Source organism: Massilia aerilata, assembly GCF_042656905.1.
Classification (GTDB): Bacteria; Pseudomonadota; Gammaproteobacteria; order Burkholderiales; family Burkholderiaceae_D; genus Telluria; species Telluria aerilata.
Genome location: NZ_JBHSMZ010000016.1, coordinates 225,398 through 282,274 on the forward strand (window position 1 = coordinate 225,398; position 56,877 = coordinate 282,274).

The following is a 56,877-nucleotide window of genomic DNA, read 5'->3' on the forward strand; positions in this document are numbered from 1 at the left end:
AGTGCGCAGCCGGATTACAGCGCGGCGCCGCAGTTCGCCATCGTGCCTCGCCAACTGCCTGCGCCGGAAAAATAAGGCGCCCGCTCAGCTGATTGCGAGCGGATCGGCGGCCGGGGCCGGCGCCGCGGCTGGAGTTGGAGCTGACACGGGCGGCAGGATGGCGGCGCGGATCTCGGCCGCCGGCGGCTTCTGGCGCGACTGGAACCGGACCGTCCTGTAGCCGCCCTGCGCCAGGCGCCCGTCGCGAACCTGGTCCTTGACTTTGGCATGGGTCCGGTCGTCCAGCTCGACCACGGCCACGACTTCGCAGCGCTTGTTGCAGACCACGTAGTCGATGCGCTGCTGCGCGATGCGCTGGCGGTCGCCGAACGCCTGCTTGCGGTCGGTGTTGGCGGATTCGATCAAAGCCGACATCGCAACCTGGGGGAAGATGTAATGCTCGGGCAGGGCCGCGACCAGCCTGCCGAAAAACTCCAGCTCGTTCTCCGTCATGATGGGGCGCGGCTTGTAGGCCGCCTCCGGCCGGCGCTTCCTTGCCTGGCCAAGCACCAGCCGCATGAGCAGCAGGAGCACCAGCAGCACCGGCAGGACGAAGATTGCGATGTTCATGGCCGATCTCTTTGCTATCCGTTCGAAAGATCAGCAGGATAGCAAGCAAGAGGCCCTGAAAATCCTCGCATTGTCACCGCGCCGGCCGGCGCCTTCAAGCTCCCAGCAGATCGAGCAGCGTCAGCGCCACCACCTTGGTCGCCTTGCGCAAGTCCTCCAGCGCCAGCTTCTCGTCCGCCTTCTTGGCATTCGATTCGGGCACGGTGCGCGGGCCGGCGCCGTACAGCACGGCCGGAATACCGCGCTCGCCGTACAGGCGCGCGTCCGCATACAGCGGCGTGCCCCTGGCTTGCGGCGCTTCCCCCATGACGGCCTGGCCGTTGCGCTGCAGGCTCTCGACCAGCCGCTGGCCGCCCGGCAGCGGACGCAGCGCGTGCGAGAGCAGCAGGCGGCGGATCTCCAGGCGGATGCCGGGGCAGTCCTTCACCGCATCCTCGATCAGCGCGCGCACCTGGGCCTCGACCGCCACCGGGTCCTCTTCCGGAATCATGCGGCGGTCCATCTTCATCACCACCTTGCCCGGCACGACGTTGGTGTTGGTGCCGCCGTCGATGCGGCCGACCAGCATGGTGGGGGAATCGATGCCGGGAACTTGCGACTTGATCTTCCTAAGCTCGGGCAACTGGCCGTAGATGGCGTTCAGGATGCGCGTCGCGGCCTGCAGCGCATCGATGGCGGTCTCCGGCATCGCGCCGTGGCCGGCCTTGCCGTGCACCGTGATCTCCAGCTGCAGGCAGGCGTTGTGGGCGGTGACGATGTCGTAGGCGAAGCCGGCGGCGATCACGAAGTCGGGCCTGGTCAGCTCCCGCTCCAGCAGGTAGCCCGGTCCGAGCAGGCCGCCGAATTCCTCGTCGTAGGTGAAGTGCAGCTCCAGTGCGCCCTTCAAGGGTGCGCCCAGCGCTTCGAGTGCGCGGGTGGCGAAGATGAAGGTGGCGAAGTCGCTCTTCGACACCGCCGCCGCGCGGCCGTAGATGAAGCCATCCTCGATCACGCCGCCGTAGGGAGGCTTGCTCCAGCCCTCGCCCGGCGGCACCACGTCGCCGTGGGCGTTCAGGGCCACGGTCGGGCCGCCCGCGGCATAGGGCCGGCGCACGATCAGGTTGGTGATGCTCTGCATGCCGTAGTCGCGCACCCGGTCTTCGGGAACGGCGTGCTTCTCGGCCTGCCAGCCCCAGGCCGCCACCTTGTCGGCCACCGCCTCCGCGTGCGGCGCGTTGTTGCCGGGCGGGGTGTCGGTCGGGATGCGAATCATCTCCTGCAGGAAGGCCACCTCTTCATCGAAGTGGGCGTCGATCCACTGCAGCAGTTTTTCTTGTGCCTGTTCCATTCAATTCATTCCTGCTCAGTTAATTCATCCGTGCGCCGGACTCGAACCAGGCCGCAAGCTGCGCGCGTTCGGCGTCCGTCATGTTGGTCATGTTCGCCAGCGGCATAGCCTTCAGCTGCACCGCCTGCTGGTAGATGCGCTGGGCGTTCTGCGCGATCCCGTGCGGATCGTCCAGCGTCACGCCGGCCGGCGCGGTGGCGAAGCCCGGCTGCGTCGGATGCGCCGCATGGCAGGATACGCAGCGTTGCTGGATGATGCCCTGGACTTGCGCAAACCGGGCGCCCGCGTTGGCGCCTGCCGCCGCGGCCGATGCAGCCGGCGGATTCGGCGCAATCGCAATCGCCACCGCCAGCAGCAGCACCACGCCCACTACCGGGTACTGCCATTCGACGCGGCCCTTGTGGCGCAGGTTGAAGAAATGGCGGATGAAGACGCCGGCCAGCATGATCCCGGCCAGCACCGCCCAGGCATGCTCGTGGCGGTAGGTCATCGCGAAGTGGTTGCTGATCATGATGAACAGCACCGGCAGCGTGAAGTAGTTGTTATGGACGCTGCGCTGCTTGCCGCGGATGCCGTAGATCGGGTCGGGCTTGTCGCCGGCGATCATCGCATTCACCATCTTGCGCTGGCCAGGGATGATCACCATCGCCACGTTGGCGACCATGATGGTGCCGATCATCGCGCCGACGTGGATGTAGGCCGCGCGCCCGCTCAGCCAATGCGTGAGCACCCAGGTGGCGCCGACCAGCAGCGCGAAGACGACGGCGCCGAAGGCCAGGTCGTGCTTGCCCAGCTTCGAGCGGCACAGCAGATCGTAGACCACCCAGCCGACGACCAGGCTGCCGATGCCGATGCCGACCGCCTGCCAGCTCGACAGGTCGGCCACGCCGCGGTCGACCATCATGGCCTGGGCGTTGAAGTAATAAACGATGGTGAGCAGCGCGAAGCCCGACAGCCAGGTCGAATAGGCTTCCCACTTGAACCAGTGCAGGTCGGCCGGCAGCTCGGCGGGCGCGACCAGGTATTTTTGCGGGTTGTAGAAGCCGCCGCCGTGCACCGCCCACAGCTCGCCGGCCACGCCCTTCTTCGCCAGTTCGCCGCCGGGCGCCGGCGGGCGCAGCGAGTTGTCGAGCCAGACGAAATAGAAGGAAGCGCCGATCCAGGCGATGCCGGTAATGATGTGCAGCCAGCGAACCAGCAGGTTCATCCACTCGAGGCCATACGGAAGCAGGTAGTCCATTTACATCCCTTTGCACGCGCGATTACCACAAGATAAACCGGTTTCCATTTATTCAACATGAAAAATACCGTATATTCGACATAAGCACACGCATATACGAATCTTCCAATGAGCAGCCTGCCCCAGCACCTCGACCTGCACCTGATCCGCATCCTCTACCTGCTGCTGGTGGAGAAGAACGTGTCGCGCGTGGCTCTCAAACTGAACCAGCCGCAGCCCTCGATCTCGGCCTCGCTGCGTAAACTCCGCGAGCTGACCGGCGATCCGCTGCTGGTGCGCGGCGCGCGCGGCATGGTGCCGACCCAGCACGGCGAGAGCCTGCTGAAGCCGGCCAAGCGCATTCTCGACGAGACCGAGAGCCTGTTCATCAAGAAGTCGCCCTTCGTGCCGGAGGAGGCGGAACGCACCTTCCACATCGCCGCACCCGACTACCTGGACACCCAGTTCCTGCCCAGCGTGGTGGCCTCGATCCGCCGCGGCGCGCCGAACAGCAAGGTGTCCATCCACCACCTGGGGGCGGGCACGGACTACCTGCGCATGCTGTCCGACGGCGAGATCGACCTGGTGATCGCCAACTGGGACGAGCCGCCGGCCCACCTGCACATCTCCAAGCTGTTCGAGGACCCGATCATCTGCACCATGCGCGCCGACAGCGCCTACGCCAAACGTACCGCCGGCGATGCGATGACGCTCGAGGACTATCTCAGCCTGCCGCACGTGGCGCCCTCGCCCATGCTGCCGGGCTACCACGGCGTCATCGATTCCTTCCTGGAGCGCGAAGGCCTGCAGCGCAAGGTGGCGGTCGAGTCGCCCTACTTCGGCCTGATCCCCTACATGCTGACCCAGACCGACCTGGTGCTGACCACCGGCCGCCAGTTCATCCGCTTCTACGAACGCACGCTGCCGCTGAAGAATTTCACGGTGCCGATCAAGTTCCCGCCGATGCGCTTCTACCAGCTGTGGCACCAGCGGGTGCATCAGTCGACTGAGCACAAGTGGTTGCGGGATCAGGTCACGGCCGCCGCGAAGGCATTGGTCAAGCCGTAATCGAACATATATCCATGATCAGGGTTAGCATATGAGCGCGACACTTGCAGGATTTATCATCCCATCATGACGACACTCGACCACCTGAACAGCTGCGACACCGCCACCTTCGTCGACACCCTGCGCGGCATCTACGAGCACTCGCCCTGGATCCCCGAACGCGCCGCCGCCCGGCGCCCCTTCGCGACCCTGGCCGCCCTCAAGCTGGCGCTGCAGCACGCCGTCACGCAAGCCGCCGAGGACGAGCAGCTGTCCCTGCTGCGCGCCCACCCCGAGCTGGCAGGCAAGGCGGCGATCGCGGGCGAGCTGACGCTCGAGTCGACCGGCGAGCAGGCCGCCTCCGGCCTGGACCGCTGCAGCGCCGAGGAGTTCGCGAGCCTGCACCGCCTGAACGCCGCCTACAACGACAGGTTCGGCTTCCCCTTCATCCTCGCCGTGAAAGGCCCGACCGGCAAGGGGCTGACGCGCCAGGCCATCATCGCCACCTTCGAACGCCGCCTCAAGCACCGGCGCCAGGACGAGCTGCAGGAAGCGCTGCGCCAGGTGCACCGCATCGCCGAGATCCGCCTCAACGCGCTGCTGGGCGTGGAACTCGCCTTCGGTCCGGCCATCATGGCATGGGCCGAAGAGATCGGCGCCATCTCCGACGACGAGCAGGGCCTGACCTGCGCCTACATGACGCCCGCCCACCGGCAGACCGCGGCAAAGCTGGCGGACTGGATGCGCCAGGCCGGGATGGACGTGCACGTCGACGCCGCCGGCAACGTGGCGGGCCGCTACGCCGCCATCGATCCGGCTGCGAAAACGCTGATCACCGGCTCGCACTACGACACCGTGCGCAACGGCGGCAAGTACGACGGCCGCCTCGGCATCCTGCTGCCGATCGCGATCGTGCGTGAACTGCACCGGCGCGGCGAACGCCTGCCCTATCACCTCGAAGTCATCGGCTTCGCGGAAGAGGAAGGCGTGCGCTTCCGTTCCACCTTCCTCGGCAGCCACGCGGTCACCGGACATTTCGACCTGTCCCTGCTGGAGCGCCAGGATGCCGGCGGCGTCACCATGCGCGAAGCCCTGCTGCAGGCCGGCCACGACCCGCAGCAGATCCCGGCCATCGCGCGCGACCCGGCCGGCCTGCTCGGCTACGTCGAAGTCCACATCGAACAGGGACCGGTGCTGCTGGAGAAGGGCTTGCCGCTGGGCGTGGTCACGGCCATCGCCGGCAGCTCGCGCTACCTGGTCGAGCTGGAAGGTTTGGCCAGCCACGCCGGCACCACGCCGATGACCATGCGGCGCGATGCCGCGGCGGCGGCGGCCGAGATCGTGCTGCTGGTCGAGCAGCGCTGCTCGGGGCAAGCCGCGCTGGTCGGCACCGTCGGCCAGCTGCAGGTGCCGGACGGCTCGGTCAACGTGGTGCCGGGCCGCTGCCGCCTGTCGCTCGACATCCGCTCGGCTTTTGACGACGGGCGCATCGCGGCCGTGCGGGATGTCATGGACGGCATCGCCGCCATCTGCGCGCGGCGCGGCATCGAATTCACCGTCGAGCAGCTGGTCGAAGCCGAGGCCGCGCCCTGCGCGCCGCGCCTGATGGACCGGCTGGGCGAGGCGGTGCAGCGCGCCGGCCTGCCGCGCTTCGACCTGCTGTCGGGCGCCGGCCACGATGCGATGGCGATGGCGGCCGTCACCGAGGTCGCGATGCTGTTCACGCGCTGCGGCAACGGCGGTATCAGCCATAATCCGCTGGAGACCATGACGGCGGACGATGCCGACATCGCGGCGCGGGTGCTGCTCGACTTTTTACGCCGCTACCGCTGAACCGTTTGAACCTTTTGGCGGCTTGGGGGTATTCACCGTCAACAGAGGAGACCGAATGCGCGACAGGCAGACGGATGGGGAGGCGGAGCTGCTCGGCCGTGTCGCGGCCGCGGACCGTCGCGCCTTCGAATGCCTGTACCGCGCCTACTTTCCGCGCCTGACGCGCTTCCTGCACCGCATGACGCGCAGCGTCCCGCTGATCGAGGAGCTCGTCAACGATACGATGCTGGTCGTGTGGCAGAAGGCGGGCAGCTACGACGGCAGCTGCAAGGTCTCGACCTGGGTGTTCGCGATCGCCTACCGCAAGGCCTGCAAGGCCTTGCACGGGCTGGATGAGCCGCTGGAATCCATCGAGGAAGCCCGTGAAGGCGATGCGAGCTGGCAGCCGGATTGGCAATTCGAGCAACTGAGCCTCGGCCATGCGGTCGACGCCGCGCTCGCCGCGCTGCCGCTGGAACAACGCGCCGCCTTCCAGCTGAGCTTCTATCACGACATGGCGTATGCGGAGATCGCGGATATCATGGAATGCCCCGTCAACACGGTCAAGACGCGCCTGTTCCACGCGCGCCGGCGCCTGGCCGTGCTGCTGGGGCGGCAACTGGAGGGCAGGACATGACCGAAATCGAAGCGCAGGACGCCCTGCCGTGGCTGATCAACGGCACCCTGGACAGCGAGGACGCCGAGCGCCTGCGCGCCCACCTGGGCAGCTGCGCCCGCTGCCGCGAGGAGTTCGAGCTGCTGCTGGCCGTGCGTGTCGCCGGCCCCGGTTCTGCGCCCGCCTGCGACGTCGAACGCGCCTTCGCGCGCATGCTGCCGCGCCTGGAACCGGCCGCGGGCCCGCTTGCGCCCGCGGCGCCGGCCGGCCTGCTGGAACGCTGGCGCGCGCGCCTCGCCGCCAACGACCGCAGCTGGCTGCGCCATGCGGTCGCGCTGCAGGCCGGCCTGATCGCCGTGCTGGCCCTGCTGCTGGTCCGCCCGGACCGCCTGCAGGACAGCGCCTACCGCGGCCTCGGCGCCGCCGCCCCGGTATCGAGCGGCATCGTGGTCGTGTTCCGCCCGGAGACGCCGGAACGCGAGCTGCGCCGCATCGTGCGCGACAGCGGCGGCCACCTGGCCGGCGGGCCGACCGCCGGCGACGCCTGGCTGGTCGATGGCGCCGACACGAAGGCCGTGCTGGCCAGGCTGCGCGCGGAGCCGGCCGTGGTGCTGGCCGAAGCGCTGGCCGCGGAGCAGCAGCCTTGAAACCGCTGTTCGCCGTCCTGCTGGCGTGCTGCCTGGGCTGCTGCGCCCTGCCCGGTGGCGCCCGGGCCGCCGAAGCCACCGAAGCCATCGCGGCCGGCGCGCAGGCGGCCGGCGCCTCGCGCCAGCTGCTGGTGATGCTGCGCCTGCCGCCGCCGCACTACCGGCCGGACAGCAGCTACGGTGGCGGCTATGCGGACGACGGCACCCGCGCCGCGCGGCGGCGCCAGGCCACCGAGCTGGCGGCCGCCTATGGACTCAAGCTGGTGGACGACTGGCCGATGCCGGCCATCGGCATCGACTGCTTCGTGATGGAAGACCCGGGCAGCGCGCCGCTGGCGCGCGTGCTCGACGCGCTCGGGGGCGATCCGCGCGTGGCCTGGGCGCAAGCGGTCAACGATTACCGCGGCCTGGACGGCGCCGGGGGGCGCGGCGGCGATCCGCTGCTGCCCCTGCAGCCGGCGGCGCACGCCTGGCGCCTGGCCGAGCTGCACCGCGCCAGCACCGGGCGCAAGGTGATGGTGGCGGTGATCGACAGCGGCGTCGACGCCACTCACCCTGACCTGGCCGGGCAGGTGGCGCTGCGCCAGAACTTCGTCGATACGGTCGCTGATGCCGCCGAAAGCCATGGCACCGCGGTGGCCGGCATCATCGCCGCGCGCGCCGGCAACGGCCTGGGCATCGCCGGGGTCGCCCCGCAGGCACGGCTGATGGCCTTGCGCGCCTGCTGGGAGATCGCGCGCCAGGAGACACGCTGCAACAGCTTCACCCTGGGCAAGGCCCTGCACTTCGCCGTCATCAACGATGCGCGGGTGATCAACCTCAGCCTGGGCGGGCCGCCGGACCGGCTGCTGCAGGCCCTGATCGAGACCGCCCTGGCGCGCGGCATCGCCGTGGTCGGCGCGGTCGATCCGGAGCGCGCCGACGGCGGTTTTCCGGCCGCGTATCCCGGCGTGATCGCGGTGACGGCAAGCGGCGACCGGCGCTTCCTGCCCGCAGGCGCCCTGCAGGCGCCCGGCGCCGACATTCCCGCCACCCTGCCGGGCGCGCGCTGGGGCATGGTGTCCGGCTCCTCGTACGCCGCGGCCCAGGTTGTCGGCCTGGCCGCGCTGCTGGTCGAGCTGCGCCCGGCGCCGCCCTCGCCATGGCGGCGCGCCTTCGTGACGGCGGCGCGCACCAGCCTGGTCGCACAGGCTGGCGGCGCGCGGCAGGAGCAAGCTGGTAGCATAGACGCATGCGCGACCATTGCGCGCGCCGCCGGAGCATGCGTCTGCTTATGTCCCTCGACCGCCGCAACGACAGCCGAACTTCTCCATTAAGCACCCGCGGCGTGCGCGCCGCCGCCTGTCTGTCGCTGGCTTGCGCCGCATGGCCGGCCGCCGCCCAGACCAGCGGCAACCTGGGCCTGGTGTCCGAGTACGCGGTGCGCGGCATTTCACTGGGCGCCCATCCGGCGCTGCAACTGCGGGTCGACCACGATGCGCCCGGCGGCTGGTATTTGGGCGGCTTCGTGTCGCCGGCCACCCTCGGCGACGGCAGCCAGACCGAGTTGATCGCGTACGGCGGCCGCGCCGGGCGGCTGCCTTCGGGTCTCAGCTGGGACGCCGGCATCAGCCGCGCCAGCTTCTCGCGCGACCACGAGTACGACTACGACGAAGTCCACGCCGGCCTGGCGCTGGACCGCGCCAGCGCGCGCCTGTTCCTCTCTCCCGCCTACTACGGCGCGGCCCCCAGCGCCTACCTCGACCTGAATGCCTTCCACCCGCTCGGCGAGCGCCTCAGGCTGACCTTCCACGCGGGCCTGATGCACCGCTTCGGCAGCGATCCGGATACCCACGCCGACCTGCGCGTGGGGCTGGCCGCCACGCTGGGCGATCTCACCCTGCAACTGGGCTGGCAGACGCTCCTGCGCCAGGCGGGCAGCGGGGCGCCGCGCGCACGCGCGCTCACAGGCAGCGCCGGTATCCGCTTCTGAGTTATTGAACCTTGCAGGGCCGGGACGGCATTAACGAGATGCCCTTCCACCTGACAGGAGTCATCATGAGCACCCAATTCAAAGCGGCCGCCTGCCTCAAGGCCGGCCTGTTCGGCGCCGCCCTGGCCGCCGCCCTCGCCGCCTGCGGTGGCGGCGGCAACGACAACATGCCGGCGGCAATGACGCCGCCCGCGGTCACGCCCACCATCGCCAGCGCCTTCGCCACCCGCAGCCTGGTGGCGGACAGCGGCGCCGGCGCCGAGCACACGGATCCCAAGCTGGTCAACGCCTGGGGCATCGCCTTCAACCCGGCCGGCTTCGTCTGGGTGGCGAACAATGGCAGCGCCACCTCGACCCTGTACGACGGCAACGGCGTGCCGCAGACCCTGGTGGTCGCGATCCCGCCGGGCAGCGCCGGCACATCGAATCCGACCGGGATCGTCTTCAACAGCGGCGCCACCTTCCAGGTCAGCCAGAACGGCGTCAGCGGCGGCAGCGCCTTCATCTTCGCCAGCGAGAACGGCACGCTGTCCGGCTGGTCGCCGGCGGTCAACCGCACCAATGCCATCGTCGCCGTCGATACCGGCGCCAGCGGCGCGGTCTACAAGGGCCTCGCCACCGCCAGCTACCTGGGCGCGAGCTATCTTTACGCGGCCGATTTCCGCAACGGCCGCGTCGACGTCTACGACAGCACCTGGAAGCCGGTCACGCTCCCCGGCGGCAGCTTCAGCGATCCCAGCCTGCCGACCGGCTATGCGCCTTTCGGCATCCAGGCCATCGGCGGGCGCATCTACGTCGCCTATGCGCAGCGCGCGGCAGGCGGCAGCGAGGAGACCAAGGGCGCGGGCCTGGGCATCGTCGACGTGTTCGATGCCGGCGGCGCCCTGGTGAAGCGCTTGATCGGCAATGGCGGCGCCCTGAACGCGCCCTGGGGCCTGGCGATGGCGCCGGCCAACTTCGGCGGCGCCAGCAACATGCTGCTGGTGGCGAACTTCGGCGACGGCAAGATCAATGCCTTCAATGCCGACACCGGCGCCTTCGCCGGCGCCCTGTCGCGCAGCGGCGGCGCGCCCATCGTCATCGACGGCCTGTGGGGCATCGCCTTCGGCCCCGGCGTGAACAGCCAGCCCACCAATACCCTGTTCTACACCGCCGGCCCCGGCGACGAAGCGCACGGCGCCTACGGCCGCATCGACCTGCAATAGCCCATTTTGGCGCACGCGCGCACCGCGGCGGTGCGCGCGCACCCGGGCGGGGCGTTTGCCCCCGCCTGCGCGGCGGCAGTGCATCCCGGCGTCCCTCTTTCACCAAATTGGAACGCTTATTGCTATCAAGAAGTGCTCTGGCAAGCGAACTGCACTTTTTTGGAAACCATGCATGGATGCCTATAAAACCGGGGCCGACGCGCTCTTCATCCTGCTCGGCGGGATCATGATCCTGGCGATGCACGCCGGCTTCGCCTTCCTCGAACTGGGCACGGTGCGCCGCAAGAACCAGGTGAACGCGCTGGTGAAGATCCTGATCGACTTCGCCGTCTCGACCATCGCCTACTTCTTCATCGGCTACGGCATCGCCTATGGCGTGCACTTCTTCGGCAGCACGGACACGCTGACGGCCAAGAATGGCTACGCGCTCGTGAAGTTCTTCTTCCTGCTGACCTTCGCGGCGGCGATCCCGGCCATCATCTCGGGCGGCATCGCCGAGCGCGCCAAATTCCATCCGCAGATGGCCGCCACCTTCGTGCTGGTCGGCTTCATCTACCCCTTCTTCGAGGGGATCGTCTGGAACAAGCGCTTCGGCTTCCAGCACTGGCTGCAGGGCAGCTTCGGCGCGCCCTTCCACGACTTCGCCGGCTCGGTGGTGGTGCATGCGGTGGGCGGCTGGGCCGCGCTGCCGGCGGTGCTGCTGCTGGGCGCGCGGCGCGGGCGCTATGCGAAGGACGGCCGCATCGCCGCCCACCCGCCCTCGAACATCCCGTTCCTGGCGCTGGGCGCCTGGATCCTGACCGTGGGCTGGTTCGGCTTCAACGTCATGAGCGCGCAGACCCTGGACAAGATGAACGGCCTGGTCGCCGTGAACTCGCTGATGGCGCTGACCGGCGGCACCCTCGCCGCTTTCGTCATGGGCCGCAACGATCCCGGCTTCGTCTACAACGGCCCGCTGGCCGGCCTGGTGGCGGTGTGCGCCGGCTCGGACCTGATGCATCCGCTCGGCGCGCTGGTCACCGGCGCGGTGGCCGGCGCCATCTTCGTGTCGCTGTTCACGCTGGCGCAGAACCGCTGGCGCATCGACGACGTGCTGGGCGTGTGGCCGCTGCACGGCCTGTGCGGGGCCTGGGGCGGCATCGCGGCGGGGATATTCGGCAGCCGTGCGCTGGGCGGCCTGGGCGGCGTGTCGCTGGTGTCGCAGCTGTTCGGCACCGTGCTCGGCATCCTGGTGTCGGGGCTGGGCAGCTGGATCGTGTACGGTGTGCTGAAGAAGACGGTGGGCCTGCGCCTCGACGCCGAGCAGGAATTCGACGGCGCCGACCTGTCCATCCACCGCATCGGCGCCACGCCGGAACGCGAGACCAACTTCCTGTAGCCGGCCGCCGCCTCAGTACAGGAACTCGGCGCCGAACATGGTCAGCACCGCGAGCGCCATCACGCCGGTGCACAGCCAGCCGAGCGCGCGCAGGCGGCCCCTGATTTTCAGGGCGCCCATGATCCGGGTGCTGGACGCCACCGCCATCATGATCACCATGACCGGCACCGCGATCACGCCGTTCAGCACCGCGCTCCAGTACAGCGCCTTGATCGGATCGATGGGGACGAAGTTGATGCCGACGCCGGCCAGGGTGGCGACGATGATGATGGCGTAGAACTTGCGCGCCGCCGAGAATGTGCTATCCAGGCTGCTCTTCCAGTGGAAGGTGCCGGCCATCGCATAGGCCGCCGAGCCGGCCAGCACCGGAATCGCCAGCAGCCCGGTGCCGACGATGCCCGCCGCGAACAGGACGAAGGCCAGTTCGCCGGCCACCGGCTTCAGCGCCGACGCCGCCTGCGCCGAGGACTGCAGGTCGACCGCGCCATGCGCATGCAGGGTCGTCGCCGTGGTCAGCATGATGAAGAAAGCGACCAGGTTCGAGACCGCCATGCCGACCAGGGTGTCGAAGCGGATCCGCCGGAACTGGGACTTGACCTGTTCCGGCGCGCGCCGCAGCGGCTGGGCGTCGGCGTCCGCGCGCAACTCCTCGACTTCCTGGGCGGCCTGCCAGAAGAACAGGTAGGGACTGATGGTGGTGCCGAACACGGCGACGATCGTGGTCAGGTATTCCTTGTGCCAGGCCGGCTGCGGCCAGACCGTCGAGCGCAGCACCTCGGCCCAGGGCACGCGCACCACGAACACGGTGGCGACATAGGCCAGCAGCACCAGGGTCAGCCACTTCAGCAGGTTGACATAGCGCTGGTAGGGGATGAACACCTGCAGCAGCACCGACAGCAGGCCGAAACCGACCGCATACCACTGCGCCTTGCCGGGGGCGACCAGCACCATGGCGTCGCCCATGGCCGCGATGTCGGCCGCGATGTTGATGACGTTCGCGACCAGCAGCAGGCCGACGATCAGCCAGACCAGCCGGCGCGGCGCGAAGCGCTGCAGGTTGGTGGCCAGCCCGCGTCCCGTGACCCGGCCGATGTGGGCGCTGATCATCTGGATCGCTACCATCAGCGGGTAGGTGAGCAGCAGGGTCCACAGCAGGTTGAAGCCGAAGCGGGCGCCGGCCTGCGAATAGGTCGCGATGCCGCTCGGATCGTCGTCGGCCGCCCCGGTGATCAGCCCCGGCCCCAGCTTCGACAGCCAGGCCGAGGCTTCCGGCGATGGCTTGTCGCCGGATACGTCAAGGGCAGGTTCGGCGTCTCGGGAGTTCATGCGTGCACTGTGCCGGACGGCGCCGCGGCCGTCCGTACGTACGCGCACGCAACACGACCATTGCGCGCCTGGCGCTCTAGCCGCCGAGTGCCGCCAGCAGCTTGCTGCCGATCGGCGATCCCCAGCCGGTGCAGGCGTCCCAGCCCGGCGCCGCCGCATAGGCGCCGTTGTTCCCGGCGTCGATGTCGTGGAAGGCGCCCTTGCCCGCCACCGGCCCGTAGAGCAGCGGATTGAGCCAGCCGACCGGCGTTTGCAGGCGCTGGTTGAAGCGCGCCACCAGGCCGGCCCACAGTGGCGAGACCGCGCTGGTGCCGCCCACCACGAAGTTCAGGAAGTCCACGCGCACGCGATAGCCGGTGGACGGTGAGGCATTCCCGGCGACGTCCGGCACGCCGCGGCCGATGCGCCTGCCCTGGTTGGCGGAGCGCGGCACGTTCGCGCCATCCTGGTAAGCCGGCAGGTCGAACACGTCGCTGACGCCGCCGCCGGTGGCGCTGGTCCGGACGTCATCGTTCCACACCGTTTCGCTGGCGATGCCGCCGCCGCTCGCAAGCAGGCGGGTGCCGCCGCAGGCCAGCACATAGGGGCTGGAAGCCGGGAAGTCGGCGTGCGCCAGGCCGTCCGGCGTACCGTTCTGCGGATTCTGGTCGCTCGAGCCGGCGTCGCCCGAGGCGCAGCACACCGTGACGCCCAGCGCGACCGCGGCCTGGAAGGCCTGATCCATGGCCTGCAGGCCCTGCTCCGTCCAGTCCTTTTCCGGGGCGCCCCAGCTGATCGAAATCACCGAGGGCTTGTTGACGCTGTCGTGCACTGCGGCGCCGATGGCGTCGACGAAGCCCTGCTCGCTGTTCGGCGCAAAGTAGACGGCAATCGACGCGCCCGGCGCCACCGCCCCGGCGATCTCGATGTCGAGCATCACCTCGGCATCCGCGCTCCACGGCAGCGAAGGGCTGTTGCGGCCGCCGTCCACCGAGACCGCCGTCACCTTCGGCGCCGGCAGGTTCAGGCTGCGGAAATAAGTGTTCAGGTCCGTGCTCCGGTAGCCGCCGCCCAGCTCGATGATGGCGATGCACTGGCCGCTGCCGTCCAGCCCCTGCGGGAAGTCGTAGAGTGCAGCGATGTCGGGCGGGGTGAAGGCTGCCGCCGCGGCGCGCTCCTCGGCGGCCTGCATCACCGGCGTCGAGAAGCGGTAGTAGGGCCGGGCGATGGGCGTGTCCTCGATGCCGAACACGCCTTCGACGATATCGCCGAGTTCCGGCGGCAGGTGGATGGGCGCGGTGCGGCGCCGCGAGATGCCGGCCGCATGCTCGACCCGCTCGATGCCGGTCTGGAAGGCCGCGCTCACCTGGGCCGCGGTGCCCGACAGGACGATGCTGCGCGCGGCCGGGCGGCGCTCGACCACCGCCAGGCCGGCCTTGCGCGCGAAGGCCTCGACGGCGTCCATGTCCTCGGCGCTGGCGCCATGCCGGGCCGCGTATTGTTCGCGCGTCAGGTACTGGCGGCGCGCCAGCTCGGCCTGCACCGCATGCAGCGGCGGGGCCGCGCGCGGCCGCAGCACCACGGTGATCTGGAATCGTTCGTCGGCCGGCACTGGGCCGATCGACTGCGCATCGGCCATGGGGGCCGGCACGCTGCCTGGGAGTTTGACCATGTAGACCTCGCTGAAGTGGCACTGAAGGATGGAACAGCATCGATCAGTGTGCGCGCCCGCTTCGAGGCCGTATTTGATTAACGGCAATGAGGACCGGTCATCAGGCCGGTTCGGCAACGCGCGCCAAGGGCAGGTCCGCCAGCACCTTTCTGATCGCATCGATGCCGACCGGCTTGGCCAGGTGCATGTCGAAGCCGGCGCGACGAGTGGCCTCGCGGTCGTTCAGGGCTCCCCAGCCGGTCACGGCGACCAGGACGGCGCCGCGCATGCTTTCATCCTGGCGGAATGCCTGGGCCACCTCGCAGCCGCCGATGTCGGGCAAGCCCAGGTCCAGGAACACGAGCTCGGGCCGGAACACGGCTGCGCGCTCGATCGCCGAGGCCCCCGTGTGCACGAGTTCGACCTCGTGGCCGCAGCTCGTCACCAGCATCGCGAAGGCGCTTGCAAGGTCCGGGTTGTCCTCGACCACCAGTATGCGGCGGCGGACGGCGGACGGGTCCCGGTCCTGCGCGGCCGGCCGGACCGGCGGCGGCGGCGTCCGGGCCGGCTGCGGCGCCGCACATAGCGGCAGGCGGATCGTGAAGGTGGTCCCCTGGCCCGGCCCCGCACTACTGGCCGCGAGCGAGCCGCCATGCAGGGTCACCAGCCGGCGCGCCAGGCACAGGCCGATGCCGATCCCGCCGCGCCGCATGGCGCGCCCGGATTCGGCCTGAGTGAAGACTTCGAACAGGGTCGGCAAGGTGGCCGGGTCGATGCCGATGCCATTGTCGGCGATGCGGATCACGGCCAGCCTGCCTTCTGCGCTGGCGCTCACGCGAATGCGGCCGCCGGGCGGCGTGTACTTGGCGGCATTGGTCAGCAGATTGGTCAGCACCTGCTCGATCCTGACCCGGTCGACCTTCACGCGGCATGTTTCGGGCGGCATGCTGAGCTCGAGCGTGTGGCCGGCCGCGGCGATGCAGGGACTGCTGACCTGCAGGGCGCTCTCGATCACCTGGGCGACCGTTGCGCTTTCTTTCACCAGTTCCAGCTTGCCGCAATTGATGCGGCTGACGTCGAGCAGGTCGTCGATCAGGCGCACCAGGTGATGGAGCTGGCGGTCCATGATCTCGCGCGTCTGCGCGATCGCCGGCGCCCCCGGCGGCGATATCTTCATGAGATCGAGCGCGGTGCGGATCGCGGCCAGCGGATTGCGCAGCTCGTGAGCAAGCGTGGCGATGAACTCGTCCTTGCGCAGGCTGTCTTCGCGCAGCAGGCTGGCCGCCCGCTTCTGGTCCGTGATGTCGACGAAGGAGCTGACGGCGCCGGCCAGTTCGCCGGCGGCATCGCGCAGCGGCGCGGCATTGACCAGGATGTGCACCACGTCGCCGTTCTCGAAATGCGCCTCGAGTTCGTCGCCGCGCACCGGAATGCCGGCCGCCGCCATTTGCAGGGGCAGGCTGTCGAGGGCGCAGTCCCTGCCGTGGCGGCGCAGCTTGTACGGACGTTCGCCCGGCGAGGCCAGCGAAAAACGCTCGTCCGGCCGCATGCGCAGGATGCGCGTGACTTCACGGTTGCCGGTGACGTTTTCGCATCGCGGCGAGCGGGTCATGAAAATCGCGGCCGGCACCGCGTCCATCAGCGCCTCCAGTTCGGCGGCGCGTTCGCGTTCGCGGCGTTCGCTATCGTGCAGCGCGTCGTTGAGGCGCTTCTCGCAGGTGCATTCCTCGACGGTCACGGTCACCCCGACCACCGCGCCATCCGGCCCGAGGATGGGATAAACGTTTTCGCGCCAGAAACGCTCGACGCCGGGCTGCGAGCCGGTCTTCCCGGCCAGGACCGCGCCGATCAGGGGCTTGCCGGTCCGGAGCACTTCGCCGAAGCGTTCCCGCACCTGCGGCGCCAGGTCGGGGACGATCTCCTCTACGGATTTGCCGATGTGCGCTTCGATGGCCAAGCCGTTGATGTTCGCAAGGTGGCGGTTGATGCGGAGGTAACGCAGGTCGCGGTCGAGCATGGCCAGGCCCAGCGGCGCATCCAGGTAGGCCTTTTCCATGGCGTCGAACTCGGTACGGGAGCGGGCCAGCAATTCGTGGAAGGCAGTGCGGTCCCGGCGCCGGGCCGCCAGCACCGCCGTCAGGAGAAGAATCAGGACGGCGCAGGCGGCGCACGAGACGACGAGCATGACTCCCTGTTCCACTTGGATCTCCTGGATCAGACCGGCTATGAATGTGTATGAGACACCTCAAATACTCGTCGGTACATGATATAGATCAGTACATCGCCTTATTTTTGTGGTGACAGCGTTCGGGGGCCAGCCTCGCTGACGGCGGCACCACGCGGGCCCACCGCCTGTGCAATATGCGCCACCAGCGAGCCCGGTTCGACCGGCTTGGCGAGGTAGTCGTTGAAGCCGGCCTGCATCGCCCGGTTGCGGTCGTCCTGGCGCGTGAAAGCGGTCAGCGCGATCGCCGGGATGGCGCCGCCGGCGCCGGCCGAACGGCGGCGGATACGGCGGATCAGCTCGAAGCCGTCGACGTCCGGCATGCCGATGTCGCTGACGATCACGTCGGGCCGCTCGCGCTCCAGCAGCGCCAGGGCCTTGCCGGCGCTGGACGCGGCCATGATGGTGGCGCCGCTGTGCTGGAGGATCTGCTGCAGCACGTCGAGGGTGTCGGTGGCGTCGTCCACCAGCAGCACCTTGACGCCGGCCAGTTCGCCCTGCGCCTGCGCGCGCGGCGCGGCGGCGGGCTGCGGCGCGGGCGCCGCCTCGGGTTCGGCCAGCGGCAGGCGCACGGTGAAGGTGGTGCCGGCATGCGTGCCCGGGCTGGCGACGCCTATGGTGCCGCCGTGCAGCTCGATCAGCTGGCGCGCGATCGACAGGCCCAGTCCCAGGCCGCCGTGCTTGCGGGTGATCGAGGCATCCTGCTGACGGAAGCGGTCGAACACATAGGGCCGGAAATCGGGCTCGATGCCGATGCCGGAATCGGCCACGCGGATCACCGCGTCCTGGCCGTCGCGGCCCAGCATCACCTGCACCATGCCGCCGTTGGGCGTGAACTTGACCGCGTTCGACAACAGGTTCCACATCACCTGCTGCAGCCGGTTCGGGTCGCCCAGCACGGCGCCAAGGCCACGGGCGAGGTCCACGCGCAAGTCGATGCGCTTGGCCACCGCCGCCGGGTGCACGGTGCCCAGGGCCGCCTCGACCACCTTGTCCGGCTCGATCAGCTGCACGTCCAGGCGCAGGTTGCCGGAGATGATGCGGCTCATGTCGAGCAGGTCGTCGATCAGCTGGCCCTGGGCGCGCGCATTGCGCTCGATGGTCTCGAGGCCGCGCCTGACGGTGTCCTCGTCCTTCACGCCGCGCTGGAGCATGCTGGCCCAGCCGAGGATGGCGTTGAGCGGGGTGCGCAGTTCGTGCGAGAGCGTGGCCAGGAATTCGTCCTTCAGGGCGCTCAGGCGCTCGGCCTCGTCGCGCGCGGCGCGCTCGCGCATGAGCAGGTCCTCGCGCTCGGCGGCGGTGGCCTGCGAGATCTCGAGCACGCGCGCATTGGCTTCCAGGCGCGCATCGAACAGCGATGCCAGCATGGCGAAGCCCAGCACGCCGAAAGTCGCGATCACGACCAGGGTCGCCAGGCCGTCGTGATTGACGCCGCCGCGCGCGGCCATGCAGATGCTGTCGAGCGGGAAGCTGGCGGCGGCCATGCCGGTGTAATGCATGCCGACGATGGCGGCGCCCATCACCGCCGCCGCGCCCACGCGCGGCAGCCACACGTGCGGCACGTTGTGGCGCAGGCGGAAGGCGATCCACAAGGCCAGGCCGGAGGCTGCGATCGCGATCGCCACCGACAGCGCGAACAGCCACGGGTCGTAGACGATGCCCGGCTCCATGCGCATGGCGGCCATGCCGGTGTAGTGCATGGCATTGATGCCGATGCCCATCAGGACCGCGCTGACGGCCAGGCGCGCCCGCCCCAGCTCGGCGCGGCTGACCTGCCACAGGGCCAGGCAGGAAGCGGCGACCGGCAGCAGCAGCGAGGCCAGGGTCAGCGGCAGGTCGAAGGCGATCGGGATCGGCAGGCGGAAGGCCAGCATGCCGACGAAGTGCATGGCCCAGATGCCCGAGCCCATGGCGATGGCGCCGCCGAAGACCCAGGCGACGACGGCGCGCCCGCGCGACTCGCTGACGCGGCCGGCGAGGCTGAGCGCGGCGTAGGAAGCCGCGATCGCGACCAGGATGGAAATCAGGACCAGCGGTGTTTCGTAATGTCCAGTCAGCATCGTCAAACACCCGTCGGGGACTGAGAATCGGCGTAGCAGCTTTGAACAGTATGCTACGACTTCCTCAGCTTCGGAGTGAAAGAAACATCCGAAGCGAAATTGTTACTAGTCTGCAACAATTCCGCCCGACGCGCCGCACGCTTGCGTGCGCACCGCCCGCATCAGCTTTCCACCACCCCCGCCCTTTCCAGCATCGCGTGCAGCAGCACGTTGCAGCCGGCTTCGAGGTGGTCCGGGCGGGCGTCTTCGATTTCGTTGTGGCTGATGCCGTCCTTGCAGGGCACGAAGATCATCCCGGCCGGCGCCAGGCGCGCCACATAGATCGCGTCGTGGCCGGCGCCCGAGACCACGTCCATGGTCGAATACCCCAGCGTGGCGGCGGCCTTGCGCACCGCGCCCACGCAATCCGGGTGGAAGGGGCAAGGCGGATAGTAGGAGACGCGCTCGAGCTGGATCTTCAGTCCGGTCTCGCTGGCGGTGCGCTGGATGAAGGCCGTCATCTCCTCGTGCATGGTGTTCAGGAGTTCGTCGTTCACGTTGCGCAGGTCGATGCTGAACTTGACCCGGCCCGGGATCACGTTGCGGCTGTTGGGGAAGACCTGCACCATGCCGACCGTGCCGCGGCCATAGGGCGGGTAGCGGTTCGCGATCGCCACCGTCTCCTGCATGATGGCGGTTGCCACCTGCAGCGCGTCGCGGCGCAGGTGCATCGGGGTCGGACCGGCATGGGCTTCCATGCCCTCGACCGTGCAGTCGTACCAGGACAGGCCCATCACGGCCGGCACCACGCCGATCACCTTGTCTTCGTCTTCCAGCACCGGGCCCTGCTCGATGTGGGTTTCGAAGTAGGCGCCGATCGGGTGCTCGCCCGGGGTCTGTTCTCCCTGGTAGCCGATCCTGGCGAGCTCCTCGCCGACGCTCTTGCCGTCGACGTCGCGCGCCGCATACGCCGTCTCCAGGCTGAAGGCGCCGCAGAACACGCCCGAACCCATCATCACCGGTACGAAGCGCGAACCTTCCTCGTTGGTCCAGAAGGCGACTTCGATCGGGGCTTCGGTTTTGATATGCAAGTCGTTCAGGGTGCGCACCACTTCGAGGCCGGCCAGCACGCCGTAGTTGCCGTCGAATTTGCCGCCGGTCGGCTGGGTGTCGATGTGGCTGCCGGTGACGATGGGCGGCAGCGACGGATTCGTGCCTTCGCGGCGCATGAAGACGTTGCCGATCTTGTCGACCGTGATTTTCAAGCCGGCTTCCCGCGCCCATTCGACGACCAGGTCGCGGCCCTGGCGGTCGAGGTCCGTCAGGGCGAGGCGCTTGACGCCGCCCTTGTCGGTGGCGCCGATCTGGGCGAGGTCCATCAGGGAGGTCCAGAGGCGGGAGCCGTTGATGCGGAGTTCGGTCATGGTGTGTCCTTATTGTGTTAGCACGTCGTTCCCGCGCAGGCGGGAACCCAAGTTCTGCATGCTTTACGTCGGCTCGTCCAACTTGGAGGGCTGGTGCCGGGGGCACCAGCCCGCCTTCGCGGGAATGACGATTAGGTGGCGCTAGTCGCGGTGAATGCAGGCCGCTCGACGTAACGCCCAGCCCCCTCCTCCGCCCGCAAATCCCCGTTCGCATACGCCACCCGACCGGCGGCGACGGTATGCGTCGGCACCCCACGCACGGTCCTGCCCTCGAACACATTGAACCCGCCCTTCGAATGCTGGGTCGCGCTTGAGAGGGTGCGCGTCGCCTCCGGGTCCCAGACCACGATGTCGGCATCGGCGCCCGCCTGGATGACACCTTTGCGCGGATAGATGTTGAAGATCTGCGCCGCGTTGGCCGAGGTCACCTTCACGAATTCGGAGGGGGTCAGGCGGCCGGTGTTGACGCCGGCGTCCCAGACCACGGCCATGCGCTCCTCGACGCCGCCGCAGCCGTTCGGGATGCGCGTGAAATCGTCGGCGCCTGCCGCCTTCTGCTCGGCGCAGAAGGTGCAATGGTCGGTGGCGGTGGTGTGCAGGTTCCCGCCCTGCAGGCCCTGCCACAGCGCGGTCTGGTGGTGGCTGGAGCGGAACGGGGGGCTCATCACGAACGCGCGGGCGTAGGCCGGGTCGGGGTTGTTGTAGACGCTGTCGTCGATCACCAGGTGGCCGGCCAGGGCTTCGCCGTACACGCGCTGGCCGTGCGCGCGGGCGCGGGCGATGGCTTCCAGCGACTCGGCGCAGGACACGTGCACGATGTAGACCGGGGTGCCGAGCACGCCGGCAATCGCAATGGCGCGATTCGCCGCTTCGGCCTCCACCGCGGGTGGGCGCGACAGCGGATGCGCTTCCGGTCCGCGGATGCCCTTGGCCAGCAGCTCGCGCTGCAGCTGGTAGACCAGTTCGCCGTTCTCCGCGTGCACGGTGGGAATCGCGCCCAGCTCGAGCGCGCGGCGGAAGCTCTTCACCAGGGTCTCGTCGTCGGCCATGATCGCGTTTTTATACGCCATGAAGTGCTTGAAGCTGTTCACCCCATGCTCCCTTACCAGGGTCCCCATGTCCGCGTGCACCGACTCGTCCCACCAGGTGACGGCCACGTGGAAGGTGTAGTCGGCGGCCGCCTTCTTCGCCCAGCCGCGCCAGGTGTGGAAGGCTTCCATCAGCGGCTGCTTCGGATCGGGGATCACGAAGTCCATGATGGTGGTGGTGCCGCCGGCCAGCGCGGCCGCGGTGCCGGTATAGAAATCGTCGGCGGTGACGGTGCCCATGAAGGGCAGCTGCATGTGGGTGTGGGTGTCGATCCCGCCCGGCATCACGTACTGCCCGCCGGCGTCGATCACCGTGCCGCCAGCCGGCGCCTCCAGGTTCTCGCCGACGGCGACGATCTTGTCGCCGCTGCACAGCACATCGGCACAGAACGCGCGGTCGGCGTTCACGACGGTACCACCGCGAATCAATACAGCCATCATGGTCTCCTGTAGGGTGGGCGCCACGTGCCCACGTAGGTCGTCAATCGAGCGGGCGCGCGGCCGCCATGGCCGGCACCGCCCTGCCCTTCATCATCAGGCCGTACACCACCGCGGCGATCGCGATGCCGACGAACCAAGCATAGGTATACAAGGTCTTGAATGCGGCGCCGACGTCCGGGAAGGATTCCGGGAAGGCGGCGTTCAGGAAGCCGGGAATGTTCGGCAGCACGCCGGCCACGAAGGCGACGATGGCGGCCGTGTTCCAGCCATTCCCGTATGAATAGATGCCGTCGTCGCGGTACAGCTGCTCGACCGCCAGCTCGGTCTTGCGGATGAAGTAGTAATCGATGATCAGCACCCCGGCGATGGGGCCCAGCAGCGCCGAGTAGCCGATCAGCCAGGTGAAGATATAACCCTGGGTCGATTCCAGGATCTTCCAGGGCATCATGGCCAGCGCGATCCCCGCGGTCAGGTAGCCGCCCGTGCGGTAGGAGATCTTGCGCGGCGCCAGCGCGGAAAAGTCGTAGGCCGGGCCGACCAGGTTGGCGGCCAGGTTGACGCTGACGGTATCGACCAGCAGGACGATCAGCGCGATCAGCACGGCGGCGCCGGTCATGCGGCTGGCCAGGTCGACCGGGTCCCACAGCGCCTTGCCGTACAGGACCACGGTGGCCGAGGTGACGATCACGGCCAGCGCCGCCAGCAGGCCCATGGGCACCGGCAGGCCGATGGTCTGGCCCACCACCTGGTCGCGCTGGGTGCGGGCGAAGCGGGTGAAGTCCGGGATGTTCAGCGCCAGCGTGGCCCAGAAGCCGACCATGGCCGTCAGCGAAGGCCAGAAAGTGGGCCAGAACTGGCCGGCCTTCTTGCCGCCTTCGACGAAGGCAGACGGTTGATCGAGCAGCGGTCCGAAGCCGCCGGCCTTCTGGTAGACCCAGCCGAGCAGCACGAAGCAGATCGCGATCTTCAGCGGCGCCGTATAGGTTTCGAGCTTGCGGATCGCGTTCATGCCATGGACGATGAAATAGAACTGGACCGCCCAGAACGCCAAAAAACACCCCAGCTGGGCGGCGTTGATGCCGAGGCCGGCGATCTTCGCCCCGCCGATCTCGTGCCCGGCCATCACGCCCAGCAGCGTGTAGATCATGCTGCCGCCGAACCAGGTCTGGATGCCGTACCAGCCGCAGGCGACGATGGCGCGCATCAGCGCCGGCAGCCGCGCCCCGCGCGTGCCGAAGGAAGCGCGCGCCAGCACCGCGTAAGGAATCCCGTACTTGGTGCCGGCATGCCCGATCAGCAGCATCGGCAGCAGCACGATGGCATTGGCGAGGAAGACCGTGACCACGGCCTGGTAGGCCGACATGCCGGCCTCGATCAGGCTGGCGGACAGCGTATAGGCCGGAATGCACATCACCATGCCGACCCACAGGGCGGCGAAGTGATACCAGCGCCAGGTGCGCTGGGCGGCATTGGTCGGGGCCAGGTCTTCGTTCCAGAGGTCGTTGTTCATCGACTCAATCTCCATGGTAGGGTGGGCGGCCCTCCGCCCACGCGTGACGCCAACGATACACGAACATCACGCGTGGGCACGGAGTGCCCACCCTACGCCACTTCGGCCCGCGGATTGCGGGGATCCTGCGTCCAGTTCATGTACGGCAGGCCGGTCGGCTGCGGCACCATGGTGATGCAGCTCTCGACCGGGCAGGTGATTTCGCACAGGTTGCAGCCCACGCAGTCGGCCGGCTTGACCTCGTAGCGGCGCGCATTGCCGTCCACCAGCCGCGCGATCGCCTGGTGCGACGTGTCCTCGCAGGCGACGTAGCACTTGCCGCACTGGATGCACTTGTCCTGGTCGATGCTGGCGATGACCTGGTAGTTCATGTCCAGGTATTTCCAGTCGGTGGTGTTGGGCACGGCCTTGCGCGAGAAGGCGGCGATGTTCTCGTAGCCCTTGCGGTCCATCCAGCGCGACAGCCCGTCCTTCATCTCTTCGACGATGCGGAAGCCGTGCAGCATGGCGGCGGTGCAGACCTGCACCGAGCCGGCGCCCAGGGCGATGAACTCGGCCGCGTCGCTCCAGCTGCCGATGCCGCCGATGCCGGAGATCGGCAGGTTCTTCGTCATCGGATCGCGCGCGATCTCGGCCACCATGTTCAGCGCGATCGGCTTCACGGCCGAGCCGCAGTAGCCGCCATGGGTGCTGCGTCCGCCCACCGCCGGATAAGCCACCATATTGTCCAGGTCGAGGTGGGTGATCGAGTTGACCGTATTGATCAGCGAGACCGCATCGGCCCCGCCGGCCAGCGCCGCCCGCGCCGGCGCGCGCACGTCGGTGATGTTGGGCGTCAGCTTCACGATCACCGGCAGCCTGGTATAAGTCTTGCACCAGCGCGTGACCAGCTCGATCAGGTCGGGCTGCTGGCCCACGGCCGCGCCCATGCCGCGCTCCGGCATGCCGTGCGGGCAGCCGAAATTCAGCTCGATGCCGTCGGCGCCGGTGGCCTCGACCAGCGGCAGGATTTCCTTCCACGGCGCTTCCTCGCAGGGCAGCATCAGCGACACGATCATGGCGCGGTCAGGCCAGGCCTTCTTGACCGCGGTGATCTCTTCCAGGTTCAGCGCCAGGCTGCGGTCCGTGATCAGCTCGATGTTGTTGAAGCCGATGACTTCGCGATTCTTGCCGTGCAGGGCCGAGTAGCGCGACGAGACGTTGACCGCCGGCGGATCCTCGCCCAGGGTCTTCCACACCACGCCGCCCCAGCCGGCTTCGAAGGCCCGCACCACGTTGTAGGCTTTATCGGTCGGCGGCGCCGAGGCCAGCCAGAACGGGTTCGGCGACTTGATGCCGCAAAAATCGATGCTCAGGTCGGCCATGCTGCCTCCGCTTTGGATTGGATGTCGTGATGGATGGCCAGCGCGGCCAGCTTGCCGTGCTGGACCGCCTGCACCGTCAGGTCCTGCCCCGGCGCGACGCAGTCGCCGCCCGCATAGACGCCCGGCAGCGCGGTGCGCAGGCAGGCGTCGACGACGATCTTGTCGGTACGTTCGATTTCCCGGGCCAGCGGGTCGACCAGCGCCGCCAGTCCCATGCCCTGGCCGATCGCCTTGAACACGGCGTCGGCGGCGATCTCGATGATGCCGCCGGTGGCCACCAGGCGGCCGTCCTGCATGCGGGTCTCCTCGAAGCGCATGCCGCGCACCCGGCCGGCATCGTCGAGCAGCACTTCGAGCGGCGCGGCCCAGGTGCGCATGCGCACGAAGTGGGCTTTCGCGATGTCGATCTCGTGGCCGGTCGCGCTCATGGCCTCGAAGCCGCGGCGGTAGACCAGCGTGACTTCCTCGGCCCCCAGGCGTTTCAATTGCACCGCCATGTCGATCGCGGTATTGCCGGCGCCGATGACGATGGCGCGGCGCGGCACCGGCAGCGCGGACAGGTCGTCCGACTGGCGCAGCGTGGCGATGTAGTCGACCGCCGCCACCAGGCCGGGGGCGTTTTCGCCGGTCAGGCCCAGTTCGCGGCTGGCGGCCAGGCCGAGGCCGAGGAACACCGCGTCGTAGCGCGCGTGCAGGTCGGCCAGCTGCAGATTGTGGCCGAGGGCGTAGCCGTGCTGGATCTCGATCCCGCCGATGGACAGCAGGAATTCGACTTCCCGCTGGGCGAAGTCGCCGGGCAGCTTGTACTTGGCGATGCCGTATTCATTCAGGCCGCCGGATTTTTCGCGCGCCTCGAACACGACCACGTCATGGCCCAGCATGGCCAGCCGGTGCGCGCAGGACAGCCCGGCCGGGCCGGCGCCGACCACGGCGATGGTCTTGCCCGTCGAAGGGGCGCGCTTGAACGGGTGGCCGTCGAACTGCGCGTTGTCGATGGCATGGCGCTGCAGCAGGCCGATCTTCACGGGCTGGCCTTCGGCATCGTGGTTGCGCACGCAGGCGTCTTCGCACAGGATCTCGGTCGGGCACACGCGCGCGCAGCTGCCGCCGAAGATGTTGGCCTGCAGGATGGTGGTGGCGGCGCCATCGATGTTGTGGTCGTGGATGTTGCGGATGAAGCTGGCGACGTCGATGCCGGTCGGACAGGCGCGCGTGCAGGGTGCGTCGTAGCAGTAGAGGCAGCGGGCGCTTTCGATGGCGGCCTGGCGGGCCGTGAGCGGCGGCGCCAGGTCGGTGAAGCGCTCGGACAATGCGTCGTGCGTGCCGCCTGCCCGCGGCAGGTAGTGGAGAGACTCGATCATTTGTGCATCCCTTTGCTTATGTCTTATGTGATGCCTTGTCGTCGTTCCCGCGTAGGCGGGAACCCAAGTTCGACGAGCCGTCAAAACGCATGCAAACTTGGGTCCCCGCCTTCGCGGGGACGACGGTGCGGTTATTTCATCTGCGGGAAAGCAAACTCCACCCCGCTGCTCGCCGTATTCGGCCAGCGCTGCATGACCGCCTTGTGCCGCGTATAGAACCGGATTCCCTCCGGCCCATACGCATGGTGATCCCCGAACAGGCTCTTTTTCCAGCCGCCGAAGCTGTTGAAGGCCATCGGCACCGGCAGCGGCACGTTCACGCCCACCATGCCCACCTGCACCTGGCGCACGAATTCGCGGGCCACGCCGCCGTCGCGGGTGAACACCGCGACGCCGTTGCCGTATTCGTTCTTGTTGATCAGCTCCAGCGCGCTGCCGACGTCCGGCATGCGCACCACGCACAGCACCGGGCCGAAGATCTCTTCCTTATAAATGCTCATCTCGGGCTGCACGTGGTCGAACAGGGTGCCGCCGACGAAGAAGCCTTCCTCGAAGCCGGCCACGCGGTGGCCGCGCCCGTCCACCACCAGGGTCGCGCCCTGCTCCACGCCTTCGCCGATCAGCTTTTCGATGCGCTGCTTGGCTGCCTGCGTGACCACCGGGCCCATCTCCGCGCCCTGGCTCATGCCCTCGCCGATCTTCAGCGCCTTGGTGCGTTCGGCCAGGCGCTCGACCAGCCTGTCGCCGGCGTCGCCGATCGCCACGGCGACGGAGATCGCCATGCAGCGCTCGCCCGCCGAGCCGTAGGCCGCGCCAATCAATGCGTCGACGGCCATGTCCATGTCGGCGTCCGGCATCACCACCATGTGGTTCTTGGCGCCGCCCAGCGCCTGCACCCGCTTGCCGGCGGCGCTGCCGCGGGCGTAGATGTATTCCGCGATCGGGGTCGAGCCGACGAAACTCAGCGCCTGCACGTCCGGATGGTCGAGCAGCGCATCGACCGCGGCCTTATCGCCCTGGACCACGTTGAACACGCCGTCCGGCAGCCCCGCTTCCTTCAGCAATCTTGCATGTAACAGCGACGCCGACGGATCGCGCTCGGACGGCTTCAGCACGAAGGTATTGCCACAGGCGATGGCGACCGGGAACATCCACATCGGCACCATCACCGGGAAGTTGAAAGGCGTGATGCCGGCGACCACGCCGAGCGGCTGGCGCATCGACCAGGCGTCGATGCCGCGTGCGATCTGGTCGGTGAATTCGCCCTTCAGCAACTGCGGGATGCCGACCGCGAACTCGACCACCTCGATGCCGCGCGCCACCTCGCCCTGCGCATCGGCGAAGGTCTTGCCGTGCTCGCGCGTGACCATGGCCGCGAATTCGTCCACGTGCTGCTGGCACAGCTGCAGGTATTTGAACAGGACGCGGGCGCGCGCCAGCGGCGGGGTCGCGGCCCAGGCCGGGAAGGCCTCGTGCGCGGCGGCGACCGCCGCGTCCACGTCTTCCGGCGACGCCAGCGCCACGCGGGCGCAAGGCTGGCCCAGCGCCGGGTTGTAGACGTCGGCATGGCGTCCGGATGCGCCCTCGACCTCGCGGCCGCCGATGAAATGTTGGATCGTCTCGTTCATGATGTTCTTTATTAGTCCAGGTTGCGGAGTACGTCGGCCAGCTTGCCGAACAGCTCGTCGATGTGTTTTTTCTCGAGGATCAGCGGCGGCGACAGCGCGATGATGTCGCCCGTGGTGCGGATCAGGATACCGTCCGCGAAGGCCTTCTTGAATGCCGAGTAGGCCCGCGCGCCCGGCTTGCCGGCGATCGGTTCCAGCTCGATGCCGGCCACCATGCCGATGGTGCGGATGTCGATCACGTGCGGCAGGCCGCGCAGCGCATGCACCGCGTCTTCCCAGTAGGGCTGGATCGCTTTCGCGTTCTCCAGCACGCCCTGCTCCTTGAAGACTTCCAGCGTGGCGATCGAGGCCGCGCAGGCCAGCGGGTGGCCGGAATAGGTGTAGCCGTGGAACAGCTCGATGCCCGGCGGCGCTTCCATGAAGGCGTCGTGGATGAATTTTTTCGAGAACACCGCGCCCATCGGCACCACGCCGTTGGTCAGGCCCTTCGCGGTGGTCATCATGTCCGGCTCGACGTCGAAATAGTCGACCGCGAACGGCGTGGTGAGCCTGCCGAAGCCGGTGATGACTTCATCAAAAATCAGCAGGATCCCGTGCCTGGTGCAGATCTCGCGCAGGCGCTTCAGGTAGCCCTTGGGCGGCACCAGCACGCCGGTGGAGCCCGACACCGGCTCGATGATCACCGCGGCAATCGTCGACGGGTCGTGCAGGGCGACGATGCGCTCCAGCTCATCGGCCAGCTCGACGCCGAAGTCCGGTTCGCCGCGCGAGAACGCATTTTTCAGCAGGTTGTGCGTGTGCGGCAGGTGGTCGACACCGGGCAGCAGCGGACCGAAGCTCTTGCGGTTGGGGCCGATGCCGCCCACCGACAGGCCGCCGAAGCCGACCCCGTGGTAGCCGCGCTCGCGGCCGATCAGGCGGGTGCGGCCGCCCTCGCCGCGCGCCTTGTGGTAGGCCAGCGCCATCTTCAGGGCGGTGTCGACCGCCTCGGAACCGGAGTTGGTGTAGAACACGTGGCCGAACTTGTGGCCGGTGTATTCCATCAATTGTTCTGCTAGGTCGAAGGCCGCCGGGTGGCCCATCTGGAAGGTCGGCGCAAAGTCGAGCTGGCCGACCATTTCGCTGACGGCGGCGACGATCCTCGGCTGCGCATGCCCGCAGGGCACGCACCACAGGCCGGCGGTACCGTCGAGGATGGCGTTGCCGTCGACATCCTTGTAATACATGCCTTCCGCCGATACCAAGAGGCGCGGATTGGCCTTGAAGTCGCGGTTGTTCGTGAAGGGCATCCAGAACGACGACATCGATTGCGGCTTGGACTCATTCATAGTGTCTCTCTCCCTGGGGTCGGCCAAAAGATTTACCAATTGGCAAAATCATCGTGCAATAATAGTCAGCAAGACAAGGGCGGCACATATACACAACCGGCGAAGTCGGCCAACCGTACTGGCAGCATAACCTGTACAGTTTCCGGCGTCGCACCGGAAGGAGTCGGCAATGGCTGTATCTGGGGAACACCAGCGCGAAGTCCTGAATGAGCAAGATCCTGCCGCCAAGGACGGGACGGCGGGCTCTGCCTGGCCGGTGCTGCCGATCGACCGCCAGCGCCGCGGCAGCCTGGTCGACCAGATCGTTGCGGCGATCATCGGGATGGTAAATCGGCGCGAACTACGCGTCGGAACCAAAATGCCCTCGGTTCGACAATTCGCAAAGGTCAATGCCGTCAGCACCTTCACGGTGGTCGAATCCTACGACCGCCTGCTGCACCTGGGCGTGCTGTCCTCGCGCCGCGGTGCCGGATTCTTCGTCGCGCGCTGCGGTCCCGATGCGCCGCAGCAGGCCTGCGCGCCTTCCGCCGCCGCGGCCGTCGATGCCCTGACTCCCGACCTGTATTCCGGCCAGTCCGATGCGTTGCCGGTCGGCGCCGGCTGGCTGCCGCCCGAGTGGTACGGCGAATCGACGATCCTGGACGCGGTGCGCCACGCGATGAAGATCCCGGCCGGCCGCCTGCGCGGTTACGGCCATCCGCTCGGCTTTCCGTCGCTGCGCCAGCACCTGTCCGCGAGCCTGTCCGCGGAGTTGTGCGCGGTCGAGCCGGAACAGATCCTGCTGACCCACGGCGCCACCCACGCCTTCGACCTGGTCCTGCGCACCCTCACCCGCCCCGGCGACGTCGTGTTCGTCGAAGATCCCGGCTACAGCAACCTGCTGGCCCTGGTGCGCCACCACGGCTGCGTCCCGGTCGGCATTCCGCGCGGCGCGGCCGGCCTGGACATGGAGGCGCTGGCGCGTGAAGCCGCCGCGCATCACCCGAAGCTCATGTTCGTCAACACCGTGCTGCAGAATCCCCTCGGCACCTCACTGTCGCAGGCCCAGGCGCACCGCCTGCTGGCGCTGGCCGAACAGTTCGATTTCTGGCTGGTCGAGGACGACATCTACCGCGAACTCGCAAGCGCCGGCGAAGCCTCGCTGGCGGCGATGGACGGCCTGCGCCGCGTAATCCTTGTCAAGAGCTTTTCGAAGACCCTGTCGCCGGTGCTGCGGGTCGGCGCGATCTGCGCATCCGGCTCGCTGATCCCGGAACTGGTGCGCGTCAAGATGCTGACCGGGCTGACGACCTCGGAGGTCAACGAGCGCGCCGTGTTCGACGCCGTCAGCAGCCGTGTCTACCGGCGCCAGGTCGAGCGCCTGGCGCAACAGCTGATCGACGCCGGCGCGCGCGCCCAGGAGCGCCTGCTTGATGCCGGCCTGCAGCCGCTGGCGCGCCCGCGCGGCGGCATGTTCGTCAGCGCCGGCTGGACGGCGCCCGCCACGCCCGAACTGAACGCGCGCACGATCGCCGAACGGGCCCTGCGCGCCGGTATCCTGCTCGCGCCCGGCGACTTCTTCTGCCTGCACGCGCCGGCCACGCCCTGGTTCCGCTTCAACGTGGCCTACGCGGCCGAACCGCAACTCCTCGACTTCCTTCGCACCATCCGCTGAAAGAATCGCCATGACCATCATCATCAACGAGACCAGCCTCGACCCCGCCAGCGCCGCGCTCCCCGGCAAGCGCGTGCAGCACCGCGAGGAAGTCGAGAGCACGATCCTGCGCGAGGCCGTGCGCCTGTTCGCCGAGCGCGGCTTCGAAGGCACGCCGATCCAGGAAGTCGCCGAGCGCGCCGGCCTGTCGAAGCAGAACCTGATGTACTACTTCCCGACCAAGCAGGCGCTGTACAAGCGGGTGCTGGACGACGTGCTGGACGACTGGCTGGCGCGCATGGCCAGCCTGGCCGACCCCGACCGGGACCCGGCCGACGTGCTGCGCGCGTATGTGGCGGCCAAGCTGCGTTTCTCGCGCGAGCAGCCGCTGGCCTCGCGCGTGTATGCGATGGAAGTGATCGGCGGCGCCACCATGTACGGCGAACAGATACGCGAGCGCGTGGTGCCGCTGCTGCGCCAGGACATCGCCGTGTTCGAACGCTGGATCGCGGACGGCCGGATCGCGCCCGTGAATGCCACGCACCTGCTGTTCGCGGTGTGGGCGATGACCCAGTCGTATGCGGATTTTTCGGCGCAGATGGCGCTGGTGCTGGGACGCGCCGAACTGACGGCGCAGGACTTCGAGGAAGCCGAACGCGTCATCACGGCGATGGTGCTGTCCCTCACCGATCAAGGAAACAAGCATGCCTGAACTGAAACCCGTCACCCTCACCACCGAACGCCTGGAACTGCGCTGGATGGACGAGCGCGACATCGAGGGCCACTACGCCGTGTTTTCCGATCCGGTGGTCGCGCGCTACTGGAGCAGCGAACCCTGGACCGACATCGAGCAGGCGCGCCAGGGGATCGCCGCGACCATGGCCGCCTACGCCGACGGCAGCGGCGTGCGCTTCGGGATCGTCTTGCGGGAGAGCGGAGAACTGATCGGCAACGTCTCCCTGCACCACTTCTTCGAACAGAACCGCCGCTGCGACATTGGTTACGCGCTCGCCAGCAAGCACTGGGGCCAGGGCTATGCCACCGAGGCCCTGCGCGTCGCCATCCGATACGGCTTCGACGCGCTGAACCTGAACCGCATCGAAGCCGACATCGACCCGCGCAACGTCGGCTCGGGCCGGGTCCTGGAAAAGGTCGGCTTCCGCAAAGAGGGCTACATGCCCGAGCGCTGGTTCGTGTTCGGCGAGTTCGCGGATACGGTCAACTACGGGCTGCTCCGGCGCTATTGGGACTAAGCGCGCCTGAGAAAATCCTGTAGCTGCCTTGGGAGCAACAGCAGCGCGACGTGACATTTGGAGAGATAATTTCTCCGAAGCATCGCTAGAATGGCTGCTCCATTCTTTTGCACCCAAGCGATATGATCGAATTCCAGCAGCTCACCAAATCCTACGGGAGCTTCGACGCGGTGAAGAACCTGAGCATGCAGGTCGGGCGTGGCGAGGTGTTCGGTTTCCTGGGTCCGAACGGCGCGGGCAAAACCACCACCATCCGCATGATGATGGGCATCCTGGTGCCGACCTTCGGACGGGTGCTGATCCACGGGCACGACTGCCACCTCGATCCCGCCGAGGTCAAGCGGCATGTCGGTTACTTGCCCGACATCCCGATCTTCTACGACTTCCTCCGCGGGCGCGAGATCCTGCAGTTCGTCGCCGAGATGCACGGTTTTCCCAAGGCCGACGCCCGAGCACGCGCCGCGCGCATGCTGGATGCCTTCGACCTGGACGATGAGGCGGAAGAGTTCGCAGTCAACTACTCCCTGGGGATGAAGAAGAAGCTGGGCCTGGCCTGTGCCCTCATCCACGAACCGTCGGTGCTGATCCTGGACGAGCCGATCAACGGCCTTGATCCACGCTCCACGCGCGACGTCAACGAACGCTTGCTGGCCGAGGCTGCGCGCGGCACCACCATTTTCGTGTCCACCCATCTGCTCGACATGGCGGAAAAGCTGTGCGACCGGGTCGGCATCATCCACCGCGGCGCGCTGGTGTCGACCGGCAGCGTCGACGAAGTGCGCGCGGCCGCCGCCAGCACCGGCTCGCTCGAAGACGTCTTCCTCAAAATGACCGACGAAGCCGCCGGGACCTTGCGATGAGCGCCGTCGTCACCTGGCGCGCGATCTGGCTGCTCTCGCGCCTGCGCCTGCAGCGACTGTCCAATCTGCTTTTCACGATCCGCTTCCGGCGCCAGCCGGCCACGCCCGTGCGCGCCGCAACGCCGGCCAAGCGCCGCGGCGGCGCCATCCTGGCAATCCTGATGCTGGTTTTGATGTCGTTCTCCTTCGTGAACATCGCGCGCCAGTCGGTGCTGACGCTGGAGTGTCAATTGGCGCCCGGCGCGGTCTGCGCGCAGGCCGCGCCAGGCCGCTCAACCGACGACGAGGCTCTCGCAGCAGGCGCGCTGGCCCGCGAAGGCTACAGCGCACCCGTGGTGAACGCGCTTGCACTGCAACTGGGGCTGCTGTTCCTGACCAGTGTCCTGGCGCCGCTCGGCAGCAAGGAACTCGCCAGTGCCGACTGGGACCTGGAATGGCTGGTCACCTTTCCGGTGCGGCGCCGCGCCCTGCTCGCCGCGCGTATCGCCGAGCGGAGCGTCGCCAACCCGACCGGCCTGATCGCCATCATGGCGCCATCCGTGGCAATCGCCTGGTACGCAGGTTTCCGCTGGAGCGCGCCGCTGGTCGCGCTGGGCGCGGCGGCGCTGCTGCTGCCGATCGCCGCGGTGCTGCGCACCATCGCAGACACCGGCCTGCGCATGTCGCTGCAGCCCTCTCAGCTGCGCAACCTGCAGGCACTTTGCGGCGTGCTGTCCCTGCCGCTGTTCTACCTTGCCATGGCCTTCGGCTTGCCTTCGGCCGGGAGCATCGCGGCGCCGCTGGCCGCAGGAGCGCCGGGCTGGCTGGCCTGGACCCCGCCCGGCCTGGCCATCGGGGCAATCACCGCCGCCGGCCCGGTCCAGGGCGCGCAGTCGCTCGGCCTGCTCCTGGCCGAGCTGGCGGCCTGCATCATCTTCGGACTGGCTATTCTTGACCGCCAGTTGCGCCACGGCGTGGTTGGCGCCGGTGTGCGCGAAAGCGTTCGCAAGAGCGGGCATCGCGGACCTTCCGCAGCACCCGCCTCGGACCCTGCGCGCACCTGGATCGCCTTGCTGCCGCGCTCTCCGGTCCAACGGCGCGAATTGCGCCTGCTCAGCCGCGACCGCAACTTCCTCGTGCAGAGTCTCTTGATGCCGGTCGTGATCGTCGGCAGCCAGATGCTGATGAACGGCAGCCTGCGCTCGATGTCCACGACGGGCATCAGTGCCGTCGCGCTGGGCTTGATCGCCTTCGGCGTCAGCGCGTACATGCTGATGCTGTCGGCCTTCCAGACCATCAACAACGAAGGCCAGGTGCTGTGGTTGCTGTACACCTTTCCGACCACCCTCGAACAGGTCCTGAAGGACAAGGCGAAGCTCTGGGCGGTGCTGGCCCTCGCCTACCCGCTGATCCTGTTCGGCGTCGGCCTGGGCATGGCCAGCCACCTGAACTGGCAGATGGCCGGTGTCGCCGTGCTGGTCCTGGCCGGCATCCCGCTGTACTCGGTGATCGCGGTGGCGCTCGGCGTGTTCGCCAGCGATCCGCTGTCGCAGGACGTGCGGACCCGCCTGAGTCCCAGCTACGTCTACCTGTACATGCTGCTCGCCAGCCTGTACGCCTACGGCATCTATGCCCGCGCATGGTGGCAGTCGCTCGTCGTCCTGGTCCTGACCGCCGGCCTTGCCCAGGCCTTCTGGCAAAAGGCGCGCGACGCCCTGCCCTACCTGCTCGATCCCGCCGCCGCGCCGCCGGCGCGCGTCTCCACCGCGGACGGCATGATCGCCGTGATGCTGTTCTTCGTGCTGCAGGCGGTCGGCGCCCTCTTCATGGTTCACGTGCTGCACATGGATACAGGCGCGACCCTGCTGGTCGCGTTCGCGCTGGCCGGCGCCGTCGTGTACCTGCTGGCGCGCCTGATCTACTGGCGCGCCGGCACCGCCGGCGTTCCGGCGCTGCATGGCGGCGGGGCCGTGGCCACGCTCGGCCTTGGCGTCGGCACCGGCATGCTTGCTGCATTGTTCGGCGTGGGCTACGTGGCGATACTCCGGCTCACGCACAGTCTGCCCGCGGAATTGGCCGCGTCCGCCGGCCCGCACCTGAGTGCGGCCTGGCTCTTGCCGCTCGCCGTGATCGCGGCGCCGCTGTGCGAAGAATTCATCTTCCGCGGCCTTCTGTTCGGCGGCCTGCGCCGCTCGATGAACTTCCTGCCGGCGGCTGCGCTGTCCGCCGGACTGTTCGCCATCGTCCACCCGCCTGTCTCGATCGTGCCCGTGTTCGTGCTGGGCCTGTGCACGGCCTTCGCCTACGAGCGCGGCAAGGGCCTGCTGGCGCCGATGCTGGTGCATGCGGTCTACAATGCCGCCGTCGTGGGCTGTCAGATGCTGTGGTGAGTCAGCATCCATCAAGCCTTCGTTTCACTTGCCTGCTCGCTCACCTGTTGGCGGTAGGTCGAACGGCTCTGTGACGCGCTCTAAGCCTGGGGGGGCTGGCTGGCCGCGTTCATCCAGACCAGATTCCACAAATGGCCGTCCAGGTCTTCGAAGCCCTGGGTGACCATGAAGCCGTGGTCCTCCAGCGGATGCGGGGTGCGGCCGCCGGCGGCCACGGCTTTTTCCACCAGGCTGGCCACTTCGTCGCGGCTGTCGCACACCAGGCAGACGATGACTTCGTTGGCTTCCTTCGCCTGCACCACCGGCTTGTCGATCAGGGACCGGAAGAAGTCCTCGGTCATCAGCATGGCGCTGATGCGGCCTTCCTCGATGATCACGTTGGCCGCGTGTTCGCCGGACATCTGCGGATTGAAACCGAAGCCCAGGCTGGCGAAGAAGGCCTTCGATTTTTGCAGGTCCTTGACCGGCAGGTTGAAAATGACTTGCTTGCTCATGAGGTCTCCTTTTTAAGCGTTTGAAAAATCAGGCTTGCGGCGCCATCCACACCAGTTCCCAGATGTGGCCGTCCAGGTCCTCGAAGGCGTGGGCGTACATGAAGCCGTGATCCTGCGACGGGCGCGGCGTGCGGCCGCCGGCGGCGACGGCCTTGGCCACCAGACCGTCGACCTCCTCGCGGCTCTCGCAGCTCAGGCAGACCAGCACCTCGGTCGCTTCCTTCGCCTGCACGATGGGCTTGTCGATGAAGGTCTTGAAGAAGGGCTCCGTTAACAGCATGGCATAAATGCTGCCCTCGGCGATCACCATGCAGGCCCCGCTGTCGTTGGTAAACTGCGGGTTGAAGCTGTAGCCGAGGGCGTTGAAGAAGGCCTTGGACTTGTCCAGGTCCTTGACCGGCAGGTTGACGAAGATTTGCTTGTTCATGACATCCCCATTGTTGAAAGCTGAGTGTAAAACCGCTGCTACATCCTGACGACGAGCGATGATGGGGGAAATCGACAAGCTTGTGAAAATATTTTTTACCAGACCGATTCTGTATTGGCCCACGCCGGCAGCGCCTGCACGCGCTCGAACCAGGCCAGCAGGTGCGGATAGTCGTCCAGCGGCAGGCGCGCCCGCTCGCGGACCATCAGCGAGGCCGCCACCGCATAGTCGGCCAGGGTCACGCCGTCCCACGCCAGCCAGCGGCGGCGCGCCAGGTGCTTGTCCAGCACCGCGGCCGCACGCGCCAGGTCGGCGGCGCCGCGGGCCAGCTCGTCGACGTCGGCATCCTGGCCCGTCACCATCTTCTTCCACACGTTTTCCCAGGCGATCGTGCCGATCGCCGGCGCGAAGTGCTGGCAGGCCCAGAACATCCAGCGGTTGACGTCGGCGCGTCCCAGCGGATCGGTCGGATACACCGTCTGGCCCGCCTTGCTGTCGGCCAGGTACTGCATGATCGCGCAGGATTCCCACAGCACGAAGCCGTCGTCGATCAGCACCGGGATCTTGTTGTTGTCGTTGATTTCCATGAGGCGCCGGCGGTCGGCCTCGCTCATCAGGTTGCACTCGACCAGGTCCAGCCGGATGCCGAGGTGGTCGGCGGCCATCAGGACGCGGCGGGCGTTGGACGAGTACGGGTGATAGTAGAGCTGCATTGCCATTCTCCTTCAGGTTGAGAGTCTGGCAATGTTAGGCAAAAGCCATGACAGATTCTGTCAGGAGTGGTCGGGGATATCGTGCAGCGTCCGCCACTGCTTCAGCAGCGCATGGCGCGGCGTGGGATAGCGCTCGACGCCCAGTTCGGCGGCGACGATGCGGTCGATGCGGAAGTGGCGGATCGCATCGCGCAGCTCGCACCAGGCGGCCATCACGCGGCGCTCCTGGAAGAAGGCCAGCGCAAACGGCCACACCACCCGTTCCGAGGCCGCGTCCTTTTCGTCGCGGTAGGCGATGCGCAGCTTGCACTGGCGCCGGATCGCTTCGCGCGCCGGCTGCACGAAGGGCTCCGGCGCCGACGGCTGCGGCCCGGCCGGTACCCACAGGCTCATCTCCGCCATGTGGTCGCGCAGGTCGCGCGGGGTCGCGGTGGCAATCTTGGCCAGCGCCTTGTCGGCCGCCGCGCTCAGGGCCGCATCGCCCTGGTGGCGCACCCAGCGCGCGCCCAGCACCAGCGCCTCCAGCTCGTCGGCGTCGAACATCAAGGGCGGCAGGAAGAAGCCGGTGCGCAGCATGTAGCCGACGCCGGCCGAGCCGTCGACCGGCGCGCCCAGCTGGGCCAGGGCCTGGATGTCGCGATAGATGGTGCGCTCGGAAACGCCGAGTTTTTCGGCCAGCTGGGCGGCAGTGACCGGGCGGCGGTTGCCGCGCAGGGCGTCCATTAGTTGGAAGAGGCGGCCGGTGCGGCTCATGGGGCGTCCACCGCGGCGTACAGCTTGCGGTTCATCCACTGGTTGTACGAAGCCAGGTGGAAAAAGTAGGCGCTGGTGTGCATGGTGTGAAAGAATATTGGCGGTTTGCAATATTACAATAGCAGTCCATTTATCTGTCTGCATGACCGGTCATCCCATCTTTCCTGCATTTCGTCGGACACCGGTAGAACCTAGCAGAATGCGCCATTAAAGTAACTCCATCGAACATCCTCACAGGAGTCCCACCTCATGAAAAGCGCAAACTTCAAAACCTTCTGCGACAGCATGGAAGACGTCGCCCAGGACATCGTGCGCGCCTGCCGCAAGGGCGTGCGCAGCATCGCCGCGATGCCGCTGCCGGCCATGATCGCCTGCTGCATCCTGCTGGCTTTCGTAATCAGCATCCTGCCGCTGGCCCTGTTCCTGTTCATCCTCTTCATGGCCGTGAAGGTGGTGGCCGGCGCCTTCGTCATCGACCGCCGCCGTACCGTTCGCGAGCAATAAGGAGTCCGTATCATGCGTGCCAGCCAGATCAATTCCGGGCTCGACTTCCTGCGCGACGCCTTCCGCGAAGCCAGCGTGCTGTGGTGGCGCTTCTTCGACTGGCTGGCGGTGGTCGAGTGGCGCCAGCTGGCCCTGACCTGGTTCCTCGCGCTGATGGTCTGCGTGCCGCTGAACGTGCCCGAACCGGCGGTCTGGTATGTGATCGTCTCCTTCGGCGTCAAGGTGCTGGCCGGCGGCAAGCGCAAGGCCGAGCTGGTGGCCAAGGAAGCGACCATGCAGGCGAATGTCGCCACCCTGGAGCGGCGCCTGATGGAAGCGCAGATGGCGGCCCTGCAGGCCCAGGTCGAGCCGCACTTCCTGTTCAACACCCTGGCCCTGATCGGCCAGCTGATCGAGACCGATCCCCCTGAAGCGGCGCGCGTGCACGCCCACCTGATCGAGTACCTGCGCTCGACCCTGCCGCAGATGCGCGCCCGCGACGGCGGCACCCTGGGCAAGCAGGTCGAACTGTCGAAGGCCTACCTTTCCATCATGCAGGCGCGGATGAAGGAGCGCCTCAACGTGCGCTTCGAGGTGCCGGACTTCCTCGGCAGCGCGCCTTTCCCGCCGATGATGCTGCAGACCCTGATCGAGAACTCGATCAAGCACGGCCTGGAGCCGAAGATCGCCGGCGGCACCGTCACCGTGCGCGCCTACGTCGACGGCTTCACCCTCCACATCGAAGTCTGCGACGACGGCATCGGCATCGACCCGCACGCCGACGACGGCATCGGCCTGGCGAACATCCGCGAACGCCTGCAGCTGCTGTATGGCGCGAGCGCCGAGCTGGTGATCCACACGCCGCCCGCCGGCGGCGCGTGCGCCCTGATCAAACTGCCCTACAAGATGATGGAGACCGCATGATGAACGATGGCGCACTCACCGCCATGATCGCCGACGACGAAGCGCCGATGCGCGACCTGCTGCGCGCCCGCCTGGCCGCAGTCTGGCCGGAACTGCGCATCGTCGCCGAGGCCGCGAACGGTGTCGAAGCCGTGGCGCTGGGCGAACAGCACAAGCCGGACATCGCCTTCCTCGACATCCGCATGCCGGGCCTGAACGGCATCGAGGCGGCGCGCCGGCTGTACCAGCGCTCGCACATCGTGTTCGCCACCGCCTACGACCAGTACGCGCTGGACGCCTTCGAACAGGGCGCGCTCGACTACCTCTTGAAACCGGTGAGCGCGGAGCGCCTGGCCACGACCTGCGCGCGCCTGCGCAGCCGGATACAGGCCCACTCACCGGTGCAGCCGGACATCGGCCAGCAGCTGGCGAAGCTGACCTCGCTGCTGGAACACAAGGGCGCCGAAAAGCCAACGGCCGGCTACCTGCGCTGGATCCAGGCCCAGGTCGGCGCCAGCCTGCGCATGGTGAGCACGCGCGAGGTCCTGTTCTTCCAGTCCGACGAAAAGTACACGCGGGTGCAGACGGCCAGCGCCGAATTCCTGATCCGCAAAACGCTGAAGGAGCTGGCCGAGGAGCTCGACCCGGACGAGTTCTGGCGCATCCACCGTTCGACCCTGGTGCGCGTGGACGCCATCGGCGAAGTCGCGCGCGACCTGCGCGGACGCCATATGCTCAGGCTGCGCGGCCATCCCTTCGAGCTCGAAGTGAGCCGCAATCACACCTATCTGTTCCAGCAAATGTGAGAGGAAACCACCATGCCATCCGCAGCCATTCCCTGCATGCGTTACCGCGACGCCCCCGCCGCCATCGACTGGCTGTGCGAGGCCTTCGGCTTCCAGTGCCAGATGGTGGTGCCGGGCAGCGGCGACGCCATCGCCCATGCCCAACTGGTCCTGAACGGCGGCATGATCATGCTGGGCTCGGCCGGCAAGGACAACGAATACGGCAAGCTGCTGGTGCAGCCGGACCAGATCGAGGGCCGCCAGACCCAGACCGTCTACCTGCACGTGGACGACGCGGACCGGGTCTGCGAGCGCGCGCGCAATGCCGGCGCCCTGATCCTGCAAGAGCCGGCCGATACCGCATACGGCAGCCGCGAGTTCATGTGCCGCGACCCCGAAGGCCACATCTGGAACGTGGGGACCTACGATCCCTGGAAGCCGGAGACGGATAGTTAGCCGAACAGGCCTTCGTCGGAACCATCGCCGTCGAAGAAGCCGCCGGTGCTGTCCAGCGTCCCGCTATCGTCCAGGCCGCTGTCGAACAGGCCTTCCGAGGCGACCTCGCCCGAGCCGCTGTCCAGCAGATGGTTGCCGGAGCCGCCGCCGATGTCGCCCAGGCCGGCCTGGTCGGCCAGCGGGCTGCCCGACTGGTCGCTGAACAGGTTGTTGCCCGGGTCGTCGCCATTCAGCAGGCGGTTGCCGCCGCCCTGGTCATGGTGGTGGAACATGTTGTCCAGGCCATGGAACAGGAAATTACCCGCGGCCACGCCGGCCGCCGTCGCCGCGATCGAGCCCAGCAGGCCGCCGCCACCGCCCAGGAAGCCGCCGGAACGGGCGCCGAACATGCCCCCCATCATCGACGGCTGCTGGTATTGCGGCTGGTATTGTTGTGGCGGGTAGTCGCGCGGATCGCGCTGGTATTCGCGCCGCTCCTGCTGCATCTGCGCGCTCGCAGGATGCGATGAACCGCTGTTGCCCCAGGCATTCGCATCCAGGAAGCGCCTGTCGCCCTGCTGGGCGGACTGCAGCTGGTTTTGCAGCTGCGCAATCTGGTCCCTGGCATTGTTCAGCGCCTGCTCCTGCAGCAGCGAGCGCTGCACCAGCAGGTAGGCGGCGTCCGGCTGCTGGGCGACCGCGCGCTGGATCAGCGCATCGGCCTCCGGGTCCTTCTGGAGTCCGCGCGCCTGGATCAGCTGGCTCAGGAAATCGTGCAACATCTGTGAATCTTTCGGGCTCATGACTTTGCCTCCTTAATATGATTCCGGATAGGCCTTCATGTTGAGGGCGTGATCAGGATTTCAAGTCGCCGCAGCCACTTTACGCGCTTGCCGCGCCGGCTGCGGATTCGGAATCGGGTTCGGGTTCGGGTTCGGGTTCGGGTTCGGGTTCGGATTGCCGGCGCCGGCGCGCGCCTCGGCGGCCGGCGCATCGAATGCGAACGCGTCCGCCTCGTGCACTTTCCAGGCGCCCTCCCCCGTCAGGTGCAGCACATGGGTATGGTGGCGCAGGACGGCGGGCCGGTGCGCGATGCTGATCAGGGTCGTGCCGCTGTCGCGCAGGCGGGCGTACAAGGACGCTTCGTTGGCGCTGTCCAGCGCGCTGGTCGCTTCGTCCAGGATGACGATGCCCGGCGCATGCACCAGCACGCGGCCGAAGGCCAGGCGCTGCTGCTCGCCCACCGACAGCAGCTTTTCCCAGTCCTCCACGGCATCCAGGCCGCCCACGCGCTCGGCCAGGCGCGGCAGGTGGACCTGCTCCAGGATCTCCAGCAACTGATCGTCGCTCAGGCCGGTGTCTGCGCTGGGATAGATCAGCTGGCTGCGCAGCGTACCCGCCTGCAGATAAGGCTGCTGGGGCAGGAAGAAGCAATCTTCGATGGGCGGATGGTGGATCGCGCCGCTGCCCGTATGCCACAGGCCCGCGATCGCCCGCAGCAGCGAACTCTTGCCGCAGCCGCTGTCGCCGGTGATCAGGAGCGCGTCGCCCGGCTTCAGTACCAGGTTCAGCTCCTTGATCAGGACGCGCTCGGATTGCGGCGGATGCAGGGTCAGGGCTTCCAGCGTCAGGTGCCGGGCCGGATGGCGCTCGATGCGCGGATGCTTGCCTTCGTCGGGGTACTCCTCGGCCACGCCGGGCAGCACCAGCTCGGACAAGGCCTGCAGGCGGCCGATGCCGGCCACGAAACGGCTCAGGCTCTCGAAGTTGTCGACGATGACGCCCACCGCGCCCAGCACCGCGGTGAAGGCGCCCGCGGCCTGGATCGCCCGCCCCACTTCCAGCTCGCCCGACAGCACGCCGTCGGCCAGGATCACGCCGGGCAGCACCAGGGTCAGCTGGCTGAAGGTGCGCTGGAAAAGGTTGAGATTGCGCTGCTTCCGGATCAGGCGCGCAAAATTCTTGATGACCTTGTCCAGCTTGCTGTCGATGTGGACCCGCTCCTGCGCTTCGCCGCGGTAGAAGGCGATCGATTCGGCGTTCTCGCGCACGCGCATCAGGCTGAAACGGAAGTCCGCCTCGCGTCGCAACTGCCAGAAATTCAGGTGGATCAGCGGGGTGCCGAAGACCCACAGGGCGATCGCGGTGCCGACCGTCGCATACACGGCCAGCACGCCGACCAGCAGGTGCGAGATCGACCACAGCACCGCGCTGAAGGCCACCAGCTGCATGATCGACCCCAGGAAGATCAGCAGGAAGTTGATCGACCTGCCCGTGAACGTGTTGATGTCCTCGCTGATGCGCTGGTCGGGGTTGTCGATGCCGCTGTCGGCCCCGATTTCATAGTACTTGCGGCCTTTCAGGTAGCCGTCGAGGAAGCGGCCGGTCAGCCAGCGCCGCCACTGGTTCGCGAACAGGTCGCGCATGTAGTAATAGAAGGCGTAGACCGGCACCGCGAAGGCCAGCACGAACAGGCACATCCGCACCGACTTCCAGAAGCGCGGACCCTCCTTCGCCGCCAGCGCCGAGGTCATCTCGCCGGACTGGTCGTTCAGCATCACGGCCAGCTTGGTCTCGACCAGCATCAGCACGATCAGGAGCAGCAGCAGGACCCAGGCTTTCTTCTTTTGCTCCCCCAACCAGTACGGTTTCGCCACGCTGAGGAATTGCTTCCATGCATCGACCGACAAGGGGGCGGCGCGGCGCCGCCTGGGAGCCGGACCTTCATCGGTCTCGGCTTCAGTGGATGCGGAAAATGGATTTCTCATGGTGGTGCCGCCGTCTCTGCATGGTTTATGTCCCAAGCATACGAGGTGGCACGAGCCCGTTCAGTGCGGAAACGGACATAGCAGGAATACTCAGAAGATCGCTTGCCAAATGTCAAATTGACGCTTCAACATGACACGCGAGCATTATGAAACATTGATACAAATTAATGTCGATTTTCCTTACACAATATTTACGTAACACATTTAACATACGTAAATATCATTTAAATCAATTACTTAGCTTGCAGGCACAATAGTTGCTTCATGAGGTCTAGCTCTTCAGTATGCCTACTTCTCAGAATAAAAGAGATATAAGAAAGGTCCAAAATGTCACTCAAACCGCTCAGCGCAGTCGTTTCAAGCTATATCGCACTCCTGGCCGTCTCGGCCAGTGCACATGCCGGCGTCGTCACCGCAAGCCAGGATTTTACTGTGGCCGTATCCGCGCCTGCTTTGAGCGGCACTGGAAAAACGAGCCAGAAAACCTCGGTGACGACGAGCTTCAACCAGTTCGATGCCAGCAAAGGTGTGCTGACCGGCGTGAACATCGGCACGAAGACCGCAGCGACCAGCGTGCAGAACACCAGCGTCGATTTCAGCTACAACAGGAATACGCCTAACGGCACCACCACCGGCGCCGTGCAGAGCACGATCGGCTTCGACGCCGCAGGCGCAAGCGATAGCGCAGCGTCGACGCCAAGCAAGACCACGGTGAATTGCACACGCACGGTGGCGGCGCCCAACACGGCGGCAAAGTGCGGCAGCGGCCCCGTACTGAACACCAACAACACCGTTGCAGCGGCATCGGGCAAGGCTGCCGGCACCATGCCCGACGAGCTCTCCAAAGCGGTCGATAACGCCTATCTGAACGATTATGTCGGCGCCGGCATGGTCGACGTCACCGAGTCGCTCGAAGTCAACGCCAGCAATTCAGGCGCCATCGGCGGCGCCACGGTGACGACCAAAGCGAACGCCACCTGGAACGGCGCGACGACGCTGAGCTATACCTATCTGGAGCATGCAAGCGCTGGCTTCGACGGTATCGCCGGCGATACGCTGGATCTGGATTTCGGTTCGTACAATTTGGGGGACAAGGTCGGCAGCCTGAATTTCTCGCTGGCTAACCTGCTTGGCAACCGCGTCGCACTGAGCCTGATCAAAATCAGCCAGACCGGCGACACCGCGAATCAGTTCCTGACCAACCTGGACATGTTCGACGATTTGATCGCCGGCGGAAGCACCCTGTTCCAGGCTGATTTCTCGGCAAGCGCGGTCGGCATGCACTATGCCAGCTACGTTCTGACTTTCGGCGACTATGCACCGGACGCGGCGTCGAGTTCGCTGTATGCGGGATCGACCCTGAACCTGAATCTGTATGGCGCAGTCCTGGCGCCGGCGAATCAAAACGTCGATGTGCCGGAGCCGGCCTCGATCATGTTGCTGGGCCTGGGCGCGGCTGCCTTCGGCCTGAGCCGCAAGCGCCGTCAGCGCTGAACGCGCGCGCGTAATTCCTGCTCGAGCGTCGCGTCGCGGCCATAGATATCCGCGACGAAGATCGGCCTGCCCTCATTGTCGACGATGGCGGTGGCGTAGATCAGCGCGACCGGCACCGCATTGACCAGGGCGACATGGCGGGTCGGTCCCGGCTGCAGCGCCTCCTGGATGGCGTCGGCGCTCCACTTGCCCTGCCCGCCCAGCACGAACTGGGCCAGCGCGGCCGGATGTTCGACGCGGATGCAGCCATGCGACAGGTCGCGCCGGCTGCGTTCGAACAGTTCGCGCGCCGGCGTCGAATGCAGGTAGATGTCCATCGGGTTCGGCATCGCAAACTTGATCGCGCCCAGCGAATTCTTCGGCCCCGGGCGCTGGCGCACGCGGGCCTTCCCTGCTTTCAGATCGGCCACGCTGGCGTTTGGCGGCACCGTCTCCATGTCGTGCTGCGTCAAATAGGCGGGGTTGCGCTCGAGCCTGGGCAGGATCTCCCTGTCGAGAATGCTGCGCGGGACGTTCCAGTACGGGTTGAATTCCAGGTAGCGCATCTGGCCGACGAACAGCGGCGTCTCGGTCTTCACCGCGGCGCCGACCACCACCCGCATCTCGAGCGGCGGCTCGGCGCTGCCGTTCTGGAAGGCCCACAGGCGGTACATCGGCAAATCGACGACGATCAGCGGGCCGCGGCCGAAATCCGGCAGCCAGCGCAGGCGTTCGAGGCTCAGTTCGAGCTGGCGCACACGGCGCGCGGGCGACACGTTGAGCGCGGCGATGGTGCCGCGGCCCAGCACGCCGTCGTCAAGCAGCCCATGGCGGGCCTGGAAGCGCCGCACGCCCTCTTCCAGCTGCTCGCTGTAGATGCCCTCCGCCGGCGGCGGCGTATCGGGCGGCAGGTCGCCCAGCAACACCAGGCGCTCGAACAGCGCCTGCGCGGCCGGGTAGGCGCCGCCGGACGCCAGCTTGCCACTCGGCGCCGGCAGCGCCGGATACGGCTTTTTCGAGAGCGCGCGGTATTGCGCCAACGCCGCCTTGACCTGCCCGTACTGGCGGATCTGCGGCTCGGCCGCCTTCACCGCGGCCTGCAGGCGGCCAGCCGCGAGGCCGCCACGCAGGCGCTCGACCGGATCGTACTGCTTCAGGCGCGGATCGGGAAGGCGGGTGTGGTATTCGGAACGCACGCGGCCGACGCGCAGGTCGGCCAGGTAGTGCAGCATCGCCGATGTGAGCGCGACGTCGAACTTGGCGGCATCGGCGCCGCCTGCGCCGAGCTGCTTCTGCAGCGCGTCGGCGCCGTAGTCGCGTGGATCGAGACCCTGCAGCGCGGCCTGGCGCAGCACCCACAGGGCCGCGGCGGCGGTCGAGGGATTCCAGGCAAGCGTGTATTTGCGCGGCGCGTAGAAGCGCTCGAGCCAAGCGCGTTCGTCGTAGGGACCTATGGGCGTTGCCGGGCTTCGCGACGCCTGGAGAGCCAGGTCATGGATGACGGCGGGGACGGGTTGTGCGAAGGTCCTACTGGGTGCAAGCGCCGCAGCTGCGCAAAACGCGAGCGCGGCGCCGATTTTCTGGCTGAATTTCATCGGTACTTCCGGACATCGGCAACCGGTCGTTGCCGACGTCCATGATACCAGTTACTGGTTCAGGTCCCAGCCACCGAAGGCGTTCGGGAGCTGGCCGGCGGCGGTGGTCTCCATCAGGTCGCCCTTCAGGTTGGTCAGCACCACCGGCAGCTCGTTACCGCCCAGCTCCAGGGTCACCTGGCGGCAGGCGCCGCAGGGGGCGATCGGGCCGTCGGTGTCGCCGATCACGGCCAGGGCCGTGAAATCGCCCGGCTTGTAACCGCTGGCGATGGCCGAGAAGAAGGCGGTGCGCTCGGCGCAGTTGCACAGGCCGTAGGACGCGTTTTCCACGTTACAGCCGCGGAAGATACGGCCGTCCTTGCATTCCAGCGCGGCGCCGACCTTGAACTTCGAGTACGGGGTGTAGGCCAGTTCGCGGGCGGCGCGGGCTTCTTCGATCAGTTTTTGGTAGTTCATGTGGACTCCATGACGTCGTTCCCGCGGAGGCGGGAACCCAAGTTCTGCGTGAGCGATCGAAACGCATCTAACTTGGGTCCCCGCCTTCGCGGGGACGACGGTGTTTTTACGGACGAATCGTCTTGTAGATCATCGGCTGCGCAGCCGGCTGTTCTTGCGCGATGCGGTAGGCCGCCTGCACCTGGCGCACCGCCTGCTCCGCGGCTTCCTGGGTGCGCGCATGCACCAGCGCGATCGGCTGGCCGGCGTCCACCTTGTGACCCAGTTCGATCAGGCCGGTCAGGCCGACCGCGAAGTCGATCGGGTCCTGCGGACGGATACGGCCGCCGCCCAGGCCCACCACCGCCAGGCCCAGGCCACGGCAGTCGGTCGACCAGGCGTAACCCGATTCCAGCGCCGGCACCGGCACCACGATCGGGGCCTTGGCCAGGTGCGCATCCGGCTTGTCCATCAGGTCGGCCGGGCCGCCCAGGGCCGTCACCATGCGCGCGAAGCGTTCCGCGGCTTCGCCCGAATCCAGCGCGTGCTGCAGCTTGGCGTGGGCTTCTTCGTGATTGGCAGCGAGGCCCGAGATCACCAGCATCTCGGCGCACAGCGCCATCGTCACTTCGTGCAGGCGCGCCGGGCGCGATTTGCCGGTCAGGTAGTCGATCGCGACGCGCACTTCGACCGCGTTGCCGGCCGCCGGGCACAGCGACTCGTTCATGCCGGTCAGGATCGCCGAGGTTTTCGTGCCGGCGCCGTTGCCGACCTTGACGATGGACTCGGCCAGCTCCACCGATTTCTCGTAGCTCGGCATGAAGGCGCCGCTGCCCGCCTTGACGTCCATGACCAGCGCGTCCAGGCCCGCCGCCAGCTTCTTCGACAGGATCGAGCCGGTGATCATCGCCACCGATTCCACGGTGGCCGTGGTGTCGCGGATGCTGTAGAAGCGCTTGTCGGCCGGCGCCAGCTGGGCGGTCTGGCCGATGATGGCGACGCCGACTTCCTTCACCACCTTCTTGAAGAGTTCCGGATCGGGCACGGTCGAGTAGCCCGGGATCGAATCGAACTTGTCCAGGGTGCCGCCGGTGTGGCCCAGGCCGCGGCCCGAGATCATCGGCACATAACCGCCGCAGGCCGCGATCATCGGGCCCAGCATCAGCGAGACGACGTCGCCGACGCCGCCGGTCGAGTGCTTGTCGACCACCGGACCCGGCAGGTTCAGCGATTTCCACTCCATGACCTGGCCGGAATCGCGCATCGCCAGGGTGAAGGCGACGCGTTCGTCCATGTTCATGTCGTTGAAGTAGACCGCCATCGCGAGCGCCGCGATCTGGCCTTCGGTGACCTCACCGTTGGGGATGCCGCGCACGAAGAACTGGATTTCTTCCTTGCTCAGGATGCCGCCGTCGCGCTTTTTGCGGATGATTTCTTGGGGGAGGAACATGAGATGCTTCCTTATGTGTGAAAGCGTCGTTCCCGCGGAGGCGGGAACCCAAGTTCAGCTAGCGTAACGCGAACGAACCTGGGTTCCCGCCTGCGCGGGAACGACGGGGTAACTCAGTATTAAACGCCGTACGGAATCCAGACGTTTTTGACTTGCGTAGCATGCTGCAGCACCGTCTTGCCGCAAGCCTGCTTCGCATCGAACCAGTCGCGGCCTTTGGCGCCGCCGGTCCAGGTGCGCTTCAGCGACTCGGCCGACAGACGCTCGACTTCCGCGCAGCCTTCCGCCGAACCATCGTGGCGCCACACGGCATCGACGTCGAAGTGCGAGGCCAGCGTGCGCGCCAGCTCGTCGGCGGAACCGGTGACGATGTTCAGCGCGCCGCCCGGCAGGTCCGAGGTGTCCAGCACCTGGTACAGGTCCAGCGCCGACAGCGGATGCGCTTCCGACGGCACGGCGATCACACGGTTGCCCAGCGCGAGGGCCGGGGCGACCAGCGAGATAAAGCCCAGCAGCGGGTTCTCGTTCGGGCAGACGATGCCGATCACGCCGACCGGTTCGTTCAGCGCCACGGTGATGCCGTGCATCGGCGGCTGGTGCGCCAGGCCGTCGTGCTTGTCGGCCCAGGCGGCCCAGTAGAACAGGCGCTCGACCGAAGCCTGCACTTCCTGCATCGCGTTTTTCGCGCCGGTCTGGGCGGCGATGCGGGCCGCGAATTCGTCGGCGCGCACGGCCAGGTTCTCGGCGATGTAGTACAGGACCTGCGCGCGGTTGTGCGCGGTGGCCTTGGACCAGCCGGCCGCCTTGTGGGCGGCTTCGACGGCGTTGCGGATGTCCTTGCGGTTGCCTTCGCCGATGTCGGCCAGGAAGGCGCCGTTGGCGCCGTTGATGGCGCGGCTGTAGGCGCCGTCCGGGCGGGCCTGCTTGCCGCCGATGTACAGCTTGGCGGTGCGGTCGACGGCGAACGGGACGCCCTCTTCCACCGGTTTCACTTTGCCCTTTTCAGGCGCGAGCGGCGCGGCCGGGCGGCGGTCTTCCGCCAGCGGGGTCAGGTATTCGTACATGCCCTCCTTGCCGCCTTCGCGGCCGAAGCCCGATTCCTTGTAGCCGCCGAAGCCGCAGGCTGCGTCGAACTGGTTGGCGGTGTTGATCCACACCACGCCGGCCTTGATGGCGGGCGCGACGTCCAGCGCCAGGCTGATCGACTCGGTCCACACGCAGGCGGCCAGGCCGTAGACGGTGTTGTTGGCCAGCTGGACCGCTTCAGCCGGGGTGCGGAAGCTCATCGCCACCAGCACCGGGCCGAAGATTTCGGTCTGGGCCACGGCGGCCGACGTCGAGGCGCCGGTGATCAGGGTCGGCAGGAACCACGAACCGCCGACCGGCATCTCGCAGCTCGGCTGCCAGATTTCGCAGCCTTCGGCGCGGGCCGATTCGACCAGGCCGTTGATGCGCTGCTGCTGCACCGGATCGACCAGGGCGCCGATGTCGTTCGACTTGTCCAGCGGCGAGCCGACGCGCAGGTTCTGCATGCGCGCCTTGACCTTGGCGATGAAGCGCGGGTACACCGATTCCTGCACCATCAGGCGCGAGCCGGCGCAGCAGACCTGGCCCTGGTTGAACCAGATCGAGTCCACCAGGCCTTCGACGGCGGCGTCCAGGTCGGCATCTTCGAAGACGATGAAGGGCGACTTGCCGCCCAGTTCCAGCGACAGCTTCTTGCCGGTGCCGGCGGTCGCCTTGCGGATGATGCGGCCCACTTCGGTCGAGCCGGTGAAGGCCAGCTTGTCGATGCCAGGATGGTTGACGATGGCTTCGCCCACGCGGCCGTCGCCGGTGACGATGTTGACCACGCCGGCCGGCACGCCGGCCTGCACGCAGATTTCAGCAAATAACAGAGCCGTCAGCGAGGTGAACTCGGCCGGCTTGAAGACGATGGTGTTACCGGCTGCGAGCGCGGGTGCGATTTTCCACGCCAGCATCAGCAGCGGGAAGTTCCACGGCACGATCTGGCCGACCACGCCGACGGCGCGGTAGTCGGCGAATTCTTCCGACTGCAGCTGGGCCCAGCCGGCGTGATGGTAGAAGTGGCGCGCGGCCAGCGGCAGGTCGGCGTCGCGGGTTTCGCGGATGGTCTTGCCGTTGTCCAGGGTCTCGAGCACGGCGAACAGGCGCGAGTGCTTCTGCAGCAGGCGTGCCAGCGCGTACAGCACCTTGGCGCGGCCGTGGCCGCCCATGGCGACCCAGCCCGGCTGGGCGCGGCGTGCGGCCGCGACCGCGCGTTCGACGTCGTCGGCGCTGGCCTGGCTGACTTGCGCCAGTTCGCTGCCGTCGGCCGGGTTGAAGGAGCCGAAGGTCTCAGCGGCCTCGGTCCAGGCGTTGTCGATGAACAGGCCGAAACGGCGGCCGTGCTGGTCCAGCCACGCTTGCGCTTCCTTGGTGCTTTCGGGTGCGGGACCGTAATCCATAGTCTGAAGAATCTCTTTAATAGTAGGCATGACGAATCCGTAATTCTTAAGGTTGCGCGTGGCGGTGGGCGGCCGAGTAGAAGCCCGTGACATGGTGCTCGAGCTGGCGCTCGATGTCGGTCAGGAGGCTGGAGGCGCCGATGCGGAACAGGTGCGGTTCCAGCCATTCGTTACCCAGCTCTTCCTTCATCACGGTCAGGTATTGCAGCGCCGATTTCGCGGTGCTGACGCCGCCGGCCGGCTTGTAGCCGACCTTGAAGCCGGTCTGCTCGTAGTATTCGCGGATCGCGCGCACCATCACCAGCGACACCGGAATCGTCGCGTTGACGCCTTCCTTGCCGGTCGAGGTCTTGATGAAATCGGCGCCCGCCATCATGCAGACCCACGAAGCCTTGGCCACGTTTTCCAGGGTGACCAGGTCGCCGGTCGCCAGGATCGCCTTCACGTGCGCTTCGCCGCAGGCCTGGCGGTAGGCCAGCATTTCGTTGTACAGCGCCTGCCAGTTACCGGTCAGGACGTGCTGGCGGGTGATCACGATGTCGATCTCGGTCGCGCCCGCGGCCACCGACAGCTCGATCTCGCGCAGCTTGGTTTCCATGCTCGACAGGCCGGCCGGGAAAGCGGTCGATACCGCGGCGATCGGCAGGCGGCCCTGCAGCACCTGCACGGCCGGGGTGATCATCTCGTGGTACACGCAGACGGCGCCGGTGGTCAGGTTGTCCAGGCCGAGGGCCTGCATCAGGTCGGTGCGCAGCGGGCGCATCGCCTTCATGCACAGGCGCTCGACGCGGCCCGGGGTGTCGTCGCCGCCGAGGGTGGTCAGGTCGATGCACTGGATGGCTTTCACCAGCCAGGCGGCCTGGTAGTCCTTCTTGACCGTGCGGCGGTTCGCCAGGCTGGCGGCGCGGCGGTCGGCGGCGTTGCGGTTGACCTTGAGGTGGTTGATCCAGCCCAGGTCGAGGCCGATGGCCGTGTTGCGTTTAAAGTCGAGGTTCGGGCTCATAAAAGGGCAGTTCCGTTCGAAAGAGGTTTGACGCCGAGGTGTTTGGCGAGCGTTGCGCCGATATCGGAGAAGGTGTCGGCCACAGGCAGTTCCTGTGCGGGCGCGGCCGGGCCGAAGAACAGCATCGGGATGTGTTCGCGGGTGTGGTCCGAGCCGGGCCAGGTCGGGTCGCAGCCGTGGTCGGCGGTGATCACGACCAGGTCGCCGGGCTGAAGCCTGGCCGTGAATTCCGGCAGGCGCGCGTCCAGTTCGTGCAGCGCGTTCGCATAGCCGGACACGTCGCGGCGGTGGCCGAAGTGCATGTCGAAGTCGACGAAGTTCACGAAGGTCAGCGATTTATCGGTAGCGGTATCGGCCACTTCCAGCAGGCGGTCGAACAGGGCCATGTTGTCGGCGCCCTTGATCAGTTGCGTGACGCCCTGGCCGGCGAAGATGTCGCTGATCTTGCCGAGGGCGATGACTTCGCCGCCGGCATCCTTGACGTGGTCCAGCAGGGTCGGCGCGACCGGCGGCACGGCGTAGTCGTGACGGTTGCTGGTGCGCTTGTAGCTGCCCTTGCTGCCGACGAAGGGACGCGCGATCACGCGGCCGATGTTGTAGGGCTTGACCAGCTCATACGCGGCTTCGCAGACTTCGTACAGGCGCTCGAGGCCGAAGGATTCTTCATGCGCGGCGATCTGCAGCACCGAGTCGGCCGAGGTGTACAGGATCGGCTTGCCGGTCGCGACATGCTCGTCGCCCAGCTGGTCGATGATGGTGGTGCCGGAAGCGTGGCAGTTGCCCAGCCAACCCGGGACGCCGGTCAGCTCTTGCAGCTTGTCGGTCAGCTCTTTCGGGAAGCTCGGCACGGTTTTCGGGAAGTAGCCCCAGTCGAACAGCACCGGCACGCCGGCGATTTCCCAGTGGCCGCTCTGCGTGTCCTTGCCGGTCGACTGCTCGCGGGCGACGCCCCAGGCGCCGGTAAAACCTTCGCGTTTGTCGAAACCGGCCGGCCATGCGCCGCTGGCTTTATGGGCGGCGGCGCCGAGGCCGATGGCTTCCAGGGCCGGCAGCGACATCGGCTTGCCTTCCTTTGCCGCCCATTCGGCGATGTGGCCGAGGGTATTGGCGCCGGTATCGCCGTACTTGTCGGCGTCGGGCAGCGCGCCGAGGCCGAAGGAGTCAAGCAGGAGGATGAATGCGCGTGACATATATTAGTTATCTCCAAAACCGTCGTTCCCGCCTCCCCACCTCGTCGTCCCCGCGAAGGCGGGGACCCAAGTTTTGTTTGCATTTCGACTGCTCTTGCAAACTTGGGTTCCCGCCTTCGCGGGAACGACGTGCGGTCGCGGGGATGACGTATCAAGCGTTAGCGGTTGCGCCCAGGCGTTCGATGAAAGCATGCATCAAGGCCACCAGGTCCTTGGCCGCAACGGCAGCATACTTCAGGGTCTGCTCGTGCGACAGCGGGAACGGCGTCAGGCCTTCGGCCAGGTTGGTGATGGCCGAGACGCCGGCGACTTTCAAGCCGCAGTGGCGGGCGGCGATGACTTCCGGGACCACCGACATGCCGACCACGTCGGCGCCCATGGTGCGGAAGGCGCGGATCTCGGCGGCCGTCTCGAAGTGCGGGCCCGGGGTCGACAGGTAGACGCCTTCATGCAGGGTGATGCCCTTCTCCGCCGCCACGGCCTTCACCATGTCGCGGGTCCCGGCATCATAGGCATTGGCCATGCTGAAGAAGCGCGGGCCGAAGCGGTCGTCGTTCGGGCCGGCCATCGGGCTGCCCGGCAGCAGGTTGATGTGGTCGGCCAGCACCACGATGCTGCCGGCATCGACTTCAGGACGCAGCGAACCTGCCGCGTTGGTCACGAACAGCAGTTCGCAGCCGATCAGCTTCAGGGTACGGACAGCGGACGTCATCACGCTGGCGCCATAGCCTTCGTAGAAGTGGCCGCGGCCCTTCATGCAGGCGACCGGCACGCCGGCCAGGGTGCCCAGCACCAGTTCGCCGGCATGGCCGTGCACGGTGCTGATCGGGAAGCCAGGCAGGTCGGCGTAGCTGATCGCGACGGCATCCGTCATCTGCTCGGCCAGCACGCCGAGACCGGAGCCGAGGATGAGCGCCACGCGCGGCGTGAATCCGGGCTTGCGGGCGCGGATGACGTCGGCGGCTTCGAATGGGGTGTTGCTGAGCATGGATGGCTTCCTTGTGATGTCGCTGGATTGGGCTTATGGAATACGGTTGCTGGTGAGCCGGGGAGGCTTTTTACTGCAGGTGTTGCACTTAAAGCGGGAGCCCGGTGCACCAAATAAATCGAACTATGCATTATCGTGGATTGGTATGGCAAATACCAAATTTCTGCTCGATTTATATGAACAAGGTATAAATAAGCTATCCTACATATCGACTTGCGCATACATGGTATTGCCCGGCGCAAATAGCGACAGAAGCATTGCCCATTGACGCTCGACAAACAATTGTTTAAAATCGAAAACAATTGTTTGCATCCGTTTTAAGGCCCATTACCGTGACCGAGCACTCAAAAAAACAACAGCTGTTCGAACTGATCCGCGCGAATCCCTTCATTTCGCAGCAGGAGCTGGCCGATAGCCTGGGCCTGTCGCGCTCGGCCGTCGCCGGCCATATCGCCGGCCTGATCCGCGAGCGCAAGCTGCTCGGGCGTGCCTACGTGCTGCCGGACCGCCGCCCGGTCACCTGCATCGGCGCGGCCAACCTGGATCGCAAGCTGCGTTCGCTGGCCGGCATCGCCCTGCACACCTCCAATCCCGCCAGCCAGAGCGAATCCTTCGGCGGCGTCGCCCGCAACATCGCCGAGAACCTCGCGCGCCTCGGCATGCCGGTTGCGTTATTGACGGCGACCGGCAAGGACAGCTCGGGCGCCGCCCTGCTCGCGCATGCGCAGGCCCTCGGCATCGATACCGGCGGCACCCTGCAGATCGAGGGCGCGGCCAGCGGCACCTACACGGCGGTGCTGGACCAGGATGGCGAAATGGTGGTGGCGCTGGCCGACATGGCCTTGTACGAGCGCCTCGACCCGGCCTTCGTCGAATCCTGCCAGACCCGGATCGCGACCAGCGCGCTGGTGGTGGCCGACCTGAACCTGCCGCTGGACAGCGTGGACGCCGTCATCGGCCAGGCCCGCCGCGCGGAAGTGCCGCTGGTGCTGGTGGCGGTGTCGGAGCCGAAGATGGCGCGCCTGCCAAGAAATTTATCGGGCGTGCGCCTGCTGATCCTGAACCGCGGCGAGCTCGCGGCGCGGGTCGGGCGCGAACTGGCCGGCGAAACGGATTTCGACGCCGCGGTGGCCGAAGTGCGGGCCCAGGGCGCGCGCGACCTGATCGTCACGCGCGGCGCCGAGGGCGTGATGTACACGCGCGGCGGCGCGGGTGAAGATCAAATTGTGCGTTTGTATGCGCACGGCGCCGAGGTGGTCGACGTCACCGGCGCCGGCGACGCCTTCGCGGCCGCCGTCTGCTGGTCGCTGATCCACGATGGCGACGACCTCGAACTGGCCTGCCGCCGCGGCCTGAAGCTGTCCGCGCTCACCCTCGGCGTGGCCGAGACGGTGCACCCGCGGCTCGGACCCGACACTCTCATGAACACGAACCACCAGGATTGAACATGCACGCCTTCCTCCAGTTTTCCCCTGAAGTACAAGCCGCCCGCGCCGCCGGCAAGCCGGTCGTCGCCCTCGAATCGACCATCATCTCGCACGGCATGCCCTACCCGCAGAACGTGCAGACCGCGCGCGAAGTCGAGCAGGTGATCCGCGACGCCGGCGCCGTCCCCGCCACCATCGCCATCATCGACGGCCGCATCTGCATCGGCCTGGCCGACGAGCAGCTCGAGCTGCTGGGCCAGGCCAAGGATGCGATCAAGGTCAGCCGCCGCGACCTGGCCTACGTGCTGTCGCAAAAGAAGCTCGGCGCCACCACCGTCGCCGCCACCATGATCTGCGCGAAGCTGGCCGGCATCGAAGTCTTCGTCACCGGCGGCATCGGCGGCGTGCACCGCGGCGCCGAGACCAGCTTCGACATCTCGGCCGACCTGCAGGAACTGGCGCACACCGGCGTCGCCGTCGTCTGCGCGGGCGTGAAGTCCATCCTCGACATCGGCCTGACCCTCGAATACCTCGAGACCCACGGCGTGCCGGTGGTGAGCGTCGGGCAAGCCGCCTTCCCCGCCTTCTTCACGCGCGACAGCGGCTTCAAGGCCGACTTCCAGCTCGACACGCCGGAAGAACAGGCGCGCTTCATCCGCACCAAGTGGCAGCTCGGCCTGGACGGCGGCGTCGTGGTCAGCAATCCGGTGCCTGAAGCGTCGAGCATGCAGAGCGACGAGATCGACGCCATCATCGCCCAGGCGCTGCGCGAAGCGGACCAGCAAGGCGTGAAGGGCAAGCTGGTGACGCCCTTCCTGCTGGCGCGCATCAAGGAACTGACCGGCGGTCGCAGCCTCGTCACCAACATCGCCCTGGTCAAGAACAACGCCCTGGTCGGCGCGCAGCTGGCCGTGGCGCTGGCGCACCTGGCTCACTAACTCGCGGACCAATATGTCGATCGACCTGAAGCAGCTGAAATACTTTCTCGCCGTGGCCGAAGAAAAAAGCTTCAGCCGCGCCGCCGAGCGCCTGCACATCTCGCAGCCGCCGCTTTCGCAGCAGATCATGAAGCTGGAGAGCGAGCTTGGCGTGCGCCTGTTCGCGCGCACCACCCGCAGCTTCGAGCTGACCGTGGCCGGCAAGGCCCTGATGCAGGAAGCCTCGGACCTGCTGGGGCGGATGCGGATGGCGGTCGACACCATCCGCCAGATCGACCGCGGCGAAGTCGGACGCCTGCGCGTGGGCATCGTCGGCTCGGCGATGTGGGGACCGATCCCGGGCCTGCTCGAGCAGTTCCAGAGCCAGTTCCCGCGCGTGACCTGGACCATCCACGAACTCGGCCCCGACGAGCAGTGGGACGCCCTGCGCGGCAAGCAGATCGACGTCGGCTTCTGGCGCGAACCGAAGCGCGACGAGGACGAGCTGAAACACGCCAACCTACGCCAGGACCTGTGCTTCCAGGAGAACTACTGCGTGGCGGTGAATGCCCAGCATCCGCTGTCGCGCAAGGACAGCATAGCCCTGACGGACATCGCCGGCGAGCCGCTGCTGACCCTGCACCTCGACCAGTCGGCCGAGCCGCGCTACCTGGTCCAGTGCTGCGTGAACGCCGGCTTCCAGCCGACCATTTTCCAGGAAGCGGCCGAGCCGCAAACCCTGCTGGCGATGGTCGGCGCGGGCCTGGGCGTGGCGCTGATGCCGGAGACCACCGCGCGCATCGGCTGGCCGGGCGTGCGCTTCCTGCCGATCAAGCGCAATCCGCCGTCGGCGAACCTGT

49 protein-coding genes (2 of these 49 only partly in view) are annotated in these 56,877 nt (G+C 67.3%); 22 read left to right on the top strand and 27 right to left on the bottom strand.

The genetic code is table 11. The features are described from left to right. Positions 1-75, top strand: partial view of an RIFT barrel domain-containing protein gene (locus ACFPO9_RS20440; protein ID WP_379774173.1) — the 3' portion only. 2,160 nt of this gene lie to the left of the window's left edge; 75 of the gene's 2,235 nt are visible here — the last part of the coding sequence; its start codon lies beyond the left edge, outside the window; its stop codon occupies positions 73-75. A 9-nt stretch (positions 76-84) separates the two neighbouring features. Here the strand turns inward: ACFPO9_RS20440 and ACFPO9_RS20445 are convergent, their stop codons facing one another. From ACFPO9_RS20445 to ACFPO9_RS20455, 3 genes are all read right to left on the bottom strand, one after another. Continuing rightward, positions 85-609 (bottom strand): DUF2726 domain-containing protein, encoded by a 525-nt coding sequence (locus tag ACFPO9_RS20445; protein WP_379774176.1) that lies wholly within the window; start codon positions 607-609, stop codon positions 85-87. 94 nt (positions 610-703) lie between these two features. Continuing rightward, a complete protein-coding gene (locus ACFPO9_RS20450; protein WP_379774179.1) occupies positions 704-1,936 on the bottom strand; it encodes an ArgE/DapE family deacylase in 1,233 nt (410 codons plus the stop codon). Between the two features lie 19 nt (positions 1,937-1,955). Next, positions 1,956-3,176 (bottom strand): urate hydroxylase PuuD, encoded by a 1,221-nt coding sequence (locus ACFPO9_RS20455; protein ID WP_379774182.1) that lies wholly within the window; start codon positions 3,174-3,176, stop codon positions 1,956-1,958. Positions 3,177-3,284: 108 nt separating this feature from the next. On the opposite strand from ACFPO9_RS20455, the gene ACFPO9_RS20460 reads away from it, so the two are divergent. From ACFPO9_RS20460 to ACFPO9_RS20495, 8 genes are all read left to right on the top strand, one after another. After that, complete coding sequence (locus tag ACFPO9_RS20460; protein ID WP_379774184.1) at positions 3,285-4,223, top strand: LysR substrate-binding domain-containing protein; 939 nt, start codon at positions 3,285-3,287, stop codon at positions 4,221-4,223. A 66-nt stretch (positions 4,224-4,289) separates the two neighbouring features. Further along, positions 4,290-6,035: an allantoate amidohydrolase gene (locus tag ACFPO9_RS20465; RefSeq protein ID WP_379774187.1), complete on the top strand. Its 1,746-nt coding sequence runs from the start codon at positions 4,290-4,292 to the stop codon at positions 6,033-6,035. Positions 6,036-6,090: 55 nt separating this feature from the next. Next, a complete protein-coding gene (locus ACFPO9_RS20470) occupies positions 6,091-6,651 on the top strand; it encodes an RNA polymerase sigma factor (protein ID WP_379774190.1) in 561 nt (186 codons plus the stop codon). Next, positions 6,648-7,277, top strand: coding sequence for a zf-HC2 domain-containing protein (locus tag ACFPO9_RS20475; RefSeq protein ID WP_379774192.1), 630 nt, complete (start codon positions 6,648-6,650; stop codon positions 7,275-7,277). Before ACFPO9_RS20470 ends, ACFPO9_RS20475 begins: the two co-directional genes overlap by 4 nt. Continuing rightward, positions 7,274-8,593 carry a S8 family peptidase gene (locus tag ACFPO9_RS20480; protein ID WP_379774194.1) on the top strand — a complete coding sequence of 440 codons (1,320 nt, stop codon included), beginning with the start codon at positions 7,274-7,276 and terminating at the stop codon, positions 8,591-8,593. The genes ACFPO9_RS20475 and ACFPO9_RS20480 overlap by 4 nt, the downstream gene beginning before the upstream one ends. Continuing rightward, positions 8,551-9,249 carry a TorF family putative porin gene (locus ACFPO9_RS20485; RefSeq protein WP_379774196.1) on the top strand — a complete coding sequence of 233 codons (699 nt, stop codon included), beginning with the start codon at positions 8,551-8,553 and terminating at the stop codon, positions 9,247-9,249. Before ACFPO9_RS20480 ends, ACFPO9_RS20485 begins: the two co-directional genes overlap by 43 nt. Before the next feature lie 65 nt (positions 9,250-9,314). Then, positions 9,315-10,454, top strand: coding sequence for a TIGR03118 family protein (locus ACFPO9_RS20490; RefSeq protein WP_379774198.1), 1,140 nt, complete (start codon positions 9,315-9,317; stop codon positions 10,452-10,454). Positions 10,455-10,626: 172 nt separating this feature from the next. Then, positions 10,627-11,832: an ammonium transporter gene (locus ACFPO9_RS20495; RefSeq protein ID WP_379774200.1), complete on the top strand. Its 1,206-nt coding sequence runs from the start codon at positions 10,627-10,629 to the stop codon at positions 11,830-11,832. 12 nt (positions 11,833-11,844) lie between these two features. On the opposite strand, the gene ACFPO9_RS20500 is transcribed toward ACFPO9_RS20495, so the two are convergent. From ACFPO9_RS20500 to aptA, 11 genes are all read right to left on the bottom strand, one after another. Continuing rightward, positions 11,845-13,158 carry an NRAMP family divalent metal transporter gene (locus ACFPO9_RS20500; RefSeq protein ID WP_379774202.1) on the bottom strand — a complete coding sequence of 438 codons (1,314 nt, stop codon included), beginning with the start codon at positions 13,156-13,158 and terminating at the stop codon, positions 11,845-11,847. Positions 13,159-13,234: 76 nt separating this feature from the next. Continuing rightward, positions 13,235-14,809: a S53 family peptidase gene (locus ACFPO9_RS20505; RefSeq protein WP_379774204.1), complete on the bottom strand. Its 1,575-nt coding sequence runs from the start codon at positions 14,807-14,809 to the stop codon at positions 13,235-13,237. 100 nt (positions 14,810-14,909) lie between these two features. Then, positions 14,910-16,988: a hybrid sensor histidine kinase/response regulator gene (locus ACFPO9_RS20510; RefSeq protein ID WP_379774207.1), complete on the bottom strand. Its 2,079-nt coding sequence runs from the start codon at positions 16,986-16,988 to the stop codon at positions 14,910-14,912. A gap of 86 nt (positions 16,989-17,074) precedes the next feature. Further along, positions 17,075-19,072, bottom strand: a complete 1,998-nt coding sequence (locus ACFPO9_RS20515; RefSeq protein ID WP_379774210.1) for an MHYT domain-containing protein — start codon at positions 19,070-19,072, stop codon at positions 17,075-17,077. 161 nt (positions 19,073-19,233) lie between these two features. After that, on the bottom strand, positions 19,234-20,475 hold the full coding sequence (locus ACFPO9_RS20520) for a Zn-dependent hydrolase (RefSeq protein WP_379774213.1): 1,242 nt from the start codon (positions 20,473-20,475) through the stop codon (positions 19,234-19,236). 131 nt (positions 20,476-20,606) lie between these two features. Beyond that, on the bottom strand, positions 20,607-22,001 hold the full coding sequence (gene hydA / locus ACFPO9_RS20525; protein ID WP_379774215.1) for a dihydropyrimidinase: 1,395 nt from the start codon (positions 21,999-22,001) through the stop codon (positions 20,607-20,609). Between the two features lie 43 nt (positions 22,002-22,044). After that, a complete protein-coding gene (locus ACFPO9_RS20530) occupies positions 22,045-23,514 on the bottom strand; it encodes an NCS1 family nucleobase:cation symporter-1 (protein ID WP_379774218.1) in 1,470 nt (489 codons plus the stop codon). Between the two features lie 92 nt (positions 23,515-23,606). Further along, positions 23,607-24,878: an NAD-dependent dihydropyrimidine dehydrogenase subunit PreA gene (gene preA / locus ACFPO9_RS20535; RefSeq protein ID WP_379774220.1), complete on the bottom strand. Its 1,272-nt coding sequence runs from the start codon at positions 24,876-24,878 to the stop codon at positions 23,607-23,609. Continuing rightward, on the bottom strand, positions 24,866-26,239 hold the full coding sequence (locus ACFPO9_RS20540; protein ID WP_379774223.1) for an NAD(P)-dependent oxidoreductase: 1,374 nt from the start codon (positions 26,237-26,239) through the stop codon (positions 24,866-24,868). The genes preA and ACFPO9_RS20540 overlap by 13 nt, the downstream gene beginning before the upstream one ends. A 131-nt stretch (positions 26,240-26,370) precedes the next feature. Further along, positions 26,371-27,867, bottom strand: a complete 1,497-nt coding sequence (locus ACFPO9_RS20545) for a CoA-acylating methylmalonate-semialdehyde dehydrogenase (RefSeq protein ID WP_379774226.1) — start codon at positions 27,865-27,867, stop codon at positions 26,371-26,373. 11 nt (positions 27,868-27,878) lie between these two features. Next, complete coding sequence (gene aptA / locus ACFPO9_RS20550; protein WP_379774228.1) at positions 27,879-29,195, bottom strand: omega-aminotransferase AptA; 1,317 nt, start codon at positions 29,193-29,195, stop codon at positions 27,879-27,881. A 169-nt stretch (positions 29,196-29,364) separates the two neighbouring features. Between aptA and ACFPO9_RS20555 the strand changes: the two genes are divergently transcribed. From ACFPO9_RS20555 to ACFPO9_RS20575, 5 genes are all read left to right on the top strand, one after another. Then, on the top strand, positions 29,365-30,849 hold the full coding sequence (locus ACFPO9_RS20555; protein WP_379774231.1) for an aminotransferase-like domain-containing protein: 1,485 nt from the start codon (positions 29,365-29,367) through the stop codon (positions 30,847-30,849). A gap of 10 nt (positions 30,850-30,859) precedes the next feature. Continuing rightward, positions 30,860-31,540: a TetR/AcrR family transcriptional regulator gene (locus tag ACFPO9_RS20560; RefSeq protein ID WP_379774233.1), complete on the top strand. Its 681-nt coding sequence runs from the start codon at positions 30,860-30,862 to the stop codon at positions 31,538-31,540. Continuing rightward, on the top strand, positions 31,533-32,081 hold the full coding sequence (locus ACFPO9_RS20565; RefSeq protein WP_379774236.1) for a GNAT family N-acetyltransferase: 549 nt from the start codon (positions 31,533-31,535) through the stop codon (positions 32,079-32,081). Before ACFPO9_RS20560 ends, ACFPO9_RS20565 begins: the two co-directional genes overlap by 8 nt. Before the next feature lie 122 nt (positions 32,082-32,203). Further along, on the top strand, positions 32,204-32,941 hold the full coding sequence (locus ACFPO9_RS20570) for an ABC transporter ATP-binding protein (protein ID WP_379774238.1): 738 nt from the start codon (positions 32,204-32,206) through the stop codon (positions 32,939-32,941). After that, on the top strand, positions 32,938-35,310 hold the full coding sequence (locus tag ACFPO9_RS20575) for a type II CAAX endopeptidase family protein (RefSeq protein ID WP_379774241.1): 2,373 nt from the start codon (positions 32,938-32,940) through the stop codon (positions 35,308-35,310). Before ACFPO9_RS20570 ends, ACFPO9_RS20575 begins: the two co-directional genes overlap by 4 nt. A gap of 80 nt (positions 35,311-35,390) precedes the next feature. On the opposite strand, the gene ACFPO9_RS20580 is transcribed toward ACFPO9_RS20575, so the two are convergent. The 4 genes from ACFPO9_RS20580 to ACFPO9_RS20595 all read right to left on the bottom strand — a co-directional run bounded on the left by ACFPO9_RS20580 (position 35,391) and on the right by ACFPO9_RS20595 (position 37,697). Beyond that, positions 35,391-35,804: a VOC family protein gene (locus ACFPO9_RS20580; protein ID WP_379774244.1), complete on the bottom strand. Its 414-nt coding sequence runs from the start codon at positions 35,802-35,804 to the stop codon at positions 35,391-35,393. A gap of 28 nt (positions 35,805-35,832) precedes the next feature. Next, complete coding sequence (locus tag ACFPO9_RS20585) at positions 35,833-36,231, bottom strand: VOC family protein (protein ID WP_230020496.1); 399 nt, start codon at positions 36,229-36,231, stop codon at positions 35,833-35,835. Positions 36,232-36,326: 95 nt separating this feature from the next. After that, positions 36,327-36,944 (bottom strand): glutathione S-transferase family protein, encoded by a 618-nt coding sequence (locus ACFPO9_RS20590; protein ID WP_379774247.1) that lies wholly within the window; start codon positions 36,942-36,944, stop codon positions 36,327-36,329. A gap of 60 nt (positions 36,945-37,004) precedes the next feature. Further along, positions 37,005-37,697, bottom strand: a complete 693-nt coding sequence (locus ACFPO9_RS20595) for a helix-turn-helix transcriptional regulator (RefSeq protein WP_379774250.1) — start codon at positions 37,695-37,697, stop codon at positions 37,005-37,007. A gap of 249 nt (positions 37,698-37,946) precedes the next feature. Between ACFPO9_RS20595 and ACFPO9_RS20600 the strand changes: the two genes are divergently transcribed. From ACFPO9_RS20600 to ACFPO9_RS20615, 4 genes are read left to right on the top strand one after another with little or no spacing between them, the layout of a single operon-like run. Next, positions 37,947-38,201 (top strand): hypothetical protein, encoded by a 255-nt coding sequence (locus tag ACFPO9_RS20600; protein ID WP_379774253.1) that lies wholly within the window; start codon positions 37,947-37,949, stop codon positions 38,199-38,201. A gap of 12 nt (positions 38,202-38,213) precedes the next feature. Continuing rightward, positions 38,214-39,104 carry a sensor histidine kinase gene (locus ACFPO9_RS20605; RefSeq protein WP_379774256.1) on the top strand — a complete coding sequence of 297 codons (891 nt, stop codon included), beginning with the start codon at positions 38,214-38,216 and terminating at the stop codon, positions 39,102-39,104. Continuing rightward, positions 39,104-39,889 (top strand): LytR/AlgR family response regulator transcription factor, encoded by a 786-nt coding sequence (locus ACFPO9_RS20610; RefSeq protein WP_379775044.1) that lies wholly within the window; start codon positions 39,104-39,106, stop codon positions 39,887-39,889. The genes ACFPO9_RS20605 and ACFPO9_RS20610 overlap by 1 nt, the downstream gene beginning before the upstream one ends. A 12-nt stretch (positions 39,890-39,901) precedes the next feature. Then, the gene (locus ACFPO9_RS20615; RefSeq protein ID WP_379774259.1) at positions 39,902-40,324 is read left to right on the top strand and encodes a VOC family protein; all 423 of its coding nucleotides are present in this window, start codon (positions 39,902-39,904) and stop codon (positions 40,322-40,324) included. On the opposite strand, the gene ACFPO9_RS20620 is transcribed toward ACFPO9_RS20615, so the two are convergent. Beyond that, on the bottom strand, positions 40,321-41,106 hold the full coding sequence (locus tag ACFPO9_RS20620; protein ID WP_379774261.1) for a DUF2076 domain-containing protein: 786 nt from the start codon (positions 41,104-41,106) through the stop codon (positions 40,321-40,323). The genes ACFPO9_RS20615 and ACFPO9_RS20620 overlap by 4 nt on opposite strands. A 60-nt stretch (positions 41,107-41,166) precedes the next feature. Then, positions 41,167-43,071, bottom strand: a complete 1,905-nt coding sequence (locus ACFPO9_RS20625; protein WP_379774264.1) for an ABC transporter ATP-binding protein/permease — start codon at positions 43,069-43,071, stop codon at positions 41,167-41,169. Between the two features lie 327 nt (positions 43,072-43,398). On the opposite strand from ACFPO9_RS20625, the gene ACFPO9_RS20630 reads away from it, so the two are divergent. Continuing rightward, positions 43,399-44,565 (top strand): choice-of-anchor E domain-containing protein, encoded by a 1,167-nt coding sequence (locus ACFPO9_RS20630; protein WP_379774266.1) that lies wholly within the window; start codon positions 43,399-43,401, stop codon positions 44,563-44,565. Here ACFPO9_RS20630 and ACFPO9_RS20635 read toward each other — a convergent pair. The 7 genes from ACFPO9_RS20635 to xapA all read right to left on the bottom strand — a co-directional run bounded on the left by ACFPO9_RS20635 (position 44,556) and on the right by xapA (position 53,673). After that, on the bottom strand, positions 44,556-46,139 hold the full coding sequence (locus tag ACFPO9_RS20635; RefSeq protein ID WP_379774268.1) for a L,D-transpeptidase family protein: 1,584 nt from the start codon (positions 46,137-46,139) through the stop codon (positions 44,556-44,558). The two genes, ACFPO9_RS20630 and ACFPO9_RS20635, sit on opposite strands and share 10 nt — an antisense overlap. A gap of 51 nt (positions 46,140-46,190) precedes the next feature. Continuing rightward, a complete protein-coding gene (locus ACFPO9_RS20640; RefSeq protein ID WP_379774271.1) occupies positions 46,191-46,595 on the bottom strand; it encodes a cytidine deaminase in 405 nt (134 codons plus the stop codon). 106 nt (positions 46,596-46,701) lie between these two features. Further along, on the bottom strand, positions 46,702-48,024 hold the full coding sequence (gene deoA, locus ACFPO9_RS20645; RefSeq protein ID WP_379774274.1) for a thymidine phosphorylase: 1,323 nt from the start codon (positions 48,022-48,024) through the stop codon (positions 46,702-46,704). 119 nt (positions 48,025-48,143) lie between these two features. Next, complete coding sequence (locus ACFPO9_RS20650; protein ID WP_379774276.1) at positions 48,144-50,522, bottom strand: aldehyde dehydrogenase family protein; 2,379 nt, start codon at positions 50,520-50,522, stop codon at positions 48,144-48,146. A 16-nt stretch (positions 50,523-50,538) separates the two neighbouring features. Continuing rightward, positions 50,539-51,495, bottom strand: a complete 957-nt coding sequence (gene deoC / locus ACFPO9_RS20655; protein ID WP_379774278.1) for a deoxyribose-phosphate aldolase — start codon at positions 51,493-51,495, stop codon at positions 50,539-50,541. Continuing rightward, positions 51,492-52,685, bottom strand: a complete 1,194-nt coding sequence (locus ACFPO9_RS20660) for a phosphopentomutase (RefSeq protein ID WP_379774280.1) — start codon at positions 52,683-52,685, stop codon at positions 51,492-51,494. The genes deoC and ACFPO9_RS20660 overlap by 4 nt, the downstream gene beginning before the upstream one ends. 151 nt (positions 52,686-52,836) lie before the next feature. After that, positions 52,837-53,673: a xanthosine phosphorylase gene (gene xapA, locus ACFPO9_RS20665; RefSeq protein ID WP_379774282.1), complete on the bottom strand. Its 837-nt coding sequence runs from the start codon at positions 53,671-53,673 to the stop codon at positions 52,837-52,839. A gap of 332 nt (positions 53,674-54,005) precedes the next feature. Between xapA and ACFPO9_RS20670 the strand changes: the two genes are divergently transcribed. The 3 genes in view from ACFPO9_RS20670 to ACFPO9_RS20680 are tightly spaced (at most 13 nt apart) and all read left to right on the top strand, a layout consistent with a single transcriptional unit that may run on beyond the window. Continuing rightward, on the top strand, positions 54,006-55,118 hold the full coding sequence (locus ACFPO9_RS20670; RefSeq protein ID WP_379774285.1) for a carbohydrate kinase: 1,113 nt from the start codon (positions 54,006-54,008) through the stop codon (positions 55,116-55,118). A 2-nt stretch (positions 55,119-55,120) separates the two neighbouring features. Beyond that, entirely contained in the window at positions 55,121-56,038 is a 918-nt protein-coding gene (locus ACFPO9_RS20675; RefSeq protein ID WP_379774287.1) for a pseudouridine-5'-phosphate glycosidase, read from the top strand. A gap of 13 nt (positions 56,039-56,051) precedes the next feature. Further along, positions 56,052-56,877: the 5' portion of a LysR family transcriptional regulator gene (locus ACFPO9_RS20680; protein WP_379774289.1), read on the top strand. It continues 77 nt past the right edge of the window; 826 of the gene's 903 nt are visible here — the first part of the coding sequence; the start codon lies at positions 56,052-56,054; its stop codon lies off the right edge, out of view.

Coding starts and splice junctions, on each gene's coding strand:
- ACFPO9_RS20660 (WP_379774280.1), bottom strand. CDS start 52,685: ATGTCACGCGCATTCATCCTCCTGCTTGACTCCTTCGGCCTCGGCGCG.
- deoA (WP_379774274.1), bottom strand. CDS start 48,024: ATGTTCCTCCCCCAAGAAATCATCCGCAAAAAGCGCGACGGCGGCATC.
- ACFPO9_RS20530 (WP_379774218.1), bottom strand. CDS start 23,514: ATGAACAACGACCTCTGGAACGAAGACCTGGCCCCGACCAATGCCGCC.
- ACFPO9_RS20650 (WP_379774276.1), bottom strand. CDS start 50,522: ATGCCTACTATTAAAGAGATTCTTCAGACTATGGATTACGGTCCCGCA.
- ACFPO9_RS20485 (WP_379774196.1), top strand. CDS start 8,551: ATGTCCCTCGACCGCCGCAACGACAGCCGAACTTCTCCATTAAGCACC.
- ACFPO9_RS20505 (WP_379774204.1), bottom strand. CDS start 14,809: ATGGTCAAACTCCCAGGCAGCGTGCCGGCCCCCATGGCCGATGCGCAG.
- ACFPO9_RS20495 (WP_379774200.1), top strand. CDS start 10,627: ATGGATGCCTATAAAACCGGGGCCGACGCGCTCTTCATCCTGCTCGGC.
- ACFPO9_RS20490 (WP_379774198.1), top strand. CDS start 9,315: ATGAGCACCCAATTCAAAGCGGCCGCCTGCCTCAAGGCCGGCCTGTTC.
- ACFPO9_RS20585 (WP_230020496.1), bottom strand. CDS start 36,231: ATGAACAAGCAAATCTTCGTCAACCTGCCGGTCAAGGACCTGGACAAG.
- ACFPO9_RS20500 (WP_379774202.1), bottom strand. CDS start 13,158: ATGAACTCCCGAGACGCCGAACCTGCCCTTGACGTATCCGGCGACAAG.
- ACFPO9_RS20640 (WP_379774271.1), bottom strand. CDS start 46,595: ATGAACTACCAAAAACTGATCGAAGAAGCCCGCGCCGCCCGCGAACTG.
- ACFPO9_RS20605 (WP_379774256.1), top strand. CDS start 38,214: ATGCGTGCCAGCCAGATCAATTCCGGGCTCGACTTCCTGCGCGACGCC.
- ACFPO9_RS20445 (WP_379774176.1), bottom strand. CDS start 609: ATGAACATCGCAATCTTCGTCCTGCCGGTGCTGCTGGTGCTCCTGCTG.
- ACFPO9_RS20575 (WP_379774241.1), top strand. CDS start 32,938: ATGAGCGCCGTCGTCACCTGGCGCGCGATCTGGCTGCTCTCGCGCCTG.
- ACFPO9_RS20565 (WP_379774236.1), top strand. CDS start 31,533: ATGCCTGAACTGAAACCCGTCACCCTCACCACCGAACGCCTGGAACTG.
- ACFPO9_RS20620 (WP_379774261.1), bottom strand. CDS start 41,106: ATGAGCCCGAAAGATTCACAGATGTTGCACGATTTCCTGAGCCAGCTG.
- ACFPO9_RS20540 (WP_379774223.1), bottom strand. CDS start 26,239: ATGATCGAGTCTCTCCACTACCTGCCGCGGGCAGGCGGCACGCACGAC.
- ACFPO9_RS20615 (WP_379774259.1), top strand. CDS start 39,902: ATGCCATCCGCAGCCATTCCCTGCATGCGTTACCGCGACGCCCCCGCC.
- ACFPO9_RS20520 (WP_379774213.1), bottom strand. CDS start 20,475: ATGACCGAACTCCGCATCAACGGCTCCCGCCTCTGGACCTCCCTGATG.
- ACFPO9_RS20475 (WP_379774192.1), top strand. CDS start 6,648: ATGACCGAAATCGAAGCGCAGGACGCCCTGCCGTGGCTGATCAACGGC.
- ACFPO9_RS20590 (WP_379774247.1), bottom strand. CDS start 36,944: ATGCAGCTCTACTATCACCCGTACTCGTCCAACGCCCGCCGCGTCCTG.
- ACFPO9_RS20635 (WP_379774268.1), bottom strand. CDS start 46,139: ATGAAATTCAGCCAGAAAATCGGCGCCGCGCTCGCGTTTTGCGCAGCT.
- ACFPO9_RS20460 (WP_379774184.1), top strand. CDS start 3,285: ATGAGCAGCCTGCCCCAGCACCTCGACCTGCACCTGATCCGCATCCTC.
- ACFPO9_RS20570 (WP_379774238.1), top strand. CDS start 32,204: ATGATCGAATTCCAGCAGCTCACCAAATCCTACGGGAGCTTCGACGCG.
- ACFPO9_RS20610 (WP_379775044.1), top strand. CDS start 39,104: ATGAACGATGGCGCACTCACCGCCATGATCGCCGACGACGAAGCGCCG.
- ACFPO9_RS20470 (WP_379774190.1), top strand. CDS start 6,091: ATGCGCGACAGGCAGACGGATGGGGAGGCGGAGCTGCTCGGCCGTGTC.
- ACFPO9_RS20675 (WP_379774287.1), top strand. CDS start 55,121: ATGCACGCCTTCCTCCAGTTTTCCCCTGAAGTACAAGCCGCCCGCGCC.
- ACFPO9_RS20595 (WP_379774250.1), bottom strand. CDS start 37,697: ATGAGCCGCACCGGCCGCCTCTTCCAACTAATGGACGCCCTGCGCGGC.
- ACFPO9_RS20630 (WP_379774266.1), top strand. CDS start 43,399: ATGTCACTCAAACCGCTCAGCGCAGTCGTTTCAAGCTATATCGCACTC.
- ACFPO9_RS20625 (WP_379774264.1), bottom strand. CDS start 43,071: ATGAGAAATCCATTTTCCGCATCCACTGAAGCCGAGACCGATGAAGGT.
- ACFPO9_RS20545 (WP_379774226.1), bottom strand. CDS start 27,867: ATGAACGAGACGATCCAACATTTCATCGGCGGCCGCGAGGTCGAGGGC.
- ACFPO9_RS20450 (WP_379774179.1), bottom strand. CDS start 1,936: ATGGAACAGGCACAAGAAAAACTGCTGCAGTGGATCGACGCCCACTTC.
- ACFPO9_RS20600 (WP_379774253.1), top strand. CDS start 37,947: ATGAAAAGCGCAAACTTCAAAACCTTCTGCGACAGCATGGAAGACGTC.
- hydA (WP_379774215.1), bottom strand. CDS start 22,001: ATGGCTGTATTGATTCGCGGTGGTACCGTCGTGAACGCCGACCGCGCG.
- ACFPO9_RS20580 (WP_379774244.1), bottom strand. CDS start 35,804: ATGAGCAAGCAAGTCATTTTCAACCTGCCGGTCAAGGACCTGCAAAAA.
- ACFPO9_RS20555 (WP_379774231.1), top strand. CDS start 29,365: ATGGCTGTATCTGGGGAACACCAGCGCGAAGTCCTGAATGAGCAAGAT.
- ACFPO9_RS20455 (WP_379774182.1), bottom strand. CDS start 3,176: ATGGACTACCTGCTTCCGTATGGCCTCGAGTGGATGAACCTGCTGGTT.
- ACFPO9_RS20560 (WP_379774233.1), top strand. CDS start 30,860: ATGACCATCATCATCAACGAGACCAGCCTCGACCCCGCCAGCGCCGCG.
- xapA (WP_379774282.1), bottom strand. CDS start 53,673: ATGCTCAGCAACACCCCATTCGAAGCCGCCGACGTCATCCGCGCCCGC.
- ACFPO9_RS20515 (WP_379774210.1), bottom strand. CDS start 19,072: ATGCTGACTGGACATTACGAAACACCGCTGGTCCTGATTTCCATCCTG.
- preA (WP_379774220.1), bottom strand. CDS start 24,878: ATGGCCGACCTGAGCATCGATTTTTGCGGCATCAAGTCGCCGAACCCG.
- ACFPO9_RS20465 (WP_379774187.1), top strand. CDS start 4,290: ATGACGACACTCGACCACCTGAACAGCTGCGACACCGCCACCTTCGTC.
- aptA (WP_379774228.1), bottom strand. CDS start 29,195: ATGAATGAGTCCAAGCCGCAATCGATGTCGTCGTTCTGGATGCCCTTC.
- deoC (WP_379774278.1), bottom strand. CDS start 51,495: ATGAGCCCGAACCTCGACTTTAAACGCAACACGGCCATCGGCCTCGAC.